This is a genomic window from Bacillus sp. LLTC93 (assembly GCF_002993125.1).
Taxonomy (GTDB): Bacteria; Bacillota; Bacilli; order Bacillales; family Bacillaceae; genus Bacillus; species Bacillus zhangzhouensis.
In genome coordinates, this window is sequence record NZ_PVME01000004.1 from 288,357 (window position 1) to 336,799 (window position 48,443).

The following is a 48,443-nucleotide window of genomic DNA, read 5'->3' on the forward strand; positions in this document are numbered from 1 at the left end:
TTTCAGTCAGTGTTCACAGTTGCAATTATCCTGACAGGTTTTCTCCTTTTAGGTGGAGCAACCTTTAATGGAGATTTTGCAAACCTTGAGCCGATGTTTCATGGCGGGGTTGGCGGTCTCATGGCCGTTTTAGTCATGATTCCCTTTTTATTCGTTGGGTTTGATGTCATTCCGCAAGTGGCGGCGGAGATCAATGCACCGAAGAAAATCATCGGGAGAATCTTGATTATCTCCATCGTGAGTGCAGTTGTTTTTTATTTGCTCATTGTCTTTGGTGTAGCGGCGGGGTTGTCAAAAGGTCAGCTTGAAGCCTCTTCACTGGCGACAGCAGATGCGATGGTGCAGCTTCTCGGTCATCAAGCATTTGGGACAGTGCTTGTCATTGGCGGTGTAGCAGGGATTGTGACGAGCTGGAATGCTTTTATCATCGGTGCAAGTCGTATTCTATACGCGATGGCGGAAAGAGGCATGATTTCCAAATGGTTTGCGTATATTCATCCAAAGTATAAAACACCGACAAATGCGATTTTATTTCTAGGTGGATTGGCTTTTTTTGCTCCATTACTAGGCCGCCCTGCCCTTGTGTGGATTGTCAATGCAGGCGGCGTGGGAATCATCGTCGGGTACTTAATTGTGTCCATCGCCTTTATGAGACTTCGTAAAACAGAACCCGAGCTTGAGCGTCCATACCGCATTAAATATTGGCGGACGACAGGCGTTTTAGCCATCGGACTGAGTCTCCTTTTTCTTTCATTTTATTTTCCGGGGATGCCGGCCTCTCTGTCATGGCCAGCTGAATGGATCTTGCTTTTAGGTTGGGCACTCATTGGGTATATACTATATGTAATGAATCCAAGAACGAAGGAGAAGGTAGAGCATGACAAACGAACTCAAAGTGTATAATCCTGCAACAGGGGAAGAAATTGCTTCAGTTGCTCAGCATACTAAAGAACAGATCGAAGACGCGATTTCGCGCTCGCACAAAGCATTCAAAACATGGGCAAAGACGTCAGCCCATGAACGTGCAAATATCATTCGCAAGTGGTTTGATCTGATGATCGAACATAAAGAAAGGCTTGCAACAATCATCACCGAAGAAAACGGGAAGCCTTATCAAGAAGCATTAGGCGAAATCGTCTATGCAGCTGGATATATTGAATGGTACGCAGAGGAAGCAAAGCGAATCTACGGCAGAACGATCCCGTCTCATACAACAAATAAGCGTCTTTTTGTCACAAAGCAGCCAGTCGGTCCTGTCGCTGCGATTACACCGTGGAATTTCCCTGCGGCGATGATTACGAGAAAGGCAGCACCAGCACTCGCAGCGGGCTGTACGTTTATTGTGAAACCTGCTGAAGACACGCCGCTGACAGCCATTGAACTTGTGAAATTAGGACATGAAGCCGGAATTCCGGAGGATGCTCTGCAATGGGTTGTTGGAGATGGAAAAGAAGTTGGTGAAATCTTCACAGATAGTCCATTGATTCGCAAGATCACGTTTACAGGCTCAACGCCAGTCGGAAAGCACCTGATCAAAAACAGTGCCAGCACAGTGAAACACGTATCGATGGAACTTGGCGGTCATGCCCCGCTGATCGTAGACAAGGATGCAAATCTTGAACTGGCTGTGAAACAAGCAGTGGCATCTAAGTTTCGTAATGCAGGACAAACCTGTGTCTGTGCCAACCGTTTAATTGTGCATGAAGAGATTCATGAAGCATTTGCTCAAGCGTTCAGCAAAGAAGTGGAAAAGCTGAAAGTAGGAAATGGGTTTGAAGAAGGCACATCAATCGGTCCAATTATCAATAAGCGCGGCTTTAATAAAATTGTCGACCAAATTCAAGATGCAGTGGATAAAGGCGCGAAAGTGCTTGTCGGCGGCGGTACGGATTTTGACGATGAGAAGTCATATTATTTTGTTCAGCCAACGGTGCTCACACATGTCGATCCTACGATGAACATCATGCATGAAGAGACCTTTGGTCCTGTGGCGCCGATTACGACGTTCCAAACATTAGATGAGGCGATTGAATTAGCGAACGATACCCCTTTTGGACTTGCGGCTTATTTCTTTACAGAGAATTATCGGAACGGACTCTACATCTCAGAGAATCTTGATTACGGTATTATTGGCTGGAATGATGGGGGCCCATCGGCTGTTCAGGCACCTTTCGGCGGTATGAAAGAGAGTGGGATTGGTCGTGAAGGCGGCATTGAAGGCATCGAGCCATATTTAGAAACAAAATATGTATCCATTGGTTTAGATGGATAATGAATGATTGAGACTGCTCGAGAAACCTCGGCAGTCTTTTTTATGTTAAACAGCTGGCGGGAAGAGTTGATCCACCGTTTTTTTCGTTTCTTGGAGGATTTCATGGATGTAATCAGCGGATGCTTGATTCATGCTGCTGAATAAAAGCCGTTCGACGGGCTCAACACCGATAAAATTGAAGACTTCTGTATCCGTTGTCATGTGATGGGAAGGGGGTACGATCCTATTGGAATCAAGAAAGGTTCTCGGGGCATCATGTGTGTTGATAATGACGCCTTTTTTGTCCCGAAGCAGATTTTCAATAGCCCCATGCTCATTGATCTGATAAGCAAAGCCCTCCGAAAAGACGCGCTCCACATAGCCCTTTAGCATAGCCGGTAAGCCAGTCCACCATATCGGAAAAATAAACGTCAGGACATCCGCTTGTCGAATAAGCATCTGCTCTGTTTGAATAGCAGTCGGCACATCACCGCGTTTGATCGCAGCCTTTTCCGCTATGGTGAGCTCTGGCTGAAAGCCAAGGGCATAGACATCACGAACAGTCACATCATGACCATTGTTCAAAAGAGTGCTCACAACAAGATCTAATAGGGTTTGATTTAAGCTTTGCTGGGGATGAGCAAATATGATTAGATGGTTCATCTTATAGCCTCCTAGGTGGTCATGAGTCTCATTATGGCATGCGCCTGTATCCTATTCAATCCTATATTGGAAATGATAGGTTGGGAAAATAAAAAGCGATCGCTTCCGAAAAACGATCGCTCCAGCGTGTAGACAAACCCTCGCATTCGGTGTCAGTCCTGCGTGCCGGTGCTCACGAATCTCAAATTCGCTCCGCTCCGGTACTCGTTCTTCCTAGACTTCAAAGGTTTTCTATCTCACGCTGAAAAGAAGATAAAGCGATCGTTTCTGATAAACGATCGCTCATGTATGATTTATTTCTTTCTAAAAGCAAGTCCAAGAGCAATAAGTGCTACGACTAGAGCGGCAATGGACAGGCCAAGGACAAGTGGTGAAGAAGAAGTGGAGGCTGTTTCAGATGCTTTCTCTTCTTTTGGTTTTTCTTGTCCATGTGAATCCGTTACGGTATTAGATGCAACAATGTTTGTGATGGAATGAGGCTTATCAGCGTCTTTATCGCCAGTCCATTCAACGACTGTTCCATCTTTATAATATTGATACGCATCCCATGCAGCTTCGCTTGCTTTTTCAGGGTTTTTCGCCACAAAAACGAATTGTTGGAACTGTCCAGCAAGCACACCATCACCCGTTGCTTCCCAAGTGACTCTTGTCACCTTGCCATCTTTCTCTTCAGTTGTTGTTTTCCAGCCAGGTACTGGCTCGTATTGTTGGAATTCTACGCCTTTAGGCATTGTGATGACAACCTTTGTTGTCGGGCTATCACTTTCAGAAGGTACTTTTAACGTATAAGTTTCCCAAGCGTTTGTCGCAGACGTATCAGGTTTGACTGTCACGTGCGCACTCACAGGAATCGCCAGTAAAAATGAAGCGAGAAGCATTGGTAATAAAGCTTTAACGTATTTTTTCATGTGATCTAAACTCCTTTTAGTTTCTTCTAATAAATGTGGTATCGATATTTTCAAAAGAACCAGTCAACGCATGGATTTCAATTTTCCAAGTGCCTTTTTCATTTAATAAGAGATTTTCAGCAGAGAAATGTCCATTTTTTAATCGCTCCAGCTGAAATTCACTCGGTTTCTCGTCACCGAATAAGGCGACTTTATGGATCTTGGCTGTCACAGATTGAATGTCAGTGATCGTTTGTCCATCCTTCTTTGTAAATGCCACCTCAAATGTATTTTTCCCAGGGGCATTCGGGGTGATACTCAAGGATACAATGTCACGATGCTCGACCTGATTTGCTCCAAAGAATGGCTCAGGTGCAGGCGGTGGAGGGCTTGGAATATTCGTGAACACAGCCGTTAATAACAAAATAACGATCCCAATGATCCATTCTGCCCGTAAGGAAACGTGGCGTTTCTGCTTCTTTTCCCATCTCAGCATCAAGTAGTGGACAAGTCCAAGGAGGCCCATGATGATAAATAAACCAAGCTTGATTAAAAAAGTTCGGCCGTACGCTGATTGGAAAAGGGCATCAAACGATTGCAAAATAAAGATGGCATTCACAAATCCTGAAAACACAATGAGTCCAACAGAAAGCAGTGCCCACGGATGAAAGGCTGTCAGAGTCATACGTATGAGCGGCTGATCTTCATCCGGCAGCTTCTTCATCAACAGAAGGACAATGGCTGTTAAACCACCGACCCAAATGGATGCGGAAACGAGATGGATGAAATCAAGTGACGTTGTGAGTATTTTATTATCTGTTGCTGCTGGATGACCGATTTGTGCCTTCAGCCAAAGAAGCACCGTGAAAATGAGCAGCGGAAACAGCCATCTCCGAAAAGAAGTGAAGTCCCCTTTTTTCATCGCCACGATGGTCCAAAGGGCAAGAAAAACAAACGATGCCATGAGCATCATCCACAGACTACCGCCAGAAGTCGACGCAATGGTTTCTTGCAAAAGCGATGGTTGAAACGCTCCCCAAAAGGATACGTCTGCCGCTGATTTTGTTTGAATCGGCAGCTGGAACACGAGTGCTCCGCCCATCATAATCAGTGACAATGTCAAAAGCCACTTCATTCGTTTAGCTAATGTGTGTGAAATGGCTGCTTTAAACCAAAACAGTCCAAACAAAATGGTCCCGAGGAATAAGCTAAACGACGTATAAAGAAAGGCTTTGTCAATGGTCGAAGCCATATCGATGGCTTCATTCGATTGACCTTGATCTAATTGGTCAAATCCACCATCCGCTTTTCCAATACTAAACGGGATCATGCCAGAGACAGAGTGTCCATCCGCTGATACCGCATTCCACTGAATGGTGTAAATCCCTTTTGGTAAATCCTTTTTTAAAGCAGCTTCCATGATCTTTTGATCTTTAATGACCGTATCTCCCTGATCCACACGATCTCCTTTTGCATTTAGCACCTTAATGGCATGAAATCCGCTTTCGATTCCTTCACTAAAAGTGATAGAAACTGAAGGAGGCTGCTTAGCCAGCTCTTCATTTGCCGCTGGATTCGAGCTCACCACGTATGCATGAGCAAATGCTTCCTTTGGAATGAAAAAAGCGAACAAGAAGATAAGAAGCAGAAGCCACTTACTATTTTTCAACAAGGTGAATAACCGCCTTTCTACCTATGAAAATGTCTCATGTATCAGAAAGAGAGCGGCAGTAAACTGTGAGTCACAGAAAAAACCGCTCCTCCTATTGTGCCGCTCACTCTAAAAGGTAAACGAAACAAATAGCAAGATGGTTCACTTTTTCTGTGTCATGTCTGCGCAGACATTTCTTGATTGAATAGGTTTGATCAATATAAGCCTATTCGATTTAGAAAGAGGAAACAAGAAGTGACCATTTAAAAATTGTGAAATTCCAATGAATTTTGCGCCAAAACAACGGCAGATCAATCTTTTCACCCGCTTTTCCTTGTGATCTGACAGAGAATTCACATCATTTTTCAATTTTGTCACACACTATGTGACAAAGTGACGTTTAGTTTCAATTGAAGGAGAAGTGAAAGCGTTTTACGATAGGGATAAGGGCTTCACTGACACTTGTTCTTATATCTTTTGACCTATAAAGCCCTGAATAAAGGGAGAGAAGAAAGGAGTTTTCACAGATGCAGGAAAAAAGCGGATTCCGCGTAAAAGTACAGCGCTTTGGAAGCTATTTAAGCGGTATGATTATGCCGAATATTGGAGCGTTTATCGCTTGGGGACTTATTACAGCCTTGTTCATTCCAAGTGGTTATTTTCCAAATGAACAATTAAATACACTCGTTGGCCCAATGATCAACTACTTACTGCCGCTATTAATCGGTTACACAGGCGGTAAGCTCGTATATGACCACCGAGGCGGGGTACTCGGTGCAACCGCTACGATTGGGGTCATTGTCGGTTCGGACATTCCAATGTTTTTAGGTGCCATGATCATGGGACCACTTGGCGGTTATCTCATTAAGAAAATTGACCAGCTGTTCAAAGATCGAATCAAATCAGGCTTTGAAATGCTTGTGAATAACTTCACGGCAGGTATTCTAGGTGCCATTCTTGTCGCCATTGCTTTCTACGCAATCGGCCCAGTGGTACTTGGTCTTAATAAAGCCCTAGCGGCAGGTGTAGATATCATTGTCAATGCACATTTACTTCCGCTGGCAAGTATCTTCATAGAACCAGCGAAAGTATTGTTCTTAAACAATGCAATTAACCAAGGGATTTTAGGTCCTTTAGGGGTGGAGCAAGCAGCAAAAACGGGTCAGTCCGTTCTGTTCTTGCTTGAAACCAACCCAGGGCCAGGTTTAGGTGTTCTTCTTGCGTATATGTTCTTTGGAAAAGGGAATGCGAAGCAGTCTGCACCTGGTGCGATTGTCATTCAATTCTTAGGGGGAATCCATGAAATTTACTTCCCGTACATCTTAATGAAGCCAAAGCTCATTTTGGCTGTCATTGCAGGTGGGGCAAGTGGTGTTCTGACTTTTACACTTTTAAATGCAGGATTAAAGGCTGTGCCATCACCAGGAAGTATTATCGCGCTCATGCTGATGTCTCCAAAAGGAGGCCACCTTGCCGTTCTAGCAGGTGTTGTCGTGGCAGCAATCGTATCCTTCCTTGTCGCTTCTGTGATTTTAAAAGCGTCCAAGGAAACAGATGAGGACCTAACGGCGGCGGCAGAAAAGATGCAAGATATGAAAGGGAAGAAAAGTGCAGCAGCAGCCGCTCTAACTGCACAAAAGGAAGAAGCTCAAGCGAACGAGCAATCAGCATCACCAAGTGATGTCAATCCAGATGACGTGAACAAAATCATCTTTGCCTGCGATGCAGGAATGGGCTCAAGTGCGATGGGTGCTTCCATCTTAAAGAACAAAGTCAAAAAGGCAGAGCTTGATATTGACGTGACAAACACATCCATCAGCAACATTCCAAATGATGCCGATGTGGTCTTTACCCATAAAGATTTAACAGACAGAGCGAAGGCAAAACTGCCAGGAGCTGTGCATATCTCAGTTGATAATTTCTTAAACAGCCCGAAATACGATGAGCTGATTGAGAAGTTGAAAAAATAACATGGCGAAACGGGTTGAGTTCAATTGTTCCTTATTGAACTCCCCGTTTTGGTTGTTTTCCTGATTTTCCATTCTAAAAAAGGTGTGTGATCATTCATGAAACAAGTACTTTCAAAAGACAATATTTATCTAAACGAACAAGCAGGCTCTAAAGAAGAAGCCATTAAAAAAGCAGGCGAAGTCCTAGTGGCAAATGGCTATGTCACAAGTGATTATGTCGACAAAATGTTTGAAAGAGAAAAGATCTCTTCTACATTTATGGGGAACGGGATTGCAATTCCTCATGGAACAGAGGATGCCAAAGCCGCTGTCCTTCATTCAGGGATTTCAATCATTCAAATTCCAGATGGCGTTGAATATGGCGAAGGAAATATCGCCAAAGTCGTATTTGGTATCGCTGGGAAAAACAATGAACATCTCGATATTCTTTCTCAAATTGCGATTGTTTGTTCAGAAGAAGAAAATGTAGAACGCATCATTCATGCAAAGGATCAGGATGAACTGATCGCCATCTTTAACGAGGTGAACTAACATGAAGGCCCTTCATTTTGGAGCAGGGAATATTGGCAGAGGGTTTATCGGATCTTTGTTAAAAAAATCAGGGTTTGAGCTTGTGTTTACCGATGTAAATGAAGCGGTGATCCACGAGCTGAATGAAAGAGGAGAGTACACGGTTGAACTTGCAGCACCAGGGCAAAAGCAAGAAGGAGTAGGCCCTGTTTCAGCGATCAATTCCGCGCAAAATCCAGCGGCATTAACCGAGGCCGTTGCAACAGCCGATTTGATTACAACAGCTGTTGGACCAGCCGTATTGAAGGTCATTGCGTCATCAATTGCTGAAGGATTAAAACAAAAAAAGCCTGACCATATCATCAACATTGTTGCGTGTGAGAATATGATTGGGGGCAGCTCTCATTTAAAAGAAGCCGTCTTCTCTCATTTAACAGTAGATGAACAAGAAGCGCTGTCACGAACAGTTGGTTTTCCAAACGCTGCTGTTGACCGCATTGTTCCTATTCAGCACCATGAGGACATTTTGAAAGTATCAGTCGAACCATTTTTCGAGTGGGTCATTGATGAGACGGGCTTTATTGGAGATGTTCCTCAAATTGACGGAGCGACCTTTGTACAAGATTTGACGCCATATATTGAACGTAAGCTCTTCACTGTCAACACAGGACATGCACTAGCTGCTTATGTCGGGTACCAGCAAGGTGTCCAAACGATTAAAGAAGCCGTCGACACGCTAGAAATTCGTCAGATTGTCGAAGGCGCACTTCACGAAACGGGCAGCTATTTAATTGACACATATGGCTTTCAAAAAGAAGAGCATGATGCGTATATTCAAAAAATCATCAAACGATTTGAAAATGCCTTTATTTCCGACGAAGTGACGCGTGTCGCACGTTCCCCGCTTAGAAAGCTGGGGGCAAATGACCGCTTAATTGGTCCAGCGAAGAAGATCAAACAACCGGTTTATTTAATCAAAGGCATTGCCGCAGCTTTGGCTTACGACTTTGCAGAAGACGAAGAAGCCGTTCGCATGCAAGCATTAAGAAAAGAAAAAGGCATTGAAGGTGTGCTAGAAGAGGTATGTGGACTCACGCCAACAGATGATCTCTATCAAGCCATTCTCAAAGAAACCGCTTTATAATCAAAAAATCCCTTTCCAACATGTGAAAGGGATTTTTTTCTATGACTTTTTTAATACTTTTCCCCGCTGGACGATATATGAAGTAAGGGGGAATTTGAACATGAAAAAGAAAGCGTTTGCTTCAAGAAGTGTCTTTTTTCAATTAATGTCAGCTATTATCGTGATTACGATTTTAACAGGCGGACTTGTTGGAACAACGGGATATTTGTTAGCGAAAAATGTATTAATTGATGCAGGGAAAGCAGATTTAAAGCACATCGTCAGCGGATCGATGGCCACACTTGAACAATTGAATGACCGTGTGGAGAAAAAAGAACTGACGCTTGAACAGGCGCAGGAACAAGCCCGCATTTACTTAAGCGGACCTAAAAACGACAACGGGAAAGGATACCAATTTCAAAAATCGGATTTTATCTATAAAAATAAAGGCTATCTCGTCGCATATGGAGCGGATTATTCATCACAAGTCCATCCTATCAACGACATTGGCGTCATCCCGGATAATACGACCAATCGTCAAAAAATGGTTGCTGGAGCCACAGCAAAAGGCGAGGACGCACACTATATCACCTATATGGATAAAGATGATGCAACTGGGGAAGAAAAGCAAAAGCTTGCTTATATGAGCCAGTTCACGCCGTGGAATTGGAGTGTAGGAATTGCCGTATTTCAGGATGAATTTTATAAAGAATTAGAGCAGATGAAGCTCTATATTATTCTGATTACAGCGGGAGTTGCTCTCCTGAGTCTTGGGGTCTTTTATTTGGCCGCACGAGGAAAAGTCAGGCTGCTCAAGCAAGTCACCGCTGCTTCAAAAGAAATTGCGGCGGGTAATATAGAACGCACGAACTTAAAGGAAACAACGGATGAAATTGGACAGTTGGCAAAAGGCTTTAACCATATGTCTGGAGAGCTCAGAGCACTTGTGAGCGGTTTACAGGAAACGAGCAGTCAACTCGTCGAATCAGCGACAGACTTATCCGCGATATCTGAAGAAACATCAGCCAGCAGTGAAGAAATTGGCCGAGCGATTGGAGACATATCGACTGGTACGCTTCATCAGGCATCTGACCTTGAGGTAGCCAATCAACAAATGACCCAATTCAATCAATCCATCGAAAACGTCAAAGAACAAAGCGATCAAATTAAACGAATTTCTGACCAATCGAATCAATCATCACAGCAGGGCCAGCAAATTGTTCAGCAATTAAAACAATCAAATGAACAATCAATTCAGGCATCAAAAGGTATTCGAACAGGAATTGAGCAGTTAAGTACAAAAGTGCAGGATATCTCTCAAATCACAGATACGATTGAAAGCATTTCAAATGAGACCAATTTACTTGCACTGAATGCGAGCATTGAGGCAGCACGCGCAGGAGAGCACGGCAAAGGCTTCTCAGTTGTGGCGAGCGAAGTAAGGAATTTAGCTGAGCAGACAAAGCAATCAGCGGTTCAAATTCAGCAAATGATTCAAGGCATTAAAGAAGAAACGACTGCAACAGCCGGTATGATGTCCAACACAATGGATCGTTTCGCTGAGTTAGATGAGGCGGTACACGCAACAGAACATGAATTCAATGCCATCTCTACATCGATTTCACAAACCATTGTCGAAACAAATGCGATGGCAAAAGAGCTGAACGCCCTGCTGGAGCAAAACGATCTCATCACAAAAGCGATGCATGGTGCAGCACATATTTCTCAAGAAAATGCTGCTGCTATTGAAGAAATCACAGCATCTACAGACGAACAAGTGACAGCCATCTCCAATGTGGCCAAGGCAGCAGAAAGACTCAATGAGCTGAGTATGCGATTGAATCAAGATATTGCACGTTATCGTCTATAAATCATTTTGACTACGTGTCTCACGTAAGGTAGGATGAAGTTAAGAAAACCCTGCTCACAGGATAAAAAAAGGAGTGTCCGGTCATGAAAAAGAAAATATTGATGTTCTTGTCTTGTGGCTATGGATACTCTACTGCTGTTTTTTTCTAGAATAGAGAGAAATTGGTGAAGTCTGTCTACATGATGAAGAATCTAGCAGAAAAATCATAGTGAGTGAGGGATATACATGGAAAAAATCACGAGGAAAAACCCAGAATTTATGCCGAAACCAGTGGGCAACTATAGTCATATCACAAGAGTGCCAAAGGGTGCGGGGTTATTTGTTACATCGGGTCAAGTAGGAACAGATATGGATGGGCAGGTACCATCAAGCTTAAACGACCAAGTAACAAATACATTTGAAAATATTAAAAAAGTCCTTGAATCAGAAGGACTGAATGAAGAACATGTGATTAAGGTCAATATATGGGCAACAGAAGAAATCGATTGGGATCATCTATATCCTCAGTGGGATGCAATCTTCAAAACGGCTTATCCTTCAATGACTGTTGCCTATGTATCTGCATTAGGATGGCCAAAGCTGAAAATTGAAATTGAACTATGGTGCGCCGATATTTGATCAAAAAAAAGAACAGTGCAAACTGTTCTTTTTTTCATGAGTATTTATGAAACAGCCTTGAGCCGCTTTGTGATCAATCCAGCGAGAAACGTAAAGACTGTATAGATGATGACCCAAATGATAAAGGATTTATTCCCGCCAATATATGTGAACATCAGGATGACACTTGCTAACAGTACAATTAAAGTAGGCATCCAAACATTCTTCAAAAGCAGCGTGCCGAGAATACCAATCAGCACGGAGATGATGGGGAAGCCAAATACAATCAATAACACAAAGACAGCCATATCGCGAACTCCTTTTTATCAAGTGTTTACATCAAAACATAAAAGACCGCCGCAGCCATATGTGGAAGTGCAAAGATCATAAAAAGAAAAGCCGTATCAAGACGCCACATGCGGTGCTCTTTTGTTTCAGAGTGATAGGCTGCTCGTGCTTCTTCCCCGTTTGTCCATGCACCCATTAAAAATCCAGATACAACGAGCCCGATAATAGAGATCCCTCCACTGACAAACCCAATCCACTCATAGTGCTGTAGAATGATAGCGGCACTGCAAATCACAATCATTGAGCAAACACCGGCGAAAAAAGCATGTTTTTTTCTCATTCCGGTTCACTCCCTTCAAATATGACATTAGGAGATGGCATCACATATTTCAATGAAATGTCCATCAGGATCAGACACATAAGCAACGGTTTGACCCCATGGTTTTTTTGCAGGTTCTTTGATGATAGGTACCCCTTTTTCCTTCATTGACGCAATTGTTTGATCCACATCATCCACGACAAAGCCAATCTCAAAGGTTTGAGACGAGCTATTCGCCTCTGGAACAGGTAATCCAAGTGCATCTTTTACATCCTGGCGTGAATTAATGGATAAGGTCACCTCTCCAGTATCAAACTCAACATAGGATTCAACTCTCAATTTAATAGGGAAACCAAGTACATGCTGATAGAAATGAATGCTCGCCTCAACATCGTTTACATATAGAATGGTATATTTCATTTTCATGTGAAAAACTCCTCTCTTCATATACGTGTCAAAACCGGAAAGGTTTCCCACCTATTTTATCATATAGGATATAAGGTTCATCTGATTCCAAAAAAAACAATATTTTTAGCTGAATAGTCTTGAAAAACAAAAAGTGGTGACTTATGATAAAAATGTAAAATTAGAAAAAATAGGGGGATTACATATGTTGAAAAAAATCATGGTCGCTGTCTTGTCTTTAGGTCTTTTACTAAGCTTTACACAAGTCGACATCCACACAGCGGATGCAAAGGCAGTCAAGTCTTACAAAAACTGCAAAGCGCTCAACAAAGTATATAAAGGCGGCGTGGCGAAAAGCAAAAACACGAAAAACAAAGGCGGCAAAACAAAGTACAAGCCTTATGTGTCAAAAGCGCTTTACCAAAAAAATATACGACTTGATCGTGATAAAGACGGCATTGCTTGTGAACGCTAAACACATGTGAAAAGACCTGTAACAAGGTCTTTTTTTCTATGGGATCAAACTCGTCCCTTTGTGCCATCTTCGTCTTTATATTAAAATAAAGATAGTTTCAAAAAATGATACAAAGTGGGGTACTCAATTTGTCAACACAAGCTGATAAGAAAGACATCCGATTGATTGCCATTGATATGGATGGCACACTGTTAAATAGTGAGCACGTCATTCCTGAGGAAAATAAACAAGCCATTAAAGAAGCAGAAGCGAAAGGGGTCCATGTCGTTATTAGCACAGGGCGAACGCTGATGACTTGCCGAGAGTTGGTTGAGCCGCTCAAACTCTCTTCCTATCTTGTGACAGCAAACGGAAGTGAAATTTGGGATTCAAATTTTCAGCTGATCGAACGAGATCTGCTGCATCCGGATCACGTCCAAATGATGTGGGATCTAAAAAACAGGTACGAAACCGATTACTGGGCTTCCACTGTGGATAAGGTGTGGAGAGGTGAATTTCCAGAACGCATTCATGACCATGAATGGCTGAAATTCGGCTTTGAAATTCATGACGATGACGTTCGTGAGGAAGTGCTTAATACACTGAAAACAAATGGTCATCTAGAGATCACAAATTCAAGTCCAACCAATATCGAAGTCAATGCGGCAGGCATTAACAAAGCTGCGGCTCTTGCAAAGGTAGCAGAACGCATTGGCTGTACAATGGACAACGTCATGTCACTTGGCGACAGCCTAAATGATATGGCCATGATTCAAGAAGCTGGACTAGGAATCGCCATGGGAAATGCGCAAGAAGTGGTGAAAGAAGCCGCTGATTGGATTACCGCTCCTAATACAGAACACGGTGTAGCAAAAGCCATCCAACATTGGGTGCTATCTAAATAAAAAAAGCGAGAGGACAGCACCTCTCGCTTTTTTTATTTTTCTCCTAGTTCTATTGTTATGTTTTCTGACAATTTCATGTGCAGTCTCTCCAAAGTTGGTATAATCAATATAAATTCGAATATTCGGACTTATGATTCCGTATTTCGGAACAATGAGGAGGGGTCCTATGTATCAAGTGGATATCAACTGTGATTTAGGAGAAAGCTTTGGTCAATACACAATCGGTGCAGACGAACAAATTCTTGAATATGTCACCTCAGCCAACATTGCTTGCGGTTTTCATGCAGGAGATCCAACGGTGATGAGAAAGACGGTCAGAATGGCGCTAGATAAAGGGGTTCAAATCGGTGCGCATCCAGGTTTGCAAGATTTAGTCGGCTTTGGCAGACGTCCAATGGCCATCTCTGCAGAGGAAGCCTATGATCTCGTCATTTATCAAATAGGCGCTCTATCAGCCTTTCTAAAAGCAGAAGGCGGCAAGATGCAGCATGTCAAACCACACGGTGCTCTCTACAACATGGCGGCTGAAAATACTGAATTATCTGAATCGATTGCGAAGGCTGTGTATGATGTCGATCCGAATCTTGTGTTATTTGGGCTGTCAGGCAGTGAACTCGCGTTAGCAGGTGAAAGAATCGGTCTTCAAGTGGCACATGAAGTCTTTTCTGATCGGACGTATCAAACTGATGGGACACTAACGTCCCGCCGCGAACCACATGCACTCATTGAAGAGGATGAGCTGGCAGTCGAGCAGGTCGTTCGTATGGTACGAGAAGGAAAGGTTCGTACAGTTCAAGGGGAAGATATTCAGCTCAAAGCAGATACGGTTTGCATACACGGAGACGGCAGCCATGCGCTTCAATTTGCAAAAACCATTACAGCGAAGCTAAAAGAAGCCAATATTCACATCGGGGCCTTTTAATAAAAAACGACATCAAAGGGGGAAACAGCATGAAAACAGAGAAAGGCAAAAACATGAAGGCGCCAAAGGGGAACCGGTCTATGCTGATGGGCGCAGCCTTCCTAATGGCTACTTCCGCCATCGGACCGGGATTTTTAACACAAACGACAGTGTTTACACAGCAGCTTGCAGCTAGCTTTGGATTTGTCATTTTGATATCTATTCTGTTAGATATTTTTGCGCAAACCAATGTATGGCGCATCATTGCCGTCTCAGAAAAACGAGGGCAGGATATTGCGAATATGGTTCTGCCGGGTCTCGGTTATGTACTAGCCTTTTTGATTGTCATTGGGGGGCTTGCCTTTAACATCGGAAATATCGCCGGTGCTGGTCTCGGTTTTCAGGTCATTTTCGGAGTTGATCCGCGAATCGGAGCAGGGGTCAGTGCTGTCATTGCTATACTGATTTTCGTGATCAAAGAGGCTGGAAAAGCGATGGACCGTTTCACACAGATAGCCGGCTTTGTCATGATTGGCCTGATGCTGTATGTGGCGATTTCAACAGCTCCACCAGTTGGAGAAGCGGCATTGAGAACATTCGTCCCAGAGAAAATTGATATTTTGTCGATTGTGACACTTGTGGGTGGAACAGTAGGCGGCTATATCGTCTTCGCTGGCGGTCACCGTCTGCTGGATGCTGGCATTAAGGGGAAGGAAGCACTGCCGCAAGTGACGAAAAGCTCCATTTTTGGTGTGTTGATTACGTCAATCATGCGTGTTGCGCTCTTTCTTGCCGCTCTAGGAGTTGTCTCAAAAGGCTTGCAGATTGATCCATCAAACCCGCCTGCTTCGGTTTTTCAATTAGCGTCAGGAAATATCGGATATAAAATGTTCGGGATTATTATGTGGGCTGCGGCGATCACATCGGTCATTGGAGCGGCATACACATCTGTCTCCTTCTTTAAAACCTTCTCGCCAAAAATTGAGCAAAATCAACGTGGCATTATCATCGGCTTTATTGCCCTCTCGACCATTTGTTTTATTACGATCGGAAGACCTGTGAATATATTGATTTTGGTTGGGGCGATTAATGCATTGATTTTGCCGCTTGCACTTGGAACATTGCTTATTGCGGCCTATAAAAAAGAAATTGTCGGTGATTATCGCCATCCATTCTTTTTGACACTGTCAGGTGCGTTTGTTGTCGTCATTATGGCTATTATGGGTGGGTATACAATCATGAATGAAATCCCGAAATTATGGAGCTGATTCGGATGAATGCATATCAAACTTGTGAGCCTAAACAGATCAGGGAATTGATTCGCAAAAAGGAGATCACAGGACCAACGGCTGGCTTTGCAGAGGGATTTGCTCAAGCCAATTTAATGATTGTCAAAAAGGAACTTGCCTTTGATTTTCTTTTATTTTGTCAGCGGAATCCGGCTGCATGCCCCTTACTTGATGTGCTGGAGCCAGGTGATCCAGTGCCAAGGCGGTCAGCGCCTCAAGCGGATATTCGAACGGATTTTCCAAAGTACCGTATTTACCGAAAAGGGATTCTTCAGCAAGAGGTGACAGATATCTCCTCTTATTGGGAGGATGATATGGTTGCCTTTCTCATCGGATGCAGTTTTACGTTTGAGCATGCGCTCATGCTGAATGATATCCCTGTACGTCATATTGAAGATGGTCATAACGTACCGATGTATCAAACGAATCTTTCCTGTGAACAGGCAGGGGTGTTCCATGGCCCGATGGTAGTCAGCATGAGACCCATTCCGGCGTATCAAGTCACAAGAAGTGTTCAAGTGACGTCTAGATTTCCTTCAGTACATGGCGGTCCCGTCCATATAGGAGACCCAGCTATGATTGGAATCCTAGATCTGGACAAACCAGACTTTGGAGAACCGTCTGTGATGAAAGAAGGAGAAGTTCCGGTGTTTTGGGCATGTGGTGTGACGCCGCAAGCCATCGTCATGCACACAAAACCAGACATTGCGATCACTCATGCACCTGGTCATATGTTCATCACAGATCGAAGAGATCAGCAGCTCGGAGTGCTATAAAGAAAGAGAGGTGTCCTCAAGTGATGTTTTCGACGATAAAAGATTCTATCAGCTTCCACCCGCTAGGAGATGCAGCGATCGTCATTCAAGCTGGAGCCGACATACGTGAAGAGATTCATGAGCGTGTTGAGCAGTTGTTTGCATGTATTGAACAGCATCCATTTGACGGATATGTTGAAGCCGTTCAGGCCTTTACAAACGTGACGGTTTTTTACGAACCGTATACCGTTCATCAATCTGCTCATCTTGATCAACATGGCATGTCTCCATATGAATGGGTCAAAGCCTATATCGAAAAACTTCTTGAAGACAAGTGGCAGGTGGGGTTTCAGGCAAAGAGCTGCATCGTCGAAATTCCTGTTTGTTACGGAGGAGCGCTTGGTCCTGATTTAGAAGAAGTCGCCCGCATCAATGGGTTGACGCCTGAAGAAGTCGTGCGTATTCACACAACAGGGACGTATCTTGTCTATATGATTGGATTTGCCCCGGGGTTTCCGTTTTTAGGTGGGCTTTCTGAAAAAATCGCCGCTCCGCGCAGGGAAACACCGAGAATGTCTATTCCGAAAGGGTCTGTGGGCATTGCGGGGAAGCAGACAGGCGTATACCCGATTTCCACACCAGGAGGCTGGCAGCTCATTGGACAAACCCCGCTGTCATTGTTTCGGCCTGATGATGAGATACCAAGTCTACTGAAGGCAGGGGACGAGGTCAGATTTGTCCAAATGTCTGAAAAGGAATTTTTGAGCATGAAGGAGGCAGAACGTTGAGTATTCATGTCATCAAGCCGGGGATGTTCACAACCATTCAGGATAAAGGGCGAAAAGGCTATCAGAAGTATGGCGTCTTAACGAGTGGCGGCATGGATCCACTCTCACTCAGAATCGCCAACATCCTCACCGGAAACCAAAAAAATGCAGCTGTGCTGGAAATCACATTGATGGGGCCAGGCCCTGTGTTGACGTGTCAGAAGGATCAGCTGATTGCAGTCACTGGCGCTGATGTGGAGATCGATATTGATGGAGAGCCAGCACCTTTATGGAAGCCTCTTTTTATTCGAGCAGGAAGCACCATCACCTTTGGACCTTGTAAAAGAGGCTGCCGTTCCTATCTTGCTATGGCAGGTGGATTCGACGTCGAGCCAGTTATGCAGAGCAAAAGCACCTATGTGAGAGCGGGGATAGGTGGACTGAAAGGGCGTCCGCTAGAAAAAGGAGACGTCCTGACTATTGGAGAGCCATCACCGATAGCGGTGAGCCTGTTTCACATGCTAAAAAGCAAAGAGAAACAAGTGAGATATAGTGCCCCTGATTGGACAGTGAGTCATGCTCATTTCTTGCCGCTGCGGAAATCACCAGTGATTCGGGTGTTGGGAGGCCGACATCTCTCTTATTTTCAGGAAGAATCTCAAACAGCCTTTTTTGAACAGCCCTACCAGGTCACGCCCCAATCAGATCGCATGGGATGCAGATTGAAAGGAGAACCCATTCGCTTAAAGCAAAAGCTTGAATTGATTTCAGAAGCTGTTGCCTTTGGCTCTGTTCAAATCCCTCCTGACGGTCAGCCAATTATTCTGCTGGCAGATCGCCAAACAACAGGAGGATACCCGAGAATTGGAGAAGTGGCGACAGTAGATCTGCCGCTCATTGCACAGGCAATGCCTGGTGCGAATCTGTATTTTAAGCAAATCGACCATCATGAAGCAGAACAGGCACTGTTCAAGCAAGAGGCGAAACTCAGGGAACTGACCGCAAGAGTAAAGCTGGAAGCATTTTCGTTTGAGAAAAGGTGAGGAACATGCAAAACACAAATAAAACCGTTGTGAAGTCAATGGAGATTTTGCGGCTTTTTATCACACACGAACAATTAACGTTAAATGAGATGATTGAGCTAGCCCAAATGCCAAAAACATCTGTACATCGAATGGCGAGCTCATTAGCGGATATGGGTTTATTAGAAAAGCATGATTCCGGTGTTTATCGGTTAGGATTGATGTTCCTTGAATATGGTCAGCTTGTAGCCGACCGCCTTGATATTCGGAGGATTGCGAAGCCTTTTATGGAAAGCTTGCGAGATGAAGTGGGAGAAGCTGTACAGCTCATTATTCGTGAGGGAGACGAAGCCATTTACGTGGAAAAAATCGAAGGTACGCAGCCTGTTCGGCTCTACACCGCTGTCGGCAGGCGATCTCCACTATATGCGGGAGCCTGTGCGAGAAGTATTCTGTCCTTTTTGCCAGAGAAAGAGAGACTGGCCTATATTGACTCGATCGAGCTAGGGAAAATCGGAATTGGAACCATCACAGATAAAGAAGTTCTGCGGAACATACTCGAAGAATCAAATAAACGGGGCTATACGTTGAGCTATTCAGAGCTTGAAAACTATACAGCTGCTATTGGAGCGCCTATTTTCAATCATCTCGGGGAAGTGGTCGCAGGTATTAGCATTGCAGGATTTGAAGCAGGATACCAAAAGGAACGACTTCCTTACTTAATTGATCAGGTCAAAAAATCCGCCAGCGGTATTTCGAGAGAACTAGGTTTTTCATCTACACAAACAAAAAGCCAATGACCGTCAAGATCATTGGCTTTTTCTGTATGATTGATTAGAAAGTTTTTCCTAAAGCTTTTGCGCGTTCAATTGCATCTGCTTTAATTTGCTCTGCTTTCGCAGGCTCAGCATTGTGACCTTCAACAATAAGACCTTCGAAAGAAGGAATACCGAAGAAGTTTGCAATTGTTCCAAGGTAACGGTGACCTGCTTCAAGTTCAGCAGCAGGACCTTCAGAGTAGTATCCGCCACGTGCTTGGATGTGTAGCGCTTTTTTGTCTGTTAATAATCCAACAGGACCTTGCTCTGTGTATTTGAATGTTTTACCAGCTACAGCAACAGAGTCGATGTATGCTTTAAGAACTGGTGGGAATGAGAAGTTCCAAAGTGGTGAAACAAATACATATTTGTCAGCAGAAACGAATTGATCGCTTAATTCGTTTAGGCGAGCAACTTTCGCTTGCTCTTCAGCTGAAAGTGTATCGAAGCCAGCGCCAGATTGAAGCTTGCCCCAGCCAGCGAATACATCTGCATCAATGTGAGGGATGTTTTCTTTGTACAAATCAATATGTACAACCTCGTCGCTTGGATTTGCTTCCTTATAAGATTCGATAAATGCTTTAGCAGTAGCCATACTGTAAGAAACTGTTTCATCATGCGGATGTGCAGTGATGTATAAAACTTTTGCCATAATTCATTCAATCCTTTCGGGTTCAGTGATTTTTTTAGCGTATCCCAAAGATACACTGAATATGTGGCATCTTTAATCATATTGGAATGCTATGAAAAAGATGTAACAAGCACAGTTACATAAAAACTGATATTTTCATTGTAATCACAATGTAGTTTGAAGTCAAGGTATAAAGTCTCGAAATCAAGATAAAAAGTTTGTAAATTTTTCTGGAACACGTTGAAACAAGGATTTAAGCATAAAAAGCCTACTCCCATTGAACAAAAAATCGATCGATATCGCAAGTAAAGAGTTTGTAAAGGCGTCTCATTCTGTGGATTTGAAAAAAAGATGAATGCCCCTAAGCCATCTGCTACAAGCATCTGTTCTCATTTTTCGTATATATAAGAGAAGGCAGGAGAGAGTGAGGGATAAGAATGGGACGATCCTATGTTGCGATTGGAGATTCCTTAACGGTCGGGGTGGGGGCACGTTTATTTGGTGGGGGCTTTGCCGAGCGGTTTAAGGCGATGCTTGAAAAAAGGCTGCATACGCCGGTCGAGCTGTCCGTTTTTGCGAAATCAGGGTTAACGACGGAGGAAATCTTACAGCTTTTCAAGCGGTCTGATGTGAGACGTGCTATTGCAAAAGCTGACATCATCACTATTACAGGCTGCGGGAATGATCTTGTTCAAGCTGTTCAACAGTATGAAGAAGGTGGAGATGAAAAGAAACTACTGCAAGCGTCCATGCATTGTCAGGCGAATTTTAGGCAAATGATTCAAGAAATCGCTCAAATCAAAAGAGGGCAGCATCAGCCATACTGTGTGTATTTATTGAATTTATATAATCCTTTTCCTGGGATTCCGATAGCAGAGAGATGGCTGCAGCAATACAACGATCATCTTCGATTGCTGGCAGCTAGTCCGCATGTAGAAGTTGTGGATGTTTACCGCGTTTTTGAAGGACACGAAAGAGCTTACTTATCGATTGATCAATTTCATCCGAACCATAAAGGATATGAAGCAATGGCAGAAGCACTGTTTCAACAATCCTCTAAACAGCTGTAATCCGGTGGGATTGCAGTTTTTTCATTCTTTTAAATGAAGGGCTGTTTCGATATGATAAAAGAAACGAAGGCGAAAGAGGTGTATGTATGCAAGAGATCAACGCGTATTTTCATGAAATGAAAGGAACAGCTTATGAGGTAGGAAAGCAGCAGGCTGTCTGGCTTAAGGAGAACCCTTTGCTAAAGAAACAATACATTCGAACAGAACCGATGGCAAAAGAGGCTGTGAAGGAAACGAAGCAGCTACTGCTTCCATATCTCCCTCAATTAGATGAAGAGATCGCGGGGTTTTGTGATGAACTGCAATTGGATGAAACCTATTTGACCTTTTACTATTCATCGCATCTGCAGCCAGGCTGCTCCCATTGCGTCATGCAGGGAAAAAAGACGACAGATCAACAAACGGTGTTGCTACGTAACTATGACTTTTCCCCGATGTTTGATGATATGCGCCTTGTGTCTACACATGTAGAAGGCTTAGCCGTTCATACAGGCTCGTCACTGCTGTTGTTTGGCAGGTCTGACGGGATGAATGAGCATGGTCTTTCTGTGACATTCTCTGCATGCGGACCGCCAATTGGCAATGAACCCGGCTTAAAGCCGCCAGCCGTTGCTGGTTTGCAAGTATATCATGTGATTCGATCTGTTCTGGAATACTGTGAAACAGTTGAGGAAGCCATTCGTTCTATACAGGAAATGCCTGTTGCTTCAAATGTGCACCTCATGCTGGCCGATCGAAAAGGAGAGGCGGCTGCGATTGAAATGATGGACGGACAAAAAGCTGTTAGAAGACCGGAGCATGGTTATATTGCAGCAACGAATCATCCGCTTGCTGATCAAACGGTAAAAGGGATGACCAAGCATCATTCTGTCGTCAGATACGAAATGTTAATAGAGGCTTTAGAAGAACAACGATCAAGCGATTCTCTCATCAAACTATTTCAGACAGAATATCCAGATGGTCTGACTGTGCACAATTACGAGGAGCTGTTTGGGACGATGCGAACTGTCATGTTCCGGCCGGAGGAAGGGACGATGGATTATTGCTTTGGCTCTCCAGTATACAACCGAACTTATTCATTAAGAGCTGGGGGCACACTGCCCTTCCGTGAACAAAAGGTTCAATTTCATCAAAAGGAGTATGGACCGTCATTTTGGAAAAACGTCTGACCGGGACATGGTCTTTCATTTTTGTCACAGTCAATGTGCCAAAGTCAGATGAACTAAAGATTGCATCGCTGGTTGAAAGCGTTTTATATTAAAGTGTGACAATAGACCTATGTAAGCAGAAGGAGGCATTTCATGTACATAACGGCACGAGAACAGAAAGTCATCAAATACATCATTCAGCAAAATCGTTATGTCACCATTCGTGAGATAGCCGATTCTGTTCAGGTGAGTACAAGAACCATCCATAGAGAACTCAAATCCATTAAACCTATTTTAAAGAATTATCAACTTTCGCTAGATAAACAACCGGGGAAAGGCTTGAAGACGGTCGGAGAACAGAAGGACAAACAGCGGCTTCTTGCTCACATTTCAAATGAGGATCAAATTGAATATAGTTCGGATGAACGGAAGCTCTTAATCCTATGTGCGCTGCTTGAAGCAAAGGAACCGGTTAAATTATATACACTTGCCGCCGACTTGCAGGTGACAAATGCGACCATCAGCTATGACTTAGATGAACTGACGGAGTGGATCGCGCCTTACGGTTTGCAGCTGATACGAAAACGCGGGTATGGCATTGAATTAAAAGGACCGGAGGAAGCCAAACGAAAGATTGTCGGCAACCTCATCGTCGACCGGCTCGATATTCAATTATTTTTAGAAACGATTGAAATGAATATCAAGCATCGAACGAAAGCGACGGAAAAGGTGTTTGGGGTTGTCAGCAGAGGGCAGCTGCTTAAGGTAGAAAGACTGCTCTTTCATTTGAAAAATCGACTGTCGCTCTCATTGTCTGATAGTGCCTATATTGCACTTGTCGTTCACCTAACGTATGCCATCGAACGCATTCAGATTGGCGAAACCATTCGCATGGAAGAAGAAGAGCTGCTTGAATTAAAGCGGACGAAAGAATATCAATCATCCCTGCGAATCGCAAGAGCACTTGAACGCATGTTTAATGTCGAGATCCCTGAAGCAGAGGTTGGATATATGACCATCCACCTGCGCAGTGCAAATCGCAGCTTTCAAGCAGAATACCGCATTGATGAGATTGAGCTTGATATAGCACTGAGAACGAAAAAGCTCATTGATTTTATTTCAAATAAAACCGGCTACCATTTAAATGAAAATGATTCATTGTACGAGGGACTCGTGTCTCATCTTGAACCTGCCATGAACCGTTTAAAGGAAAAGATGAGAATTTATAACCCGCTCACACAACAAATCAAAAAAGATTACTTTTTGCTTTTTATGGCCATCGAAGAAGGAGTCGAGCGTTTCTTTCCGGAGATTGAATTTCCAGAGGATGAAATCGCCTTTATTGTGCTGCACTTTGGTTCAGTGCTTGAAATCAAAAAAGAAGAAACAAAGATTCATGCATTGGTCGTTTGCTCAAGCGGAATCGGTTCCTCCAAAATGCTCGCATCACGGTTGAAAAAAGAGCTGCCAGAGATCGCTAAATTCGATCTATCTTCTTTGATGGAGCTAAAGGAAATTGATGCTGCGAGCTATGACATGATTGTATCAACCGTTCCTATTCCATATGATCATATCGATTACATCATGGTCAGTCCGCTTTTAAATGAGGATGACGCCATGCGTGTGAAGGCTCATATTAAACGAAAGATTCCTTACATGATAGAGAAAAAAAGAACGAAAGAATCTGTAAAAGAATCCGTGCAAGAAACCATTGATATGATGGCAGTTGCAGAGCAGATAACGAACTATATGTCTGTGATTCGCGGCATTGTGTCTCATTTCACTTTAGAAAATAAGAAGACGCTGCCGCATCATGAGGCAACAATCAGACAGCTGCTTCGTCAGATTGAAAGTGAAGGATATGTAAAACATGCGGACAATGTGGCAACCAGCTTACTTGAACGTGAACAACAAGGCGGTTTAGGGATTCCAGGTACTGAGTTTGCTCTTTTTCACTTAAAGCATGAATTGATCAAAGAGCCTATCTTTCATATCTATGATCTTGATGAGGCATACGAGGTCAAAAGCATGGATGGCGGTCAGCAGATGATGTCACGAATGCTCATGATGCTAGCGCCGCTGGAGCTTGGCAAGGAAGGCTCTGAAATGTTTAGTCTGATCAGTTCATCCATCATTGAAAGTGAAGAAAGCATGGCGCTTTATGGACATGGGTCAAAGGAAGAGATTGAACAGAAATTACATCAGCTTTTCTATCAATTTGTGAAAGAGGCAAAGTGGTAGGAAAAAAGCCGAGAGCTTATTCGCTTCTCGGCTTTTTTGCCGTGACACAGACAGCGAGGGTTGGACGAATTTCCTCGTACTCAACAGAAAAATGTTCAAACCCCGCAAACTGTAAGTCATTCAGTATGTTTTCACCCATCTCTTTTGTCCGATTGGCGTCAGCGCCCTTTTCTCTTGGCTGCATCACAATGACAATTTTTCCGCCCGGCTTCAAGGTGTGATAAAGATTGAGTAAGCCGGTCTTTGGGTCATCCCAAATCGTGTAATTATTAACAGAAAGCACTTTGTCATACTGCTCTCCCGGCAGACGTGTTTTCTCAATTTTCCCGACATACAGCCGGACCTGTTTGTCTTTTGATCGTTTGCTCAAGCGAGTCCGCGCTTGTTCCTGCATGGTCGAAGAGGCATCCAGCCCATCAATGTGAAGATCCTCATAATGCTTCAACATATGTTTCATGCTATAGCCGGGGCCATAGCCTATCTCTAGAATATTTTCACCATCATCAAGCTCTAGATGGCGGATCGCCCACTGATTCAATGCTTTATTTTCATTTGCCATAATGAAGCCCGCGATGCTTCCAAGCCAGCCTTTTGGTCTGCTAAAGGTTTTCGAAATGGTTGACAACATATGAGAACGCTCCTTTTTGATGATCAAGTAACCGATTTTTCCTAATTTGAAACATAACCACCTGTTTTTCAAAACGCATCTGTACAGCATAGTTATGTTTGAGTGAAAAAATGAAGTGGTAATGAAAGGATACATCAACAAATCAAGGAGGAGCTTACACATGGATTTACGTGAATACTTAACAAATGGCATTCCGCGTCAAACACAGGATCAGCAGCCAGGCAGTGAAAGAGAAATGAATCCTGCGCCGATCTTTGAGGATGAATCGTATCAAGGGTCTGGCAAGCTAAAAGGGAAAGTTGCCCTGATTACAGGTGGAGACAGTGGAATTGGACGTGCCGTTTCTGTTGCATATGCCAAAGAAGGAGCACATGTCGCCATTGTGTATTTAAATGAACATGAGGATGCAGAAGATACGAAAGAGCGTGTAGAGCAGGAAGGCGTCAAATGCTTAACGATTGCAGGAGATGTCGGAGACGAAGCCTTTTGCGAGGAAGCGGTAGAAAAAACGGTTGAAGCCTTTGGTCAGTTAGATATTTTAGTGAATAATGCGGCTGAACAGCATCCGAAAGAACGAATTCAAGATATCTCTAGTGAACAGCTTCACCAAACCTTTAGAACCAACTTTTATTCCTATTTTTATTTTACGAAGAAGGCACTTGATTACTTAAAACCGGGAAGTTCAATTATTAATACAACATCCATCAATCCATATCGAGGTAACGCAGTGCTCATCGATTATACAGCGACGAAAGGGGCCATCAACGGCTTTACTCGTTCTATGGCACAGTCGCTTGTGAAAGATGGGATTCGCGTGAACGGTGTAGCGCCTGGTCCAATTTGGACGCCGCTCATTCCATCTACATTTGACGAAGACAGTGTGGAAAGCTTCGGGGCAGAAACCCCAATGGGAAGACCAGGACAGCCTGTGGAGCATGTTGGCTGCTTCGTGCTGCTTGCTTCTGACGAATCGTCTTATATGACGGGACAAACGCTTCACGTCAATGGCGGTTCCTTTATGAATACATGATCAATAGTGCCACCGCCCAGCTTCGATTGGGCGGTGTTTTTAGTATTTCTTGCGATTCTTCTGCACAGATGTAACAGACCATACGATAATGCCCACAACAACTGCCGCAATGACAAGTGAACCCAAATGGAACATCGTTTCATGAGGCATGTCCAACTTCTCCCTTCATTGAACCTATTTCCTATAGCATCAGCTAGAAGCTCTCTTTTTATGAAAAACACATTTCTTTGTTTAATGAATGGATTGTCGTGGAAACCTATGAGTACGGATGAAACTTTGAAGGAGTGAAGATCTATGTCACAAGAAGAGTTAAAGCAAAAGGTTCTAAACTTATTAGATGAGCAAAAGGTTGGAACACTAGCGACCGTTGAACAGAATCAGCCGCATACCCGCTACATGACTTTTTTCCATGAAGGGCTGACGCTATATACACCAACGAGCAAAGAAACACATAAAGCAGACGAAATTGAAAAAAACCCGAATGTTCATATTCTCATTGGATATACAGGTGAAGGATTCGGTGACACGTATGCAGAAATTGCAGGCACCGCTACATTAACAGATGATCCAGAGCTGATCGACCGCCTTTGGTCAGAGGAGATGGAGAAATGGTTTAAAGGCAAAGATGATCCAAATCTAGTGATTCTGAAGATTGACCCAACTTCCATCCGTTATATGAATGAAGGAAGCCGTACACCAGCAGAATTATCACTTTAACACTTGCGTAAGTAGGGGGAATGTGTTATAGTTTGTTATTAAGTGTTGAAATAAGCAAATAAATAAAGAAAGTAAACTTTCTTTTTTCTATGACATAATGAGAAGCAATAGAGCTTCTACTTGATAAGAACGAGACGCTGTTAAAGCGAACAAACTTATTCTTTTCCTTCTGCACCGCCCCCTATAAAAGCGGAAGAATGAAAAAAGACGTTTTGATTTACAATTCACACTGGCACGGCTTCGGAGCCGTAAGGACGAATGAGAGGTAGGGCTTTCGTTGTCTTGTTATCCAGAACTTCCATGGCGTTTACTTTCAAACGTAGGTTCACTCGGAACACATATGACACACTGATATGATCGAATCTTGACTCATAAACTCCGTGACGGAGATCACAAATTGATTATTTATTTGCATGAAAAGAGTAAGAAGCAGGCTGCCATCTATTTGGCAGCCTTTTTAAGTGGGTCAAACAATAAGATTCCGAGACCGATGATCCCGAGGAAAGGAAAGATGAAGGTAGACACCATCCGCATAGCATCCCCACCAAAAGGATTCGCCATCAAAAATAGAACAGCAAACACACAGGTGATAGCAGTCAATAGGACATACTTCATCATCACTCACTTCTTCCTTTCTTCTGATACCGCCAAATCCTTTCAATAAAAAAGAACATCACCGCAAACAAAATAGAGAAGATGAGCATGTCCAGCAGTGTCACGCCTTTATCTGTGTGCACAATACCAAACCAAACCAATTGCAGAACAAAAGAGATAGCAAAATAAAGGATGGATTCTTTCATGATTTTCCCCTTTTCACTTATTTTTTTGATCTTGTAGCCATATCATCCAAATGAAGAAGGAACCAATAGCACATGAGATCAAGGTAACGGGCGGCAAGGTGTGCCAGCGAGTCAGCCCCTTTACAAAGCACATATAAAAAAAGAAAATGAAAATGGATACGAGCAGCCATTGTTTGAACCAACGGGGAACACGTAGCCATGCCGCTAGAATGATAGAGGTTAGCTTATCCAATGAGATAACTCCTTTTTTGAATCTGATTGGATTTTATCGCAAACAACCGAGTTTGTAAAATATGGATTTTGGAATTGGAATGGTTTCTTCTAGAATGAAACAATCTCGCTGTACTGACGTATATGATAAAGGAACCTCATGAAAGGAAGCGATCAAGTGAAAAGAATACCAGTGATTTTCCTAAAATATATTGTCTTCTTTATTCCAGCTATCATTATCAGTATCATGTTATGGAATCATTACCAGGATGATTTGGAGAATGGGAAAATAACAGAGAATGACGTCCAGCGAATCTTCGCATTTGATGAAGGAAAACGAGTGGTGAGTGCTGTATCAAAAGACCAGCAGCTCCATTACGCAATGTATGATCCTCGTTCAGGAAAAAGAATCAAGGAATGGACCACAGCAAGCGACCCATTTAATGAAATGTGGCCATCCATTCAAGGTAACAACCTCTTGCTGGCTTTAAAAAATAAAGACGAGCAGCTGATGATCGAGAAGCTGTCTCCAAATGGAGAAAAAAAAGAGCTCGTTCAACAGAAACTACAGATCCCATCATTTTTAAATACGAATACATATCAATGGAATGGACGGTTTGTGTTTACAGGAGAAATGGAAGGTGCAGCTGCGGTCATCGGTGAGCTAAAGGATGGTCAGTTTTATGTGCACAATCTCAACCAGCTAAAGTTGCCAGCAAGGCCTGTGTCCATTGATGCAGTCATGAATTCCTTTAAGGGACAAACCCCTATTCCAATATTTGAAATCACCTTAAAAAATGACGAGAAGGCGTATGTCAGCGGTATTTCTAATCACAAACATCAGCTTGGGGTCTATGTATCCAAAGGGGCTGAACCGTTTAGTCTCATTGATGATACAGTTGAGCAGCAACTGCAAAAAACGATTGGATCATCGCAGGCCTTTGCTGTAGCGGTTGAATCCGAATACCCAAAAAGGGCCCGGAAAGTGAAAGCAGACGGAGAGCTTGGAGAAGTCGTTCCAACATCAAAACCCATTTACCAAACCTACGTGTACCAGCTCAATGAGGAGGAAGTTCTTATTGCAGGCTCTACCACAAAGGATGAAGCTAAAGGCAAGCTGACGGGGTATATTTATAACCATCGAACAAATAAGGCCACGTCTGCAGATAAACTTTTTCACTCTTTGTCTTATGAATCCTTACAAGGACAAGCGCTCTCTTTCAATAAAAATGTGAAAAGCAATTGGCTCTATTATTCATCTAACAAGCAATTAACGGGTGCATATGAGACGAAGACCAATGAGCTGAAGGAATTTCCTTTACAAACAATCATCTCAATTGAAAACGCAAGTCCAGCTCATCAAACGTCTGTCGATACCTTTACACAATATGTCATGAAAGGCGGGGCACTGGTTATCAACTGGGTGATTTGGCTGTTTATTCCACTGCTATTATTTGTGATTGCCATTTTCCTTCCGCCGATATTGAGACTGATCAGAAAGAACAAGATCAAGGACAGTGTCACATTACAAGCCTATATTGTGTCTGTGAGAGAAACGGGGACGTATATCAACGAACAGCCAGTTGTCAGCTTGCAGCTCCAATTTCAATATGAAGGAAAAAGCATAGAAAAGACGGTCAATACCGTTGTATCATACACCCAGATGCCACAGCCTGGCCAACATATTGTCATTTATTATCATCCGAAGAAACAAAAGGCGATGCTTTTAAAAGAGGGCGACTCCTCGCAGCCAAGCCAGCCAAAGATCATCGAAGGCGCTGTTTTAAGAAAAATAGAATCATATGGAACCGTAGGGCGAGGCACCGTTTTATCACTTACATTTGAGTCAGATCAGAAAAGTTACGTTATCCCGATGATTCAAGCCACTGGTTTTCAATTTGAAACAGGAGAGAAAGCTGATCTCATTGACATCAACGGTCAGCTGAAAATGACAGCCTATGGCCATGAGGTGCGGAATCGATCGGGGAAAGATGTGACGTTAACAGGAACCATCCAGCGTGTGAAGCAATACCCAATTGCCATTCATGAACAAAAACCTGTCCTGCTGGATGTGACTGTTTCAAACGGAGAGCAGTCCATCACAAAAACGGTCAGTCAATTCATCCCTGATCATATGCAGATCGCAGCAGGAACACAAATCACGATCCAGACAAAGAAAGAAGATATGGATAGAGAAATGACCTTGTTACAAGAGAAACAAGGAAGTGCAAAAGTAACCAAGGTTGCCTTTGCCGGGGTGATCGGCCATCTCCCGTTAGCCATCATTCAGGTGGAGAGAAATGGCATGCTGTATGAAGTGAAACAGCCAATCGATCCTATCACTAGCGTATTGCCTGGTGATGAATTATGGGTGGCGTATCACGAAATGACGCGTCAAGCATCCATTGTGAAATATGCATCGATTTAAAAAAACGCTCCTGTAAAGGAGCGCTTTTTCTATTAAGACTTTGTATCAAATTGGCGAAGCACCTTATCATAGGCGAAATTGCCGAAAGGAATGAATGCCGCAAAGAAACCGGCGATGGACCATTTCAAATGCCAGCGAACTTTAAATGTCGCATATGCCAAAACGAGCATATAGATCACAAACAATGCGCCATGAAGAGAGCCCACAATGGTGACTGCCATCGGAATACCCGCAAAATATTTTAGAGGCATGGCAATTAAAAGAAGGGTTAAAAGAGACATACCCTCAATAAAACCCGCCTGTCGCAGACGGCTAATACTTGTATGCATAGACAAATCCTCCTGTATCAAACCTAGTTTCTCATCTTCTAATATAAACGAAAGATCGTCCGGACATGCTAAAATCTACGAAAAATTCAAAATATGTTCATGTAATGTTTAAAAAATGGGAAAAGGAAGAGTCACTTAACCTTTGGTTGTTTCAGAGAGTACTTGCTTTAAGTGCGTCACATCATGTAATAAATGATCTGTCATCGCTTGAACGGCTTCCGTGGAACGGCGCTCTTCGATCTTAGCGAAAATGGCTGCATGCTCCCTTTGAATTGTATCAGCCCGCGTCCCGCCGCTAAAATGGAAGATGCGGCAAAAGTGAATGAGTGCATTCACATGATTCAATTGTTTACATAAGCGGTCATTGTGACTGGCTAGAATGATTTTTTGGTGAAAGGCTTCGTGTAACTGGACGATCTCTTTAGATGACCGCTGCTGCTTGATCGCTTTGTCCGCCTGTGTGAGAACTTGCTCAATTTCATCAATCTCTCTTTGTTCAGCTTCCTTACAAGCAAGCTGAACGGCAAGTGTTTCTAAGGCCATCCGAATTTGATAAAGTTCTTCGACATCTCTTTCCGTTAACGTATAGACGGAATAGCCTGATTTATGATCAGCGATTAATAGCTCATCCTTTTCTAAAAGCCTCATGGCCTCTCTAACCGGCGATCGGCTCACGCCAAATTGTTTGGCAAGCTGTGTTTCATTGATTCGCTCACCTGGCTGAAACTGTCCATCAAATATCATTTGCTTCAGCTGTTCATAAAATTGCATGTAATACGGTGTTGGTCTTTCAATCTCGAATGAATTCATCCCATCATTCCCTCTTTACTCATGATCTTTTGTCTCATGTTATCCAAGTTCCTGCCTCTAAGCAAGCCTGTATAAAAAGTCAATATCGTACAATCGAAGAGAAAAACGGTGTGCTACACTAATGATCAGTTCAGTGAAAAGAGGGGAACGGAATGAAAACACAAGAAGAACGAACTGTACACTTTGACCAAGACTTGCAAATAGAAGCGTATCGCTTTCATGGCATCATGCAAAAATTCCCGAATCATTTTCATACATACTATGTGATTGGATTTATTGAAAGCGGCCAAAGACGTTTGATTTGCCAAAATCAAGAATACATCATTGAAGAGGGAGATATTCTTCTTTTTAATCCATATGATAATCACGCATGTGAACAAATTGATCACAAGACGTTAGATTATCGCTGCTTAAATATTGAAGCAGACGTGATGGAGAAGATGTTTCAGCACAAGCCGCATTTTAAAGCCCCTGTGTTTTCACAAAGTGAACTGACCAAGCTTTTATATGAGCTTCACCAAATGATCACAGAAGAAGCCCCTGCTTTGAATAAACAGGAAACCTTCTATTTTTTCATGAAGCAGCTGATCGAAGCCTATGCTGATATGCCAGAGAAAAAAGCGTCAGCACCGCATACCAATGAACAGAAAGTCCAAGACGTACAGGAATATATCGAGGCGCACCTCACGAAAAATATATCGTTAGACGAATTAGGTGAGCTTGTATCGATGAACAAATACTCACTGCTCAGAGCTTTTACAAAGTTCAGGGGGATCACGCCGTATCGTTATTTACAGACAGTCAGAGTGAACTATGCGAAGGAGCTTCTCGCTCAAGGATTGAAACCTGTAGATGCGGCTGTTTCCGCCGGGTTTTCTGACCAAAGTCATTTGAGTCATTTCTTTTCAGAATTTATTGGGCTTACGCCAGGACAATATCAGCAAATCTTTGCAAAGCAGGTAACATCTGATGAAAAATAAACAGCTGCTTGGTCATCTAGCGGCCATGTTTACCATTTTTTTATGGGGATCTACCTTTATATCAACCAAAATATTATTAGCGGTTTTTTCTCCGACAGAGATTTTATTTCTTCGTTTTTTCATTGGGTATCTTGCCCTTATGATCATCTATCCGGTGACCATGAAGGTACGTCATAAAAAGCATGAAGGGATGTTTGCACTGGCAGGGCTATGTGGGGTGGTCTTATACTATTTTTTGGAAAATGTAGCACTTACCTATACGTTCGCTTCAAATGCTGGTGTCATCAGTTCTGTTGTCCCGTTCTTTTCTTTTTTATTGGCCTATTTTTTGTTAAAAGATGAGCCTTTACATAAACAGTTTTTCATTGGCTTTTTCATCGCAATGACGGGGATTGCCCTTATTAGCTTTAATGGGATGACGACGTTCCAATTAAACCCTATTGGGGATCTTCTAGCATTAACTGCTACCATTGTATGGGCCTTCTATTCTATTTTATCGAAAATCATCAATAAATACGGCTACCATATCATTCAGGTGACAAGACGTGTCTTTTTTTACGGATTACTATGGATGATTCCGCTGCTCTGGCACTTTAAAATCAACCTAGACTGGGAGCGATTGACGAATCCATCGCTTGCCTTTCATTTGCTGTTTTTAGGTCTTTTCGCCTCTGCGATTTGTTTCCTGACATGGAGCTTTTCAGTGAAAACGCTGGGTGTGGTGAAATCAAGTGTGTACATTTATGGGGTTCCCATTATCACGATGGTCATTTCAATGATCGTTCTTCAAGAGAGAATGACCCTCTTGTCATTGCTCGGAACGGCACTGACGTTAGGAGGCTTGCTTCTTTCAGATAAAAAAGGAGCGGGTAGACAAAAACAGCCAGCTCCGATACAGCTGCAGAATAAAAAGGCGCTTTGATCAAAAAAGCGTCTTTTTGTTTATTGAAAGAACATGGACTCTTTAGTAAACTCAACTTAAATGGTCGACGGTCGACCGATGATGAGGGGGAGATATCAATGAAGCATTTTTCAATTGCCACAATACCAGGTGATGGGGTTGGGAAAGAGGTTGTACCTGAGGCAGTACGAGTGTTGAAAGCGGTATCAGAAGTGCATGGCGGTCTGTCTTTTACTTTTCAGGATTTTCCGTGGAGTTGTGAATATTATTTAGAGCATGGCGAAATGATGCCGAAGAATGGATTGGATCAACTGAAAGCCTTTGACAGCATTTTCTTAGGGGCTGTGGGAGATGCCAACTTAGTGCCTGATCATGTATCACTTTGGGGTTTGCTCATTAAAATTAGAAGAGAGTTTGAACAGGTGATTAACGTCAGACCTGCAAAACAGCTAAAGGGAATACGCTCACCGCTTGCCCAGCCAAAGGATTTCGATCTTCTCGTTGTGAGAGAAAATGGTGAAGGTGAATACAGTGAAATTGGAGGCCGCATCTATCAAGGGGAAGATCAGCTCGCCATTCAAAATGCTGTTTTCTCAAGAAAAGGGACAGAGCGTGTCATGCGTTTTGCCTTTCAATTAGCAGAAAAGAGACGAAAGCATGTAACAAGTGCAACAAAATCGAATGGCATCGTTCATACAATGCCATTTTGGGATGAAGTGTTTCAAGACGTATCAAAGGACTACCCTGAGGTTACAGCAGATTCGCAGCATATTGATGCACTCTCGGCCTTCTTTGTGACAATACCGGAGAAATTCGATGTCATTGTAGCCAGCAATTTGTTTGGCGACATTTTGACTGATCTTGGTGCAGCCATTATGGGAAGTATTGGCGTTGCGCCAGCAGCCAACATCAATGTAAATGGCAAATACCCATCCATGTTTGAGCCGGTACACGGATCAGCACCAGATATTACGGGAAAAGGGATCGCCAACCCGATCGGTCAAATTTGGACCGCTAAACTCATGCTTGATCATTTCGGAGAGGAAGAGCTAGGCACACACCTTCTCGAAACCATTGAATCGATCACAGCAGACGGCTTTTTAACTGCAGACATCGGCGGAGCCTATCAAACAAAAGAGGTCACAAACGAAATCATCAAACGATTGAAGAAATAACCCGTCATTAGAACCGCGTCTCCACGTCTGCTATAATAAAAGGATGGATAGAAGAAAGAGATGTGAAATCTAGTGTCAAAAACAGTTGTATTAGCAGAGAAACCTTCAGTAGGGCGTGACCTTGCGCGTGTACTGAAGTGTCATAAAAAAGGAAATGGTTTTTTAGAAGGAGATCAATACATTGTGACGTGGGCGCTTGGCCATTTGGTCACACTGGCTGATCCAGAAGGCTACGGAAAAGAATTTCAATCCTGGCGTTTAGAGGATTTGCCAATCATTCCAGAGCCGCTCAAGCTTGTGGTGATGAAAAAGACAGGCAAACAGTTCCAAGCAGTAAAGGCTCAGCTTGCAAGAAAAGATGTAAAAGACATTGTCATCGCAACAGATGCTGGACGTGAAGGGGAGCTTGTCGCAAGATGGATTCTTGAAAAAGCGCATGTGAAAAAGCCATTAAAACGACTATGGATCTCATCTGTCACGGACAAAGCCATTCAAGAAGGCTTCAAACGATTAAAAGACGGCAGAGAATATGATAACCTGTATCGCTCAGCGGTCGCACGTGCAGAGGCAGACTGGATTGTAGGGATCAACGCGACAAGAGCACTGACGACCAAGTTCAATGCACAGCTCTCCTGCGGACGGGTGCAAACACCAACCGTTGCCATGATCGCAAAGCGAGAGGAAGACATTCAGCAATTTCAGCCGAAGCCGTTCTTTGGACTGACTGCACAAGTAGATGGACTTACGTTGACCTGGCAGGATGCCAAAACAAAGCAAAACCGTACATTCCAAGAGGATCTGATTAAAGAGCGCTTGGCAGGCTGCAAAGGAAAACCGGCAGTGATTGACGCGCTGAAAAAAGCAGCCAAAAAGGCCTTTGCTCCAGGGTTATATGACCTGACAGAATTGCAGCGTGACGCCCACAAACGCTATGGCTTTTCGGCGAAAGAAACACTGTCTACCCTTCAACGGCTTTATGAGCAGCATAAGCTTGTCACCTACCCGCGTACAGATTCACGTTTTATTTCAGCGGATATCGTTCCCACATTAAAGGATCGGTTAAAAGGAATGAACGTCAGACCGTACGCACAACATGTGAACCGTATTTTACAATCAGGTATTAACGCGCACAAAGGCTTCGTCAACGATGCCAAAGTGTCGGATCACCATGCGATCATTCCAACCGAGGAAGAGCTGTATCCTGGTGTATTAAGTGATAAAGAGCGTAAATTATATGATCTGATTGCCAAACGATTCCTTGCGGTTCTTATGAAACCTTTTGAGTACGAGGAAACAACTGTTATCGCCAAGATAGGCAGTGAAACGTTCACAGCAAAAGGGAAAACCGTGCAATCAGCTGGCTGGAAAGCCGTGTACGATGATTCCTATGAAGACGAGGAATCAACCGAAGCAGATCAGCATCTGCCGCTACTCTCAGAAGGCCAGTCCCTTGAAGTACGACAGCTGAAAGAAACAAAAGGAGAAACGAAGCCTCCTGCCCGTTTTAATGAAGGGACCCTTTTATCTGCAATGGAGAACCCGGCGGCATTTATGCAGAACCAGGAAAAGGACCTAGTGAAAACCCTTGGTGAAACGGGTGGTCTAGGAACAGTGGCAACAAGAGCCGATATCATTGAAAAGCTGTTTAATAGCTTCTTAATTGAGAAAAAGGGCAAAGACATCTTCATCACATCAAAAGGGAAGCAGCTCCTCTCTTTAGTGCCTGAAGACTTGAAGTCCCCTGCTTTAACTGCTGAATGGGAACAAAAGCTTTCAAAAATTTCGAAAGGCCAATTGAAAGCTTCTCAATTTATGAGTGAAATGAAGTCATATGCAAAACAAGCAGTGACTGAAATCAAACAGACGAACCAAACATTTAAGCATGACAACGTCACTGGAACCCATTGTCCTGACTGCGGAAAACTCATGCTGAAAGTGAACGGGAAAAATGGCACAATGCTCGTCTGTCAGGATCGGGAATGTGGACACCGAAAAAACGTGGCGAAGAAAACAAATGCACGCTGCCCGAACTGTCATAAAAAACTCGAGCTGCGCGGAGAAGGCGATGGCAAAATCTTTGCTTGTGTGTGCGGACATAGAGAGAAGCTGTCTGTTTTCGAGAAACGCAAATCACAATCCAATCAAAAACGAGCCAGTAAGCACGATGTGTCTAAATATATGAAGAAACAAAACAAAGTGGAAGAACCGATCAATAACGCACTAGCTGAACAATTAAAGAAACTAAAATTAGATCAATAGTTGTGTAAAAACCCGTGCGAAATCGCATGGGTTTTTTATTAAAATCAAGCATATCGGCAGGTTTTTTTTTCTGAAATTGGGAGTAACTATGCGAAAAGGCTCGTAATTTGGTATAAAATATTTATTTGAATTTAAACAGAAACGCTCTATAATAAATCGTTAGAGCTAACAAAACTGGGAGATGAAAGGGGACGCGAATGGATACATCCATACATCGTACAGCTATCGTTATACTTATTGTGATTCTTCTAGGCGGATGTACCTGGAAACAGCAGCAAGAGCCAGCTCATCCAGAATCAGTACAGCCGGTATTGCCGGGAGAATACTTTATCACTCATCACTTAATGACAGACCAAGGGATGATTCGCACCTCTTTTGCAGAGCAGCATATTTACTTATCTGAATCGCTTGGACTTTGGATGGATTATCTTGTTCAAAAAAAAGATCAACCATCTTTTGACCAACAGGTAGACGTCCTGCACACTCAATTCTTACTAAATCATGATCTTCTCAGCTGGCAAATTGAATCACAACAAAAAAGTAAGGTCAATGCTTTAGTCGATGATTTACGTGTAGTGGCAGCACTTCAAAAGGCAGATCAATTGTGGCAGAAGTCAGCATATCAGACCACAGCGAAAGAAATCGCACAAGCGCTAAAAGACAACAACATGTTCAAGGGCATACTCACCGATTATTATGATGCATCGACAAAGCAAACTTCACACACAATCACACTCTCATATATGGACCCAAAAGCAATCAAAGAATTGGTATCCCTCCAAATATTCACGAAACAAACGATGATCAACCAATTGGCCATTCTAAAAAATGCACCGAGACAAAAAGGGTTCTTTCCTAAATCCTATGACATAGCGAAAAAAGCCTACTCATTTGATCAAGAAATCAACTTGATTGATCAACTTTATACGGCTCTCCATGCCGAACATGCACAGGTTGATACATCTGAGATCATGAAATGGCTAAAAACGAATTTTCAAGAAGAAGGAAAACTGTACGGACGATATGAGCTGAACTCATTGAAGCCAGCTGTGACGTATGAATCGCCTTCGGTATATGCACTGGTGATCTTATATGCTCTCAATCAAGGAGAGCTGGATTTTGCAAAAGATGTCTATCACCGAATGAAAGAATTACAAATCCAAGATCCTCTCAAGCCTTATTACGGAGGATACATGAACGAAAAAGAAACACACTCATTTGATAATTTATTGCCTCTTATTGCAGAAAGGGAGCTTCTAAATGAATCGGTTATTCAGTAATACGTATCGCTTGTATTATTCTCTGCTCCTCACGTTTGCAGGTCTTATTTTGTTTATGGGCTACTTAAACGTACATGATGCGGAGAGCTTCATGATCATCGCGCTGACATTTGTCGTGTTAGGATGCGGCATTTTATTTGGTATTTTACCAGCATTAATTTTCACCTTACTTATTTTGTTCTTTATAGGAAGTGTCATGTTCTTTACAGAGCTTGGACACACGAATCCGCTCTTTACCAATCAAACATTGCAAGATGTGGTGATCTGGGGCGTGGCACTCCTCTTTTTCGCTATTTCAGCAGGGAACATGCATGAGCGTATCAAGACGATGCGTCACACCATTGAACAACAAAAGCAGGCAATCAAACAATTTGTGGCGATTGACTCGACAACAGGGTTTGACAATGCAGAGCGGATGAAGCTGGAATTGTCCGAGGAAATGAAACGGGCAGAACGATACAAACAGCCATTTGTCTTTATCCTTCTTCATATGCACTACGCAGCAGAATTCAAATCGTTATATGGCGAAAAAGAAATGCAGCACCTTTTTCAGCAATTGAGTATCAAGATCCGCGAGAGTGTGAGAGAAACCGATAAGAAATTTCGATTATCCGAAGAACGAATGGGTCTGATGCTCACCCACACACCTGAAGAAAACGTTTCTGTCGTCCTTGATAAGCTAAAGGATAAACTGCAAACGCATGTCTTACTAAACGGTCGTGAGGTGACCCTGACATTTCATGTCTGTCATTTAACAAGCAGCTCGGCTTATCGTACACCAGAGCAATTTTTAGAAGAACTAGAAAACGAGATGATGATGAATGAACTTTAATCCTTTGATGAAATGCTGTTTGTTGATCGCTCTTTTTTTGATGCTCTCGTTCAAACACATATATTCAGCCGAAGCTCATGTTGCGCAGCCGAATACCCTTATTATTTATTCGACAGAATCGGGTGAAGTGACCCCAGCTGTTCATATGCTTGATTTACTCGTCGGTCATTTTACCAAACGAACGACGATTGTATCCGATGAACAAATGGCTAAAAAGAAGCTCAATGAATTTCAGCAAGTCATCTATATCGGTGAAGTAAAGAAAGCATTGCCAAAACAAACCATTCGTGCGATCAACAAATCTAAACGTTTAATGGCCATTGGATGCAATGCGGAACAGTTACGCACATTCTCTAAGCTCACTTTTCATAAACAAGATCACACCAGTCAAATCAAACGTACACATGATCAGACCTATCGTCAGCTTGAGAGAGGTATCACAGCACTATCGGTTCAAGGGGCAAATCTGCAAAGTGAATTTCTATTGAAGAAAAATCAAGCTGCTCTGCCATTTGTGGTTCAAACAATAGAAGGTGCGGCTTATATCGGAATGTTAGATGTAGTGCAACAGAGCAAGCTTCTTGCAGAAGTGCTAGAAACACTCCTGCCGTCTTCTGATCAAGTGACGACAAAATACTTACGGCTAGGGAATATCAGTCCAGCCACTAACGAGAAGAAGTTGCTTGAACTTGGACAATACGTATTCGCCCGGCATATTCCTTTTCTTGTAGCAGTGACCCCTGTATGGATTGATCCGGCAACAGGTGATGAAGTGACACTGAATGACCGTCCTCACCTTGTGAATGTGTTGAAACAATTCCAAAGCAACGGAGCTAGCGTGATTCTTCATGGATTTAGCCGTACGTATCGAACTGAGGAATCTGGTCAGGGCTTTGAGTTTTGGGATGTAAAGTACGATCAGTCTATTACCTCAAATGAATCGAAGAAAGCTGAAAAGAAGCTGAGTAAAAGCCATTTTCCAAATGAAAAAGACTTCGATGCTTATACCAAATCCGCTCAGCACCAAGAAGTCATCTATACAGAAGAAAAACTGACAAAAGGCATTGAGCTTCTAACGCAGCAAGGGCTCTATCCACTTGCATTTGAAGTTCCGCATGATGCCATATCTCAACAAGGCTATCAAGTGATTTCTCGGCATGTTTCAAGTCTATTTGGACAGGTACAGCTTTCGGATCGCACATGGAAAACAAGTGGTGCACCGCCATTTATGGCGACACCAGCCATGCTCCATGGCATGACCTTATATCCTGAACAACCTGTGGATACAGCGTCTGACCAAGAGGGTTCAAACGTTCTGACGGAACAGACGATTCAATCCATGCAACATATTCAATCTGCCACGATTGGACTGTCCTATGATGTGGAATCGGGCATAGATGGTCTACAGGATCTGATGACACAGTTGGAGGCGATCCCTTCTAGTGAATGGCTGGATTTAAAGAAAACAAAACAGACTGTCCAAACCGAACATGTACAGATCAAAACATCAGGTAATGGACAGATTCAAGTCCAGCAATCCAACATAGCAGAAACAAAAACAGTCAAAAGAAGCGGCATGGAAAATATGCTGCGAATTCTCACAGTCGTGGTGCTGCTATTTATTGTGGCATTTGCTTTTTACACATTGTATTTAAGGCTGACAATGAAAAAACGAATTTTTAAGGAGAGAAAATCAGGTGGCTGATGTCTTATTTTATCTTTCATTAATACTGATTTGGATCATGCTCCTATACCATATGTTTCTGATGCAGGGCGGCTTTCAGCACTATCTAACCTACGAAAAAGTGCTGCCTAAATGGACGAAACAAGGGAAAGAGCTGCCGACCGTCAGTATTCTTATTCCTGCTCATAATGAAGAGGTGGTCATTCGGCAAACGTTAAAAGCAATGGTTCAGCTATCCTATCCAAAACATCTTCTTGAAATCATTGTGATTAATGACAATTCCTCTGATCGTACCGGAGACATCGTACAATCATTCAGTGAGCAATATGATCATGTCCATATGATTGAAACGAAGCCGCCATTTGCAGGAAAGGGGAAATCCACTGCACTGAATGAAGGCTTGAAGGCTTCTACAGGAGAAGTTATTTGCGTATACGATGCAGATAACACGCCTGAACAAAAGGCTGTCTATCATTTAGTTCTTGGATTATTGAATGATCCAAAAGCTGGCGCTGTTGTCGGGAAATTCAGGGTCATCAATGCAACTAAAAATCTGCTCACCAAATTCATTAACATTGAGACCATATGCTTCCAATGGATGGCGCAGGGCGGGAGATGGAAATGGTTTGGTATTACGACCATACCAGGCACAAACTTCGCGATCCGCCGGCACATCTTAGAAGAGCTTGGCGGCTGGGATGTTCATGCTTTGGCTGAGGACACCGAATTAACGATCCGTGTTTATAACCTGGGATATGTGATTCGATTTTTCCCTGCTGCGATCACATGGGAACAAGAGCCTGAGACTTGGAAGGTCTGGTGGCGGCAGCGAACGCGCTGGGCTAGAGGCAATCAATATGTTGTACTTAAATTTTTAAGGCAGTTTATGAAGCTAAAACGAAAACGAATGATTTTCGATTTGTTTTATTTTTTCTTTACGTATTTCTTGTTTTTCTTCGGTGTACTGCTCTCAAATGGCATATTTATCGTGAACTTATTTGTTGATCTTCACTTATCTGTAGGGACTGTTGCACTGATTCTATGGGGATTGGCCTTCTTCCTCTTTCTAACAGAAGTGATGATTACATTAAGTATTGAGAAAACAGAGCTGACCAAACAGAACATTCTCATTGTGGCTCTCATGTACTTCACCTATTCTCAAGTATGGATTGCGCTTGTTGTGTACTCCTTATGTGTAGAGGCGAAGAGTCGATTATTGAAACAAGAAGTGAAATGGTACAAAACAGAGCGTTACGATCAACAACAAAAGAAAAGCGGGTGACAAATTGAAATCGGTAAAATGGATGATTTTTATATTGGCTTTATCCCTTGCCATTCAGCCTTTTTTCATGACAGGTCAAGCAATGGCGCAATCAAATAAAGTACAGGTAAAAGATGATTGGGTACGTTCATCAAAAGGAAGTAAAGCAGAAACGCAGCACTTAACAGAAGATGTGGTGACCTTATACGGACAAGAAGACCGTACTGAATTTTCCTATCAAGTTGACAAAGAAAAAGTAGAGTCTAGCACTCTTACATTGAATATAGAGGCTTCTCCATTACTCATTTCGCCATCTTCATTCACTGTCATGATTGATGGAGAGATTGAAAAGACCATCCCCGTATCAGGGAAAAACCAAAAGAAATCGATTCAAATCAAATTAAACAAAGCACAACTGAAAAAAGGATCTCATCGAATTCAGCTCGCATTTTACGGCGTCTTAAAAGAAGGTGTGTGTATCAACCAAGAGACACCTGCCAATTGGCTAAAGGTATATCCTGAAAGTAAGCTGGCATTCAAAGGAACTCAAACGAAAGACCTTACATTAGACAGCTTCCCATCACCTTTCATTCAAACAGGTGATCAGAAAGAGCAAACAAATATTGTGCTTCCAAATACACCAGATGAGGCTGAATTAGAAGCCGCCATCAAGATATACCGTACATTGAAAAACAAAGATCGCCTAGCAGACATCAAACTCATTCAAGAGAAGGACATCCAGCAAATTGCGCATCCAACCATTGCTGTGGGAGCAAAAGGAAGCTGGAATGGACGAATGAAATTGATTGAGCAAGCTGCCGAGATTCAAACAGAAAGCAATCATCTCACCTTAGCGGTTAGAACCCTGATAGCAAAGAAAAAAGAACAGCCTGTCTTATTTGTCACAGCTGACCAGCCAAGAACAATTGCTGAAAAAATCAATGTCCTCACTCAGCCAGAACTGACAGGTCAACTCACTGGCACGAACTTAATGCTTCAAAAGGTCGTAGCTAAAACCACTAAGCCATCTCACCATATTCGTCTAAAAGATTTTGGTGGAGATGATGTCACTGTTGGGACCAAAAAGACGGCGTCTGATCACTACTATTATTCGAAAGCATTGATTGCTAACCAAAAATCAGGCGCAAAGCTCAATCTGTCATTTAAAAAGTCTAATGCAGCAAGCAAAACAGAACGGTTAACTGTGATGATCAATGACGAACCGCACGACGTACCACTAACAAAACTAGGCAGTAAAGATGAAAATGGTTTCTATCATGTGTCGGTTCCAGTAGATGCAAAGGTACTGCAAAAAAATGAATATATTGATTTGCAATTTGTCACAACTGGTTTTAAAAACATGGAATCTTGCAGGCATACGGATGAAGAAGGCTGGATTTTCATTGATAAGAACAGCTCCCTTCAAATTCCAGAAGGAACAACTAGTAATACACCGGATTTAGCCACATGGCCGCGTCCTTTCACTTCAATGACGCAGCAAGAAGAAACAATGATCATCATGCCAGATCAAATCAAACGTGAAACGATCAATCAAATGGCGATGCTAACAGAATCATTTAGTCAGCCAGAAGCTGCTCAATATCATTTGATCAAAGCCTCTAATGTGACAAATGAACAATTGAAAAATCACGCTCTCATTTTCATCGGGGGCATTCAAACGTTCTCTCTTTTAAAAGAAAAAGCAGGCGATCTGATCGTTCCAACGAAAAAGGATCAATACGATGTATCCTCTTTTGGCATGATCAATGAAACAACTGCTCGTATTGTATGGACGCAGCCATCTGTTTGGAATAAAGAACAGACAATGACGGTCTTTTCAGGAATGAATGCAGCTGAAGCTGACGTTTCAAATGAAGTGATTCATTTCCTTCAAACAAATACGGAGACTTCAACAGTTGCGATAGAGAGCAAAAACAAAGACATGTTCTCTAATCATCAAACGGTCAGCAGCGCATCAAGCGACCTAAAAACAGGTGAAAAACAAAGCAGCAGCGAGTCTTGGATCTACTTTGTATGTATAGCTGCACTAATCCTTTTTGTGCTTGCAATGATTATCTATTTCGTACGAAAAAACCGTAAAAAGACTGAGTTTTAAACGCTCAAAAGACCTTGAAAAAATCTCTTTACTTTGGTGTCAAACGGGAGTATGATCTCTTTTATAAAAGACCAATCGCTGAATCATTTCGATGAGCGGGGGAACCAATTGTGGTATAAAACACCACGTGGGGTGAATCCTTTTAAGGTAGGGCAAAGTCTCATGCGCCCGAATCCGTCAGCTAACCTCGTAAGCGTTAAAGAGAGCAAAGACCAACCTGTGATCTAAACTATAGGCACAGGGGCATTCTATTGCCTCTGTGTCTTTTTGGCGATCCATCTTTTGTAACTTAAATCGTTTGACACTAAAGGAGCGGGCAACACATGTACAGTTTGATGAAGCGTATTTTAATTGGTAAACCATTAAAATCACAGGCAGCAGGAGAACAAAAACTATCAAAAATCAAAGCTTTGGCATTATTGTCATCAGACGCATTGTCATCAGTTGCATACGGTACAGAACAGATTTTGATTGTTCTATCAGTCGTCAGTGCGGCGGCGTTCTGGTACTCACTCCCGATTGCAGGTTGTGTATTAATTCTTTTAATGGCGTTAATTCTATCTTACCGGCAGATTATCTATGCTTATCCAGAAGGCGGCGGGGCTTATATCGTCTCTAGCAGGAACTTAGGTGAAAAACCCGGGCTGATCGCTGGAGGATCATTGCTGGTAGATTATATTTTAACAGTAGCAGTGAGCATTTCAGCGGGTACTGATGCCATCACATCAGCTTTTCCAGCACTATATCCATATCACGTCTTGATTTCAATTGTATTGGTCATCGTGATTATGGTGCTCAACCTTCGTGGATTGACGGAATCGGCATCTATTTTGGCTTATCCTGTGTACCTGTTTGTATTCTCACTTCTTATTTTAATTGGAGTCGGCGGCTTTAAACTATTAACAGGGCAAGTGCCGCCAGCACCTGAGCATACAGCGTTTGGCACACATGTATCAGGCATTACATTATTTCTTTTATTAAAAGCATTTTCATCTGGCTGTTCTGCTCTGACTGGAGTTGAAGCCATTTCAAATACGATTCCATCCTTTAAAAAACCAGCAGCACAAAATGCAGCGAGAACATTACTGATGATGGGTGGATTACTGGCCGTTCTATTTGTAGGTGTGACATTGCTTGCATTTGGCTTTGGCATCTCACCAAAGCCAGAAGAAACGGTTGTGTCACAAATTGCATCAGACACATTTGGGCGTACATTTTTCTATTATGTCATACAGGCTGTCACGGCTTTAATTTTGATACTAGCAGCAAATACCGGCTTTTCAGCCTTTCCTTTATTGGCTGTTAACTTAGCTAAGGATAAATATATGCCGCGTATGTTTACTGTAAGAGGAGATCGACTTGGTTACTCCAATGGCATTATCTTTTTAGGCGTAGCCTCCATGCTGCTCATTTGGCTGTTTGATGGGAAAACTGAGCACCTGATTCCGCTATATGCTGTCGGTGTATTTATTCCATTTACCTTGTCTCAGACCGGAATGTGTGTAAAGTGGATTCGTGAAAAACCACAGGGTTGGAAAACGAAAATGCCAATCAATATAGTGGGAGCACTTATTTCTTTCACGGTTCTCATGATTCTCATTTTGACTAAGTTCCATCTTGTATGGCCATTATTTGTTTTCATGCCAATCGTTCTATTGATCTTTCATGCCATCAAAAAGCATTACCTGTCTGTAGGAGAACAACTGCGTTTATTGAATGAAACAGAGCCGGTTGAGATCAAAGGAAACGTGGTCATCGTACCAATAGCAGGAGTAACTCGTGTCGTCGAACAATCTGTTCAATATGCAAAATCCTTATCAGGTCAGGTCATAGCGGTTCACGTCTCCTTTGATAAAGAGAAAGACAAGAGAATTGAAGCAGATTGGGAAAAGCTGAATAGTGATGTGCGTCTTGTGATTTTACATTCGTCTTATCGAAGTCTCATTCACCCTCTTGATAAATTTCTTGAAACAATTGAGGCAAAAGCAAATGCGCATCAATATAAAGTGATGGTGCTCGTGCCTCAATTCATCCCGAAAAAAAGATGGCACACCATCTTGCATAATCAATCTGCTTTTTTATTAAGATTCCGTTTGTTATGGAAGCGGGATATTATTGTCGCCACCCTTCCATATCATTTTAAAAAGTAACAGGCGCAAGTTGAAACGTTTGATCAAAAGGGTGCGGTGGTATGGAGTAAGAAAAAAGGAGTTTTCTCACATGCCGCAAAGAACCGCAGGAAAAGAAGTAACAGCGCTACTGGAAGAGTGGGGCGTGAAACATATTTATGGAATGCCTGGCGACAGTATAAACGAATTGATCGAAGAACTAAGGCATGAATCAAGCCAAATACAATTCATACAAACGAGACATGAAGAAGTGGCAGCACTTTCAGCAGCGGCTGATGCCAAACTAACAGGTAAACTCGGAGTTTGCTTATCAATTGCTGGACCCGGTGCTGTCCACTTATTAAATGGACTATACGATGCAAAAGCAGATGGTGCGCCCGTTTTAGCGATTGCAGGGCAGGTTGCTTCGAGCGAAGTAGGCAGAGACGCATTTCAAGAAATCAAATTAGAGCGGATGTTTGACGACGTAGCTGTCTTTAATCAGCAGGTACAAACAGCAGAAGCTCTGCCAGACTTATTAAATCAAGCCATCAAAGCAGCCTATACCCATAAAGGCGTGGCAGTTCTCACCGTATCGGATGATTTATTTTCTCAAAAAATTAAGCGTAAGCCCGTTTATACATCTCCTCTTTATGTAGAGGGAGAGATGCGGCCAAAGAAAGATCAACTGCTAAAGGCTGCTCAGCTCATTAACAATGCGAAGAAGCCAGTTATCTTAGCAGGTAAAGGATTAAAAAATGCGAAAGAAGAGCTTCTTGCATTTGCTGAAAAGGCAGCTGCACCTATCGTCATTACACTTCCTGCAAAAGGAGTTGTTCCAGACAGGCATCCGTACTTTTTAGGAAACCTAGGTCAAATTGGAACGAAACCAGCATATGAAGCGATGGAAGAATGTGATCTCTTAATCATGCTCGGAACCTCCTTTCCATATAGGGATTACTTACCGGAGGACACACCTGCCATTCAATTGGATATAAAGCCAGATCAAATCGGTAAAAGATATCCGGTAGAAGTGGGAATAGTAAGTGACAGCAAGAATGGTTTGCATGAACTGACCTCCTATATTGAATATAAAGAACAGCGTGGTTTTCTTGAAGCTTGTACAGAGCATATGATGAAGTGGCGAGAAGAAATGGATAAGGAAAAATCCGTTGCAACATCACCACTTAAACCGCAACAAGTCATCGCTAGATTAGAAGAAGCAGTCGAAGATGATGCCATTCTTTCAGTTGATGTCGGCAATGTGACGGTATGGATGGCACGCCATTTCGAAATGAAAAAACAAGATTTCATTATCTCCAGCTGGCTTGCGACAATGGGCTGCGGTTTACCTGGAGCCATATCGGCTAAATTAAACGAACCGAATCGCCAAGCCATTGCTGTCTGTGGTGACGGAGGCTTCACAATGGTCATGCAAGACTTCGTCACAGCTGTAAAATATAAGCTTCCGATCGTTGTCGTGATCTTAAATAACAACAACCTTGGAATGATTGAATATGAACAGCAGGTAAAGGGAAATATCAATTACGGTATAGAGCTAGAAGATATCGACTTTGCAAAATTTGCAGAAGCATGTGGCGGCAAAGGAATCTCAGTGTCAACACATGAAGAACTAGCACCAGCCTTTGATACAGCACTTCAATCCGATAAACCAGTCATTATTGATGTCGCTGTGACCAATGAACCGCCACTACCTGGGAAAATTACGTATACACAAGCAGCAGGCTTTAGTAAGTATTTATTGAAAAAATTCTTTGAAAAAGGTGAGCTGGATATCCCTCCACTTAAGAAAAGTCTAAAACGCTTTTTTTAAACACAACGTAGTCGGTCCTCTAAAAAGAGGGCTGGCTTTTTTTGTGATGAATGGGCAAACATATTTCAATTGTCACTTGTTTTATTCTCTCTAAAAATATTTGGAAACTATTTTTGTAACTTAAAGCCTATTTTTCCAACTAGCTGAGAAAGGTAAAATAGACTTTATGATCAATAATGGAGGGAGTGGCTTTTTCTGGGCAAGATACTTGATGCAAAAGCACTAACAAGTGCCATGGATACAAGGGCAAAACATTATCAGGCACTCCGTGAAGAAATGACTGATTTGAAAAAAGCCTTACAAGGCATGGCAAATCTCGGTGATGATTTTACTGGAAAAGGTGCCGATAACATTAAAAGTTTTTATAAAGAACTAGCAGGTAATGTGGACATGTTTATCAGCTTCATTGATAAGCAAAAAGCCTTTCATGAAGGTGTTTCGGGTACACTTGATGATACGAGCTTTGGCGGCGATACCTTCGTAGAAGAACACTTTTTAGACAATGCAGTCCATATGGGTATCAAAA

The 48,443-nt window shown here is 42.7% G+C and carries 46 protein-coding genes and 1 riboswitch (1 of these 47 only partly in view); of the genes, 33 read left to right on the forward strand and 13 right to left on the reverse strand.

Annotated elements, in window-relative coordinates:
- Positions 1–903, forward strand: the 3' portion of a protein-coding gene (locus C6W18_RS15035; RefSeq protein WP_034324341.1) for an APC family permease. Its footprint begins 486 nt before the window's first position; 903 of the gene's 1,389 nt are visible here — the last part of the coding sequence; its start codon lies beyond the left edge, outside the window; its stop codon occupies positions 901–903.
- Positions 878–2,272 carry an NAD-dependent succinate-semialdehyde dehydrogenase gene (locus tag C6W18_RS15040; RefSeq protein WP_105928080.1) on the forward strand — a complete coding sequence of 465 codons (1,395 nt, stop codon included), beginning with the start codon at positions 878–880 and terminating at the stop codon, positions 2,270–2,272. Before C6W18_RS15035 ends, C6W18_RS15040 begins: the two co-directional genes overlap by 26 nt.
- 45 nt (positions 2,273–2,317) lie before the next feature.
- Here C6W18_RS15040 and C6W18_RS15045 read toward each other — a convergent pair whose 3' ends face one another.
- From C6W18_RS15045 to C6W18_RS15055, 3 genes are all read right to left on the reverse strand, one after another.
- Entirely contained in the window at positions 2,318–2,914 is a 597-nt protein-coding gene (locus C6W18_RS15045) for an NAD(P)H-dependent oxidoreductase (protein WP_105928081.1), read from the reverse strand.
- A gap of 293 nt (positions 2,915–3,207) precedes the next feature.
- Entirely contained in the window at positions 3,208–3,822 is a 615-nt protein-coding gene (locus tag C6W18_RS15050; protein ID WP_105928082.1) for a YcnI family copper-binding membrane protein, read from the reverse strand.
- Between the two features lie 16 nt (positions 3,823–3,838).
- Positions 3,839–5,473 carry a copper resistance CopC/CopD family protein gene (locus tag C6W18_RS15055; RefSeq protein WP_105928083.1) on the reverse strand — a complete coding sequence of 545 codons (1,635 nt, stop codon included), beginning with the start codon at positions 5,471–5,473 and terminating at the stop codon, positions 3,839–3,841.
- 506 nt (positions 5,474–5,979) lie between these two features.
- On the opposite strand from C6W18_RS15055, the gene C6W18_RS15060 reads away from it, so the two are divergent.
- From C6W18_RS15060 to C6W18_RS15080, 5 genes are all read left to right on the forward strand, one after another.
- Entirely contained in the window at positions 5,980–7,422 is a 1,443-nt protein-coding gene (locus C6W18_RS15060) for a PTS mannitol transporter subunit IIBC (RefSeq protein ID WP_105928084.1), read from the forward strand.
- A 96-nt stretch (positions 7,423–7,518) separates the two neighbouring features.
- The gene (locus tag C6W18_RS15065) at positions 7,519–7,953 is read left to right on the forward strand and encodes a PTS mannitol transporter subunit IIA (protein WP_034324355.1); all 435 of its coding nucleotides are present in this window, start codon (positions 7,519–7,521) and stop codon (positions 7,951–7,953) included.
- 1 nt (position 7,954) lies between these two features.
- A complete protein-coding gene (locus C6W18_RS15070) occupies positions 7,955–9,076 on the forward strand; it encodes a mannitol-1-phosphate 5-dehydrogenase (RefSeq protein ID WP_105928085.1) in 1,122 nt (373 codons plus the stop codon).
- A 100-nt stretch (positions 9,077–9,176) separates the two neighbouring features.
- Positions 9,177–10,925 carry a methyl-accepting chemotaxis protein gene (locus C6W18_RS15075; RefSeq protein WP_105928086.1) on the forward strand — a complete coding sequence of 583 codons (1,749 nt, stop codon included), beginning with the start codon at positions 9,177–9,179 and terminating at the stop codon, positions 10,923–10,925.
- Between the two features lie 225 nt (positions 10,926–11,150).
- Positions 11,151–11,543, forward strand: coding sequence for a RidA family protein (locus tag C6W18_RS15080; RefSeq protein ID WP_105928087.1), 393 nt, complete (start codon positions 11,151–11,153; stop codon positions 11,541–11,543).
- A gap of 44 nt (positions 11,544–11,587) precedes the next feature.
- Here the strand turns inward: C6W18_RS15080 and C6W18_RS15085 are convergent, their stop codons facing one another.
- Genes C6W18_RS15085 through C6W18_RS15095 form a run of 3 tightly spaced genes read right to left on the reverse strand, consistent with a single transcriptional unit; the run spans position 11,588 to position 12,555 of the window.
- The gene (locus tag C6W18_RS15085) at positions 11,588–11,830 is read right to left on the reverse strand and encodes a DUF2651 family protein (protein WP_105928088.1); all 243 of its coding nucleotides are present in this window, start codon (positions 11,828–11,830) and stop codon (positions 11,588–11,590) included.
- Between the two features lie 26 nt (positions 11,831–11,856).
- Entirely contained in the window at positions 11,857–12,150 is a 294-nt protein-coding gene (locus C6W18_RS15090) for a DUF5316 family protein (RefSeq protein ID WP_034324700.1), read from the reverse strand.
- Positions 12,151–12,177: 27 nt separating this feature from the next.
- Positions 12,178–12,555: a VOC family protein gene (locus C6W18_RS15095; RefSeq protein ID WP_105928089.1), complete on the reverse strand. Its 378-nt coding sequence runs from the start codon at positions 12,553–12,555 to the stop codon at positions 12,178–12,180.
- A gap of 184 nt (positions 12,556–12,739) precedes the next feature.
- On the opposite strand from C6W18_RS15095, the gene C6W18_RS15100 reads away from it, so the two are divergent.
- The 8 genes from C6W18_RS15100 (at position 12,740) to C6W18_RS15135 (ending at position 19,427) form a co-directional block, all read left to right on the forward strand.
- On the forward strand, positions 12,740–13,009 hold the full coding sequence (locus C6W18_RS15100; protein ID WP_105928090.1) for an excalibur calcium-binding domain-containing protein: 270 nt from the start codon (positions 12,740–12,742) through the stop codon (positions 13,007–13,009).
- Positions 13,010–13,113: 104 nt separating this feature from the next.
- Positions 13,114–13,893 carry a Cof-type HAD-IIB family hydrolase gene (locus C6W18_RS15105; protein ID WP_189318103.1) on the forward strand — a complete coding sequence of 260 codons (780 nt, stop codon included), beginning with the start codon at positions 13,114–13,116 and terminating at the stop codon, positions 13,891–13,893.
- Positions 13,894–14,059: 166 nt separating this feature from the next.
- Entirely contained in the window at positions 14,060–14,815 is a 756-nt protein-coding gene (locus C6W18_RS15110) for a LamB/YcsF family protein (protein ID WP_105928091.1), read from the forward strand.
- A gap of 29 nt (positions 14,816–14,844) precedes the next feature.
- Positions 14,845–16,062 (forward strand): NRAMP family divalent metal transporter, encoded by a 1,218-nt coding sequence (locus C6W18_RS15115; RefSeq protein WP_105928092.1) that lies wholly within the window; start codon positions 14,845–14,847, stop codon positions 16,060–16,062.
- Between the two features lie 5 nt (positions 16,063–16,067).
- On the forward strand, positions 16,068–16,859 hold the full coding sequence (locus C6W18_RS15120) for a putative hydro-lyase (RefSeq protein ID WP_105928123.1): 792 nt from the start codon (positions 16,068–16,070) through the stop codon (positions 16,857–16,859).
- A gap of 20 nt (positions 16,860–16,879) precedes the next feature.
- Positions 16,880–17,626: a 5-oxoprolinase subunit PxpB gene (pxpB, locus tag C6W18_RS15125; protein WP_105928093.1), complete on the forward strand. Its 747-nt coding sequence runs from the start codon at positions 16,880–16,882 to the stop codon at positions 17,624–17,626.
- Complete coding sequence (locus C6W18_RS15130) at positions 17,623–18,648, forward strand: 5-oxoprolinase subunit C family protein (RefSeq protein WP_105928094.1); 1,026 nt, start codon at positions 17,623–17,625, stop codon at positions 18,646–18,648. Before pxpB ends, C6W18_RS15130 begins: the two co-directional genes overlap by 4 nt.
- Before the next feature lie 5 nt (positions 18,649–18,653).
- The gene (locus C6W18_RS15135; RefSeq protein ID WP_105928095.1) at positions 18,654–19,427 is read left to right on the forward strand and encodes an IclR family transcriptional regulator; all 774 of its coding nucleotides are present in this window, start codon (positions 18,654–18,656) and stop codon (positions 19,425–19,427) included.
- A gap of 34 nt (positions 19,428–19,461) precedes the next feature.
- Here C6W18_RS15135 and C6W18_RS15140 read toward each other — a convergent pair whose 3' ends face one another.
- Positions 19,462–20,097, reverse strand: a complete 636-nt coding sequence (locus tag C6W18_RS15140; RefSeq protein WP_024425558.1) for an FMN-dependent NADH-azoreductase — start codon at positions 20,095–20,097, stop codon at positions 19,462–19,464.
- Positions 20,098–20,513: 416 nt separating this feature from the next.
- Between C6W18_RS15140 and C6W18_RS15145 the strand changes: the two genes are divergently transcribed.
- From C6W18_RS15145 to C6W18_RS15155, 3 genes are all read left to right on the forward strand, one after another.
- On the forward strand, positions 20,514–21,146 hold the full coding sequence (locus C6W18_RS15145) for a GDSL-type esterase/lipase family protein (protein ID WP_105928096.1): 633 nt from the start codon (positions 20,514–20,516) through the stop codon (positions 21,144–21,146).
- Positions 21,147–21,232: 86 nt separating this feature from the next.
- A complete protein-coding gene (locus C6W18_RS15150; RefSeq protein WP_105928097.1) occupies positions 21,233–22,315 on the forward strand; it encodes a C45 family autoproteolytic acyltransferase/hydrolase in 1,083 nt (360 codons plus the stop codon).
- Positions 22,316–22,447: 132 nt separating this feature from the next.
- Positions 22,448–24,535: a BglG family transcription antiterminator gene (locus tag C6W18_RS15155; RefSeq protein WP_105928098.1), complete on the forward strand. Its 2,088-nt coding sequence runs from the start codon at positions 22,448–22,450 to the stop codon at positions 24,533–24,535.
- Positions 24,536–24,551: 16 nt separating this feature from the next.
- On the opposite strand, the gene C6W18_RS15160 is transcribed toward C6W18_RS15155, so the two are convergent.
- Positions 24,552–25,163 (reverse strand): class I SAM-dependent methyltransferase, encoded by a 612-nt coding sequence (locus tag C6W18_RS15160; protein WP_105928099.1) that lies wholly within the window; start codon positions 25,161–25,163, stop codon positions 24,552–24,554.
- 160 nt (positions 25,164–25,323) lie between these two features.
- Here C6W18_RS15160 and C6W18_RS15165 point away from each other — a divergent pair, with 160 nt between their 5' ends.
- Positions 25,324–26,193: an SDR family oxidoreductase gene (locus C6W18_RS15165; RefSeq protein WP_034324727.1), complete on the forward strand. Its 870-nt coding sequence runs from the start codon at positions 25,324–25,326 to the stop codon at positions 26,191–26,193.
- Positions 26,194–26,487: 294 nt separating this feature from the next.
- Positions 26,488–26,910, forward strand: coding sequence for a pyridoxamine 5'-phosphate oxidase family protein (locus C6W18_RS15170; RefSeq protein WP_034324729.1), 423 nt, complete (start codon positions 26,488–26,490; stop codon positions 26,908–26,910).
- 441 nt (positions 26,911–27,351) lie between these two features.
- On the opposite strand, the gene C6W18_RS20115 is transcribed toward C6W18_RS15170, so the two are convergent.
- Genes C6W18_RS20115 through C6W18_RS15180 form a run of 3 tightly spaced genes read right to left on the reverse strand, consistent with a single transcriptional unit; the run spans position 27,352 to position 27,942 of the window.
- Complete coding sequence (locus C6W18_RS20115; protein ID WP_189318105.1) at positions 27,352–27,528, reverse strand: hypothetical protein; 177 nt, start codon at positions 27,526–27,528, stop codon at positions 27,352–27,354.
- Complete coding sequence (locus tag C6W18_RS15175) at positions 27,528–27,710, reverse strand: hypothetical protein (RefSeq protein ID WP_034324730.1); 183 nt, start codon at positions 27,708–27,710, stop codon at positions 27,528–27,530. Before C6W18_RS15175 ends, C6W18_RS20115 begins: the two co-directional genes overlap by 1 nt.
- Positions 27,711–27,723: 13 nt before the next feature.
- Positions 27,724–27,942 (reverse strand): hypothetical protein, encoded by a 219-nt coding sequence (locus C6W18_RS15180; protein WP_105928100.1) that lies wholly within the window; start codon positions 27,940–27,942, stop codon positions 27,724–27,726.
- A 156-nt stretch (positions 27,943–28,098) separates the two neighbouring features.
- Between C6W18_RS15180 and C6W18_RS15185 the strand changes: the two genes are divergently transcribed.
- Positions 28,099–30,348, forward strand: coding sequence for a hypothetical protein (locus tag C6W18_RS15185; RefSeq protein ID WP_223251722.1), 2,250 nt, complete (start codon positions 28,099–28,101; stop codon positions 30,346–30,348).
- Between the two features lie 32 nt (positions 30,349–30,380).
- On the opposite strand, the gene C6W18_RS15190 is transcribed toward C6W18_RS15185, so the two are convergent.
- Together C6W18_RS15190 and C6W18_RS15195 are read right to left on the reverse strand one after the other, a co-directional pair.
- Complete coding sequence (locus C6W18_RS15190; RefSeq protein ID WP_105928102.1) at positions 30,381–30,677, reverse strand: DUF3817 domain-containing protein; 297 nt, start codon at positions 30,675–30,677, stop codon at positions 30,381–30,383.
- 135 nt (positions 30,678–30,812) lie between these two features.
- Positions 30,813–31,487: a GntR family transcriptional regulator gene (locus C6W18_RS15195; RefSeq protein WP_105928103.1), complete on the reverse strand. Its 675-nt coding sequence runs from the start codon at positions 31,485–31,487 to the stop codon at positions 30,813–30,815.
- Positions 31,488–31,639: 152 nt separating this feature from the next.
- Here C6W18_RS15195 and C6W18_RS15200 point away from each other — a divergent pair, with 152 nt between their 5' ends.
- The 12 genes from C6W18_RS15200 to C6W18_RS15255 all read left to right on the forward strand — a co-directional run.
- Entirely contained in the window at positions 31,640–32,467 is an 828-nt protein-coding gene (locus tag C6W18_RS15200; protein ID WP_105928104.1) for an AraC family ligand binding domain-containing protein, read from the forward strand.
- Positions 32,457–33,389, forward strand: a complete 933-nt coding sequence (locus C6W18_RS15205) for a DMT family transporter (RefSeq protein WP_105928105.1) — start codon at positions 32,457–32,459, stop codon at positions 33,387–33,389. The genes C6W18_RS15200 and C6W18_RS15205 overlap by 11 nt, the downstream gene beginning before the upstream one ends.
- A 98-nt stretch (positions 33,390–33,487) precedes the next feature.
- Positions 33,488–34,543, forward strand: a complete 1,056-nt coding sequence (locus tag C6W18_RS15210) for a tartrate dehydrogenase (protein WP_105928106.1) — start codon at positions 33,488–33,490, stop codon at positions 34,541–34,543.
- Positions 34,544–34,615: 72 nt separating this feature from the next.
- The gene (locus tag C6W18_RS15215; protein WP_105928107.1) at positions 34,616–36,802 is read left to right on the forward strand and encodes a DNA topoisomerase III; all 2,187 of its coding nucleotides are present in this window, start codon (positions 34,616–34,618) and stop codon (positions 36,800–36,802) included.
- Between the two features lie 197 nt (positions 36,803–36,999).
- Positions 37,000–38,082: a glycosyl hydrolase family 8 gene (locus C6W18_RS15220; RefSeq protein ID WP_034324736.1), complete on the forward strand. Its 1,083-nt coding sequence runs from the start codon at positions 37,000–37,002 to the stop codon at positions 38,080–38,082.
- Positions 38,063–38,914 carry a GGDEF domain-containing protein gene (locus C6W18_RS15225; protein WP_034324737.1) on the forward strand — a complete coding sequence of 284 codons (852 nt, stop codon included), beginning with the start codon at positions 38,063–38,065 and terminating at the stop codon, positions 38,912–38,914. The genes C6W18_RS15220 and C6W18_RS15225 overlap by 20 nt, the downstream gene beginning before the upstream one ends.
- The gene (locus C6W18_RS15230; RefSeq protein WP_105928108.1) at positions 38,904–40,619 is read left to right on the forward strand and encodes a DUF2334 domain-containing protein; all 1,716 of its coding nucleotides are present in this window, start codon (positions 38,904–38,906) and stop codon (positions 40,617–40,619) included. Before C6W18_RS15225 ends, C6W18_RS15230 begins: the two co-directional genes overlap by 11 nt.
- 37 nt (positions 40,620–40,656) lie before the next feature.
- The gene (locus C6W18_RS15235) at positions 40,657–41,880 is read left to right on the forward strand and encodes a glycosyltransferase family 2 protein (protein ID WP_373465717.1); all 1,224 of its coding nucleotides are present in this window, start codon (positions 40,657–40,659) and stop codon (positions 41,878–41,880) included.
- A gap of 4 nt (positions 41,881–41,884) precedes the next feature.
- Positions 41,885–43,975 (forward strand): cellulose biosynthesis cyclic di-GMP-binding regulatory protein BcsB, encoded by a 2,091-nt coding sequence (locus C6W18_RS15240; protein ID WP_105928110.1) that lies wholly within the window; start codon positions 41,885–41,887, stop codon positions 43,973–43,975.
- Between the two features lie 66 nt (positions 43,976–44,041).
- Positions 44,042–44,186: riboswitch (cyclic di-AMP (ydaO/yuaA leader) on the forward strand.
- 112 nt (positions 44,187–44,298) lie between these two features.
- Positions 44,299–46,125, forward strand: coding sequence for an APC family permease (locus tag C6W18_RS15245; RefSeq protein WP_105928111.1), 1,827 nt, complete (start codon positions 44,299–44,301; stop codon positions 46,123–46,125).
- A 70-nt stretch (positions 46,126–46,195) separates the two neighbouring features.
- Complete coding sequence (locus C6W18_RS15250) at positions 46,196–47,917, forward strand: pyruvate oxidase (RefSeq protein ID WP_034324746.1); 1,722 nt, start codon at positions 46,196–46,198, stop codon at positions 47,915–47,917.
- A gap of 234 nt (positions 47,918–48,151) precedes the next feature.
- A partial coding sequence (locus C6W18_RS15255; RefSeq protein WP_262982648.1) for a T7SS effector LXG polymorphic toxin occupies positions 48,152–48,443 on the forward strand: 292 nt, incomplete at its 3' end.

Coding starts and splice junctions, on each gene's coding strand:
- C6W18_RS15040 (WP_105928080.1), top strand. CDS start 878: ATGACAAACGAACTCAAAGTGTATAATCCTGCAACAGGGGAAGAAATT.
- C6W18_RS15045 (WP_105928081.1), bottom strand. CDS start 2,914: ATGAACCATCTAATCATATTTGCTCATCCCCAGCAAAGCTTAAATCAA.
- C6W18_RS15050 (WP_105928082.1), bottom strand. CDS start 3,822: ATGAAAAAATACGTTAAAGCTTTATTACCAATGCTTCTCGCTTCATTT.
- C6W18_RS15060 (WP_105928084.1), top strand. CDS start 5,980: ATGCAGGAAAAAAGCGGATTCCGCGTAAAAGTACAGCGCTTTGGAAGC.
- C6W18_RS15065 (WP_034324355.1), top strand. CDS start 7,519: ATGAAACAAGTACTTTCAAAAGACAATATTTATCTAAACGAACAAGCA.
- C6W18_RS15070 (WP_105928085.1), top strand. CDS start 7,955: ATGAAGGCCCTTCATTTTGGAGCAGGGAATATTGGCAGAGGGTTTATC.
- C6W18_RS15075 (WP_105928086.1), top strand. CDS start 9,177: ATGAAAAAGAAAGCGTTTGCTTCAAGAAGTGTCTTTTTTCAATTAATG.
- C6W18_RS15080 (WP_105928087.1), top strand. CDS start 11,151: ATGGAAAAAATCACGAGGAAAAACCCAGAATTTATGCCGAAACCAGTG.
- C6W18_RS15085 (WP_105928088.1), bottom strand. CDS start 11,830: ATGGCTGTCTTTGTGTTATTGATTGTATTTGGCTTCCCCATCATCTCC.
- C6W18_RS15090 (WP_034324700.1), bottom strand. CDS start 12,150: ATGAGAAAAAAACATGCTTTTTTCGCCGGTGTTTGCTCAATGATTGTG.
- C6W18_RS15095 (WP_105928089.1), bottom strand. CDS start 12,555: ATGAAAATGAAATATACCATTCTATATGTAAACGATGTTGAGGCGAGC.
- C6W18_RS15100 (WP_105928090.1), top strand. CDS start 12,740: ATGTTGAAAAAAATCATGGTCGCTGTCTTGTCTTTAGGTCTTTTACTA.
- C6W18_RS15105 (WP_189318103.1), top strand. CDS start 13,114: ATGATACAAAGTGGGGTACTCAATTTGTCAACACAAGCTGATAAGAAA.
- C6W18_RS15110 (WP_105928091.1), top strand. CDS start 14,060: ATGTATCAAGTGGATATCAACTGTGATTTAGGAGAAAGCTTTGGTCAA.
- C6W18_RS15115 (WP_105928092.1), top strand. CDS start 14,845: ATGAAAACAGAGAAAGGCAAAAACATGAAGGCGCCAAAGGGGAACCGG.
- C6W18_RS15120 (WP_105928123.1), top strand. CDS start 16,068: ATGAATGCATATCAAACTTGTGAGCCTAAACAGATCAGGGAATTGATT.
- C6W18_RS15135 (WP_105928095.1), top strand. CDS start 18,654: ATGCAAAACACAAATAAAACCGTTGTGAAGTCAATGGAGATTTTGCGG.
- C6W18_RS15140 (WP_024425558.1), bottom strand. CDS start 20,097: ATGGCAAAAGTTTTATACATCACTGCACATCCGCATGATGAAACAGTT.
- C6W18_RS15145 (WP_105928096.1), top strand. CDS start 20,514: ATGGGACGATCCTATGTTGCGATTGGAGATTCCTTAACGGTCGGGGTG.
- C6W18_RS15150 (WP_105928097.1), top strand. CDS start 21,233: ATGCAAGAGATCAACGCGTATTTTCATGAAATGAAAGGAACAGCTTAT.
- C6W18_RS15155 (WP_105928098.1), top strand. CDS start 22,448: ATGTACATAACGGCACGAGAACAGAAAGTCATCAAATACATCATTCAG.
- C6W18_RS15160 (WP_105928099.1), bottom strand. CDS start 25,163: ATGTTGTCAACCATTTCGAAAACCTTTAGCAGACCAAAAGGCTGGCTT.
- C6W18_RS15165 (WP_034324727.1), top strand. CDS start 25,324: ATGGATTTACGTGAATACTTAACAAATGGCATTCCGCGTCAAACACAG.
- C6W18_RS15170 (WP_034324729.1), top strand. CDS start 26,488: ATGTCACAAGAAGAGTTAAAGCAAAAGGTTCTAAACTTATTAGATGAG.
- C6W18_RS20115 (WP_189318105.1), bottom strand. CDS start 27,528: ATGATGAAGTATGTCCTATTGACTGCTATCACCTGTGTGTTTGCTGTT.
- C6W18_RS15175 (WP_034324730.1), bottom strand. CDS start 27,710: ATGAAAGAATCCATCCTTTATTTTGCTATCTCTTTTGTTCTGCAATTG.
- C6W18_RS15190 (WP_105928102.1), bottom strand. CDS start 30,677: ATGCATACAAGTATTAGCCGTCTGCGACAGGCGGGTTTTATTGAGGGT.
- C6W18_RS15195 (WP_105928103.1), bottom strand. CDS start 31,487: ATGAATTCATTCGAGATTGAAAGACCAACACCGTATTACATGCAATTT.
- C6W18_RS15200 (WP_105928104.1), top strand. CDS start 31,640: ATGAAAACACAAGAAGAACGAACTGTACACTTTGACCAAGACTTGCAA.
- C6W18_RS15205 (WP_105928105.1), top strand. CDS start 32,457: ATGAAAAATAAACAGCTGCTTGGTCATCTAGCGGCCATGTTTACCATT.
- C6W18_RS15210 (WP_105928106.1), top strand. CDS start 33,488: ATGAAGCATTTTTCAATTGCCACAATACCAGGTGATGGGGTTGGGAAA.
- C6W18_RS15220 (WP_034324736.1), top strand. CDS start 37,000: ATGGATACATCCATACATCGTACAGCTATCGTTATACTTATTGTGATT.
- C6W18_RS15225 (WP_034324737.1), top strand. CDS start 38,063: ATGAATCGGTTATTCAGTAATACGTATCGCTTGTATTATTCTCTGCTC.
- C6W18_RS15230 (WP_105928108.1), top strand. CDS start 38,904: ATGAACTTTAATCCTTTGATGAAATGCTGTTTGTTGATCGCTCTTTTT.
- C6W18_RS15235 (WP_373465717.1), top strand. CDS start 40,657: ATGCTCCTATACCATATGTTTCTGATGCAGGGCGGCTTTCAGCACTAT.
- C6W18_RS15245 (WP_105928111.1), top strand. CDS start 44,299: ATGTACAGTTTGATGAAGCGTATTTTAATTGGTAAACCATTAAAATCA.
- C6W18_RS15250 (WP_034324746.1), top strand. CDS start 46,196: ATGCCGCAAAGAACCGCAGGAAAAGAAGTAACAGCGCTACTGGAAGAG.